47 protein-coding genes (1 of these 47 cut by a window edge) are annotated in these 56,298 nt (G+C 74.9%); 23 read left to right on the top strand and 24 right to left on the bottom strand.

Going from position 1 to position 56,298, the window contains the following annotated elements; all coding sequences use genetic code 11:
• The 3 genes from ACZ5FU_RS19840 to ACZ5FU_RS19830 form a co-directional block, all read left to right on the top strand.
• Window positions 1–843: the 3' portion of a 3-hydroxybutyrate oligomer hydrolase family protein gene (locus ACZ5FU_RS19840; RefSeq protein WP_451531240.1), read on the top strand. 588 nt of this gene lie to the left of the window's left edge; only the last 843 of its 1,431 coding nucleotides appear in the window; the start codon falls outside the window, past its left edge; its stop codon occupies window positions 841–843.
• Window positions 844–1,186: 343 nt separating this feature from the next.
• Window positions 1,187–2,071: an alpha/beta fold hydrolase gene (locus ACZ5FU_RS19835; RefSeq protein ID WP_468838047.1), complete on the top strand. Its 885-nt coding sequence runs from the start codon at window positions 1,187–1,189 to the stop codon at window positions 2,069–2,071.
• A gap of 104 nt (window positions 2,072–2,175) precedes the next feature.
• Window positions 2,176–2,955 (top strand): SDR family NAD(P)-dependent oxidoreductase, encoded by a 780-nt coding sequence (locus ACZ5FU_RS19830; RefSeq protein ID WP_451531242.1) that lies wholly within the window; start codon window positions 2,176–2,178, stop codon window positions 2,953–2,955.
• Between the two features lie 152 nt (window positions 2,956–3,107).
• Here ACZ5FU_RS19830 and argG read toward each other — a convergent pair whose 3' ends face one another.
• Window positions 3,108–4,562, bottom strand: a complete 1,455-nt coding sequence (gene argG, locus ACZ5FU_RS19825) for an argininosuccinate synthase (protein WP_451530180.1) — start codon at window positions 4,560–4,562, stop codon at window positions 3,108–3,110.
• Window positions 4,563–4,655: 93 nt separating this feature from the next.
• Complete coding sequence (locus ACZ5FU_RS19820) at window positions 4,656–4,817, bottom strand: hypothetical protein (RefSeq protein ID WP_469045883.1); 162 nt, start codon at window positions 4,815–4,817, stop codon at window positions 4,656–4,658.
• Window positions 4,818–5,136: 319 nt separating this feature from the next.
• Here ACZ5FU_RS19820 and ACZ5FU_RS19815 point away from each other — a divergent pair, with 319 nt between their 5' ends.
• The 4 genes from ACZ5FU_RS19815 to gap all read left to right on the top strand — a co-directional run bounded on the left by ACZ5FU_RS19815 (window position 5,137) and on the right by gap (window position 10,442).
• On the top strand, window positions 5,137–7,632 hold the full coding sequence (locus ACZ5FU_RS19815; protein WP_469045881.1) for a molybdopterin oxidoreductase family protein: 2,496 nt from the start codon (window positions 5,137–5,139) through the stop codon (window positions 7,630–7,632).
• A complete protein-coding gene (locus ACZ5FU_RS19810; protein ID WP_451530182.1) occupies window positions 7,629–8,120 on the top strand; it encodes a hypothetical protein in 492 nt (163 codons plus the stop codon). Before ACZ5FU_RS19815 ends, ACZ5FU_RS19810 begins: the two co-directional genes overlap by 4 nt.
• 112 nt (window positions 8,121–8,232) lie before the next feature.
• Window positions 8,233–9,189 carry a GlxA family transcriptional regulator gene (locus tag ACZ5FU_RS19805; protein WP_451530183.1) on the top strand — a complete coding sequence of 319 codons (957 nt, stop codon included), beginning with the start codon at window positions 8,233–8,235 and terminating at the stop codon, window positions 9,187–9,189.
• A 251-nt stretch (window positions 9,190–9,440) separates the two neighbouring features.
• Window positions 9,441–10,442: a type I glyceraldehyde-3-phosphate dehydrogenase gene (gap, locus tag ACZ5FU_RS19800; protein ID WP_451530184.1), complete on the top strand. Its 1,002-nt coding sequence runs from the start codon at window positions 9,441–9,443 to the stop codon at window positions 10,440–10,442.
• A gap of 60 nt (window positions 10,443–10,502) precedes the next feature.
• Here the strand turns inward: gap and ACZ5FU_RS19795 are convergent, their stop codons facing one another.
• On the bottom strand, window positions 10,503–11,867 hold the full coding sequence (locus ACZ5FU_RS19795) for a hypothetical protein (RefSeq protein ID WP_469045879.1): 1,365 nt from the start codon (window positions 11,865–11,867) through the stop codon (window positions 10,503–10,505).
• A 206-nt stretch (window positions 11,868–12,073) separates the two neighbouring features.
• Between ACZ5FU_RS19795 and ACZ5FU_RS19790 the strand changes: the two genes are divergently transcribed.
• Window positions 12,074–13,378: a molybdopterin-dependent oxidoreductase gene (locus ACZ5FU_RS19790; RefSeq protein WP_451779871.1), complete on the top strand. Its 1,305-nt coding sequence runs from the start codon at window positions 12,074–12,076 to the stop codon at window positions 13,376–13,378.
• Window positions 13,379–13,718: 340 nt separating this feature from the next.
• Here ACZ5FU_RS19790 and ACZ5FU_RS19785 read toward each other — a convergent pair whose 3' ends face one another.
• Genes ACZ5FU_RS19785 through ACZ5FU_RS19775 form a run of 3 tightly spaced genes read right to left on the bottom strand, consistent with a single transcriptional unit; the run spans window position 13,719 to window position 15,837 of the window.
• Window positions 13,719–14,483: a class I SAM-dependent methyltransferase gene (locus tag ACZ5FU_RS19785; RefSeq protein ID WP_451779873.1), complete on the bottom strand. Its 765-nt coding sequence runs from the start codon at window positions 14,481–14,483 to the stop codon at window positions 13,719–13,721.
• Entirely contained in the window at window positions 14,480–15,094 is a 615-nt protein-coding gene (locus ACZ5FU_RS19780) for a TIGR04282 family arsenosugar biosynthesis glycosyltransferase (protein WP_451779892.1), read from the bottom strand. The genes ACZ5FU_RS19785 and ACZ5FU_RS19780 overlap by 4 nt, the downstream gene beginning before the upstream one ends.
• Before the next feature lie 32 nt (window positions 15,095–15,126).
• On the bottom strand, window positions 15,127–15,837 hold the full coding sequence (locus ACZ5FU_RS19775; protein WP_469045877.1) for a glycosyltransferase family 2 protein: 711 nt from the start codon (window positions 15,835–15,837) through the stop codon (window positions 15,127–15,129).
• A 115-nt stretch (window positions 15,838–15,952) separates the two neighbouring features.
• On the opposite strand from ACZ5FU_RS19775, the gene ACZ5FU_RS19770 reads away from it, so the two are divergent.
• Together ACZ5FU_RS19770 and ACZ5FU_RS19765 are read left to right on the top strand one after the other, a co-directional pair.
• Entirely contained in the window at window positions 15,953–16,702 is a 750-nt protein-coding gene (locus tag ACZ5FU_RS19770; protein WP_451779876.1) for a response regulator transcription factor, read from the top strand.
• A gap of 2 nt (window positions 16,703–16,704) precedes the next feature.
• A complete protein-coding gene (locus tag ACZ5FU_RS19765; protein WP_451530190.1) occupies window positions 16,705–17,814 on the top strand; it encodes a sensor histidine kinase in 1,110 nt (369 codons plus the stop codon).
• Between the two features lie 25 nt (window positions 17,815–17,839).
• Here ACZ5FU_RS19765 and ACZ5FU_RS19760 read toward each other — a convergent pair whose 3' ends face one another.
• The 3 genes from ACZ5FU_RS19760 to ACZ5FU_RS19750 form a co-directional block, all read right to left on the bottom strand.
• Complete coding sequence (locus ACZ5FU_RS19760; protein ID WP_451530191.1) at window positions 17,840–18,841, bottom strand: NAD-dependent epimerase/dehydratase family protein; 1,002 nt, start codon at window positions 18,839–18,841, stop codon at window positions 17,840–17,842.
• 271 nt (window positions 18,842–19,112) lie between these two features.
• Entirely contained in the window at window positions 19,113–20,303 is a 1,191-nt protein-coding gene (locus tag ACZ5FU_RS19755) for an MFS transporter (protein ID WP_468646381.1), read from the bottom strand.
• Between the two features lie 145 nt (window positions 20,304–20,448).
• A complete protein-coding gene (locus ACZ5FU_RS19750) occupies window positions 20,449–21,006 on the bottom strand; it encodes a TetR/AcrR family transcriptional regulator (protein ID WP_451530193.1) in 558 nt (185 codons plus the stop codon).
• Between the two features lie 372 nt (window positions 21,007–21,378).
• Between ACZ5FU_RS19750 and ACZ5FU_RS19745 the strand changes: the two genes are divergently transcribed.
• The gene (locus ACZ5FU_RS19745) at window positions 21,379–22,251 is read left to right on the top strand and encodes an SGNH/GDSL hydrolase family protein (RefSeq protein WP_468646380.1); all 873 of its coding nucleotides are present in this window, start codon (window positions 21,379–21,381) and stop codon (window positions 22,249–22,251) included.
• Between the two features lie 381 nt (window positions 22,252–22,632).
• Here ACZ5FU_RS19745 and ACZ5FU_RS19740 read toward each other — a convergent pair whose 3' ends face one another.
• The 3 genes from ACZ5FU_RS19740 to ACZ5FU_RS19730 are packed head-to-tail and all read right to left on the bottom strand — an operon-like array spanning window position 22,633 to window position 27,004.
• Complete coding sequence (locus ACZ5FU_RS19740) at window positions 22,633–23,937, bottom strand: acyltransferase family protein (protein WP_469045803.1); 1,305 nt, start codon at window positions 23,935–23,937, stop codon at window positions 22,633–22,635.
• Window positions 23,934–26,135, bottom strand: coding sequence for a polysaccharide deacetylase family protein (locus ACZ5FU_RS19735; protein WP_469045801.1), 2,202 nt, complete (start codon window positions 26,133–26,135; stop codon window positions 23,934–23,936). The genes ACZ5FU_RS19740 and ACZ5FU_RS19735 overlap by 4 nt, the downstream gene beginning before the upstream one ends.
• A gap of 53 nt (window positions 26,136–26,188) precedes the next feature.
• Window positions 26,189–27,004: a hypothetical protein gene (locus ACZ5FU_RS19730; protein WP_469045799.1), complete on the bottom strand. Its 816-nt coding sequence runs from the start codon at window positions 27,002–27,004 to the stop codon at window positions 26,189–26,191.
• A 629-nt stretch (window positions 27,005–27,633) separates the two neighbouring features.
• Between ACZ5FU_RS19730 and ACZ5FU_RS19725 the strand changes: the two genes are divergently transcribed.
• Both ACZ5FU_RS19725 and ACZ5FU_RS19720 read left to right on the top strand, forming a co-directional pair.
• A complete protein-coding gene (locus ACZ5FU_RS19725) occupies window positions 27,634–28,866 on the top strand; it encodes an MFS transporter (protein ID WP_451530198.1) in 1,233 nt (410 codons plus the stop codon).
• Window positions 28,867–29,228: 362 nt separating this feature from the next.
• Entirely contained in the window at window positions 29,229–30,506 is a 1,278-nt protein-coding gene (locus ACZ5FU_RS19720; protein ID WP_451781971.1) for an RICIN domain-containing protein, read from the top strand.
• A gap of 53 nt (window positions 30,507–30,559) precedes the next feature.
• Here the strand turns inward: ACZ5FU_RS19720 and ACZ5FU_RS19715 are convergent, their stop codons facing one another.
• Entirely contained in the window at window positions 30,560–30,862 is a 303-nt protein-coding gene (locus ACZ5FU_RS19715; RefSeq protein ID WP_451781974.1) for a hypothetical protein, read from the bottom strand.
• Between the two features lie 208 nt (window positions 30,863–31,070).
• Here ACZ5FU_RS19715 and ACZ5FU_RS19710 point away from each other — a divergent pair, with 208 nt between their 5' ends.
• On the top strand, window positions 31,071–31,436 hold the full coding sequence (locus ACZ5FU_RS19710; protein ID WP_468646400.1) for a DUF1330 domain-containing protein: 366 nt from the start codon (window positions 31,071–31,073) through the stop codon (window positions 31,434–31,436).
• Between the two features lie 39 nt (window positions 31,437–31,475).
• Here the strand turns inward: ACZ5FU_RS19710 and ACZ5FU_RS19705 are convergent, their stop codons facing one another.
• Window positions 31,476–31,898 carry an ATP-binding protein gene (locus tag ACZ5FU_RS19705; protein ID WP_451781978.1) on the bottom strand — a complete coding sequence of 141 codons (423 nt, stop codon included), beginning with the start codon at window positions 31,896–31,898 and terminating at the stop codon, window positions 31,476–31,478.
• A gap of 196 nt (window positions 31,899–32,094) precedes the next feature.
• Between ACZ5FU_RS19705 and ACZ5FU_RS19700 the strand changes: the two genes are divergently transcribed.
• A complete protein-coding gene (locus ACZ5FU_RS19700; protein ID WP_451781980.1) occupies window positions 32,095–33,063 on the top strand; it encodes an expansin EXLX1 family cellulose-binding protein in 969 nt (322 codons plus the stop codon).
• A gap of 21 nt (window positions 33,064–33,084) precedes the next feature.
• On the opposite strand, the gene ACZ5FU_RS19695 is transcribed toward ACZ5FU_RS19700, so the two are convergent.
• Entirely contained in the window at window positions 33,085–33,846 is a 762-nt protein-coding gene (locus tag ACZ5FU_RS19695; RefSeq protein WP_451530202.1) for a hypothetical protein, read from the bottom strand.
• Window positions 33,847–33,947: 101 nt separating this feature from the next.
• Between ACZ5FU_RS19695 and ACZ5FU_RS19690 the strand changes: the two genes are divergently transcribed.
• Entirely contained in the window at window positions 33,948–34,457 is a 510-nt protein-coding gene (locus tag ACZ5FU_RS19690; RefSeq protein WP_451530203.1) for an SRPBCC family protein, read from the top strand.
• A gap of 186 nt (window positions 34,458–34,643) precedes the next feature.
• Window positions 34,644–35,378, top strand: a complete 735-nt coding sequence (locus tag ACZ5FU_RS19685; RefSeq protein WP_451530204.1) for a D-Ala-D-Ala carboxypeptidase family metallohydrolase — start codon at window positions 34,644–34,646, stop codon at window positions 35,376–35,378.
• Between the two features lie 40 nt (window positions 35,379–35,418).
• On the opposite strand, the gene ACZ5FU_RS19680 is transcribed toward ACZ5FU_RS19685, so the two are convergent.
• The 4 genes from ACZ5FU_RS19680 to ACZ5FU_RS19665 form a co-directional block, all read right to left on the bottom strand.
• Complete coding sequence (locus tag ACZ5FU_RS19680; RefSeq protein ID WP_451781982.1) at window positions 35,419–36,384, bottom strand: YihY/virulence factor BrkB family protein; 966 nt, start codon at window positions 36,382–36,384, stop codon at window positions 35,419–35,421.
• Between the two features lie 109 nt (window positions 36,385–36,493).
• Window positions 36,494–39,769, bottom strand: coding sequence for a LamG-like jellyroll fold domain-containing protein (locus ACZ5FU_RS19675; protein ID WP_469045797.1), 3,276 nt, complete (start codon window positions 39,767–39,769; stop codon window positions 36,494–36,496).
• Between the two features lie 338 nt (window positions 39,770–40,107).
• Complete coding sequence (gene glpK, locus ACZ5FU_RS19670) at window positions 40,108–41,625, bottom strand: glycerol kinase GlpK (protein WP_451781985.1); 1,518 nt, start codon at window positions 41,623–41,625, stop codon at window positions 40,108–40,110.
• A 24-nt stretch (window positions 41,626–41,649) separates the two neighbouring features.
• Complete coding sequence (locus ACZ5FU_RS19665) at window positions 41,650–42,501, bottom strand: MIP/aquaporin family protein (protein ID WP_451530208.1); 852 nt, start codon at window positions 42,499–42,501, stop codon at window positions 41,650–41,652.
• A gap of 425 nt (window positions 42,502–42,926) precedes the next feature.
• On the opposite strand from ACZ5FU_RS19665, the gene ACZ5FU_RS19660 reads away from it, so the two are divergent.
• A complete protein-coding gene (locus tag ACZ5FU_RS19660; protein ID WP_469046139.1) occupies window positions 42,927–44,912 on the top strand; it encodes a SpoIIE family protein phosphatase in 1,986 nt (661 codons plus the stop codon).
• Between the two features lie 29 nt (window positions 44,913–44,941).
• Here the strand turns inward: ACZ5FU_RS19660 and ACZ5FU_RS19655 are convergent, their stop codons facing one another.
• From ACZ5FU_RS19655 to ACZ5FU_RS19645, 3 genes are all read right to left on the bottom strand, one after another.
• Entirely contained in the window at window positions 44,942–45,475 is a 534-nt protein-coding gene (locus ACZ5FU_RS19655; protein ID WP_451530209.1) for a GNAT family N-acetyltransferase, read from the bottom strand.
• Between the two features lie 57 nt (window positions 45,476–45,532).
• Window positions 45,533–45,925: an iron chaperone gene (locus ACZ5FU_RS19650; RefSeq protein WP_451530222.1), complete on the bottom strand. Its 393-nt coding sequence runs from the start codon at window positions 45,923–45,925 to the stop codon at window positions 45,533–45,535.
• 235 nt (window positions 45,926–46,160) lie between these two features.
• Complete coding sequence (locus ACZ5FU_RS19645; protein ID WP_469045794.1) at window positions 46,161–46,718, bottom strand: pyridoxamine 5'-phosphate oxidase family protein; 558 nt, start codon at window positions 46,716–46,718, stop codon at window positions 46,161–46,163.
• 172 nt (window positions 46,719–46,890) lie between these two features.
• Here ACZ5FU_RS19645 and ACZ5FU_RS19640 point away from each other — a divergent pair, with 172 nt between their 5' ends.
• A complete protein-coding gene (locus ACZ5FU_RS19640) occupies window positions 46,891–49,779 on the top strand; it encodes an ATP-binding protein (protein ID WP_451530211.1) in 2,889 nt (962 codons plus the stop codon).
• Between the two features lie 40 nt (window positions 49,780–49,819).
• Here the strand turns inward: ACZ5FU_RS19640 and ACZ5FU_RS19635 are convergent, their stop codons facing one another.
• Complete coding sequence (locus ACZ5FU_RS19635; RefSeq protein WP_451530212.1) at window positions 49,820–51,403, bottom strand: glycerol-3-phosphate dehydrogenase/oxidase; 1,584 nt, start codon at window positions 51,401–51,403, stop codon at window positions 49,820–49,822.
• Window positions 51,400–51,999, bottom strand: a complete 600-nt coding sequence (locus ACZ5FU_RS19630) for a TetR/AcrR family transcriptional regulator (RefSeq protein ID WP_451781991.1) — start codon at window positions 51,997–51,999, stop codon at window positions 51,400–51,402. Before ACZ5FU_RS19630 ends, ACZ5FU_RS19635 begins: the two co-directional genes overlap by 4 nt.
• 72 nt (window positions 52,000–52,071) lie before the next feature.
• Here ACZ5FU_RS19630 and ACZ5FU_RS19625 point away from each other — a divergent pair, with 72 nt between their 5' ends.
• The 4 genes from ACZ5FU_RS19625 to ACZ5FU_RS19610 all read left to right on the top strand — a co-directional run bounded on the left by ACZ5FU_RS19625 (window position 52,072) and on the right by ACZ5FU_RS19610 (window position 56,183).
• Window positions 52,072–53,670, top strand: coding sequence for an FAD-binding oxidoreductase (locus ACZ5FU_RS19625; protein WP_468837941.1), 1,599 nt, complete (start codon window positions 52,072–52,074; stop codon window positions 53,668–53,670).
• 88 nt (window positions 53,671–53,758) lie between these two features.
• Window positions 53,759–54,640, top strand: coding sequence for a YegS/Rv2252/BmrU family lipid kinase (locus ACZ5FU_RS19620; RefSeq protein ID WP_468837938.1), 882 nt, complete (start codon window positions 53,759–53,761; stop codon window positions 54,638–54,640).
• A 305-nt stretch (window positions 54,641–54,945) separates the two neighbouring features.
• Entirely contained in the window at window positions 54,946–55,587 is a 642-nt protein-coding gene (locus tag ACZ5FU_RS19615) for a hypothetical protein (RefSeq protein ID WP_468646875.1), read from the top strand.
• 155 nt (window positions 55,588–55,742) lie between these two features.
• The gene (locus tag ACZ5FU_RS19610; protein WP_451530217.1) at window positions 55,743–56,183 is read left to right on the top strand and encodes an OsmC family protein; all 441 of its coding nucleotides are present in this window, start codon (window positions 55,743–55,745) and stop codon (window positions 56,181–56,183) included.
• Window positions 56,184–56,298: the final 115 nt, after the last annotated feature.

Below are 56,298 nucleotides of genomic sequence, written 5' to 3'. Positions count from 1 at the left end.
ACCCAACTCACCCGCGCCGCCCGGGCGGTGGTCGCCCGGCGCTACCACCGGCCGCCCGCCCGCACCCTCGCCACCGGCATGTCCAACGGCGGCTATCTGGTGCGCTGGCAGCTGGAGAACCACCCGGAGCTGTACGACGGGGGAGTGGACTGGGAGGGCACGCTCTGGCGCGCGGAGGGCCCCCACCTGTTCACGTTCCTGCCGCCGGCCCTGCGCCACTACCCCGCGTACGCCGCCGGCGGCCCCGACGCCGGGCAGGCGCGGGCGGAACTGCACCGGGCGGGCTTCCCGGCCGGCTCGGAGTTCCTGTGGCCGTTCCACCACCAGGTCTACTGGGACCTGACCCAGCGCGTCTACCGCGAGGAGTTCGACCCGGCCTTCGACGGCCCCGCCGAGGCCGGCACGCCGTACTGCGCCCCGGGTTCGGTTCCGGGCTGCGACGCCGACTACGACTATCCGGCCCGCCCCGCCGACGTGCGCGCGGCGGTGGACCGGGTCGCGCTGACCGGCCGCATCGGCAAGCCGCTGATCACGCTCCACGGCACCCTGGACGTCCTGCTGCCCATCACCCGGGACTCCGACGTGTACGCCCGGATGGTCCGGGGAGCGGGCCGCGGCGGCCTGCTGCGCTACTACCGCGTCGAGGACGGCACGCACACCGACGCCCTGGTCGACGCCTTCCCCGACCGGCTGCGCCCCCTGCTGCCCTGCCACCGCTCGGCCTTCACCGCGCTGGAGGCCTGGCTCTCCGGCGGCCACCGGCCGCCCGCGAGCCGCACCCTCGCCCGCCCCGCGGACGCCGACCCGGCCACCCTGCTGGAGAACTGCCCCCTCACCGGCTGACCGTGCCGCCCGCCGCGACGGCCGGGCCCGCTCCGGAGAAGACGGTCGGGCCCGCTCCGGCGAAAGGGCGTACGGCCGGGGCGGGCCGACCGCGGCCGCCTCCCGGGCGCGGCGGGCGACGACCGCGTGGACCGCGGTCCCGGACCGCCCGGCGTCGTCCCTCCCGCCGGGCCCCGCGGCAGAAGTCGCTCTACCGGCGCAGTGACAAACAGGGCCGGGCGGGCGTTGAACCTCCCATGGAACATGCCCTCATCACAGCGGCCCCGCCGACACCGAGCGACCGTGCGAGCTCGTGGTCCCGCAATCGTCACGACCGCGGCCCGACGGCCGGACGGAACCGCCGATGACCGGGCGCAGGCGTGAGCACCGCCTGCAGTTCGAGGGGTTCACCTATCTCTGCCGGGTGGTCGAGGCGCCCGAACCGGTCACCGGGCCGCTCGTCGTGGTCGGCGGCATGATGCAGGACCGCGGTTCCTGGGCCAACTACGAGAAGCTGCTGCTCCCGCACGTCTCCCTGGTCACGGTCGAACTCCCCGGCTTCGGCGCGGCCGACCCGCTCCCGGCCGCCCACGGCTACGACTTCCTCGCCGCCGCCCTGCACCACCTGCTCGTCGAACTCGACATCCGTGACGCGAACCTGCTCGGCACCTGCTACGGCGGCGCGATCGCCCTGCGCTGCGCCCAGCGGTACCCCCGGCACGTGTCCCGGCTGCTGCTCGGCGCGATGACCGGACGACTGCCGCAGCCGTACCTCGGCATGATCCCGCGGTGGCGGGCGATGGTGGCGGAGGACCGGCGCGACGAGCTCGCCGACAGCCTGATGGCGACCTTCATGAAGCCGCTGGACCGCCGGATCCCGCGGCACCCGGCCGTCTGGCGGATGCTCAGCCACCAGTTCCGCACCCAGAGCGGCCAGGACCTCGCCAAGGCCTGCGACCACAACGCCCGCATGCTGCTGCACGAGTGGTACGAGCCGATCGCCCTCGACATGCCCGCCGTGGTCTACACGGGCGAGCAGGACCACCTCACCACCCCGGCCCAGGGGCGGCGGCTGGCCCGCGAACTGCGGGCCCCGTTCGCGACGTTCCGCGACGCCGACCACATGTTCACGCTGGAACAGGACGTCGCGCACGCTGACCTCGTCGTCCGGTTCTGCACCGGCGAGCCGCTGACGGACCTGCCCTACCTCAGCCTCCTGGAGCACCCCGCCGACGCGGCCGCCGTCTGACGCGCCGTCCGCCGCCTCCCGGCCCGTGCCGGTACCGGGAGGCGGCGGACGGCGGGAGGGCGACGACGGGACCGGAAGACGACGACAGGCCCTAGGGTGCCCTCATGACCTCGCGCGACCACCTCTTCGACATGTTCTCGCTGGACGGCCTGACCGCCCTGGTCACGGGCGGCAGCTCCGGCATCGGCAGGGGCATCGCCGGGGCCCTCGCGCGGGCGGGGGCGAGCGTGGTCGTGGTGGCCCGCAAGGAGCGGGAACTCGCCGCCACCGTCGAGGAGCTGACGGCGGACGGCTGCCGCGCGGGCTGGGCGGCCGGCGACCTGAGCACCCGCGACGGGGTGCGTGCGGCGGCGGAGCGGGCGGCCGCGGTGTTCGGCGAGCCCGACATCCTCGTCAACAGCGCCGGCGTCAACCTGCGGCCGCCCCTGGGCGAACTGGACGACGACGTCTGGGACACGACGATGGCGGTCAACCTGGAGGCGCCCCACCTGCTGAGCCGGCGGTTCGGACCGGGCATGGCCGAGCGGGGCTACGGACGGATCATCCACGTCACCTCCCAGCAGGCCCACCGGGCGTTCGCCGACAGCGGCGCCTACGGCGTCTCCAAGGGCGCGCTGGAGTCGCTGGCCCGCTCCCAGGCCGAGGCCTGGTCGCCGTACGGCGTCACCTGCAACACGCTGGTGCCCGGGTTCGTCATGACGCCGCTGAACGCGCGGCTGTCCTCCGACCCGGAGAAGGTGGCGGCGCTGGCCGCGCGCACGATGGTCGGCCGGAACGGGCTGGCCGAGGACTTCGGCGGGGCCGCGGTCTTCCTGGCCGGCCGCTCCTCCGCCTACGTCACCGGTCAGTCGGTCTTCGTGGACGGCGGCTTCTCCGTCCACTGAGCGTCCGGCGGCGCGTCCGGCCCGTGCCGGGCCGGACGCGCCCCGTGGCCGGCCGTCCGGCGGTGTCCGCCGCCCGGCACGGCGGCCCGGGACGCACGTGAGGGGCGGTCCGGCACCCACCGGTGCCGGACCGCCCCTCACGTGACGGGACGTCAGTCCGTGCCGAACTCCATGGCGGCGCGGTCCAGCAGCTCGTCGTCCCCGGGGATCTCGCCGCGCGAGGCGATGGCCTCGGCGCCGCCCCGCGGCATCTCCGGCATGGTGCCGATGAGGCCGGTCGCGGCCGCCTGCGCGGCACCGACGGCCGGACCGCCGGTGCCGATCAGACCGAGTCCGACGTACTGCTCCAGCTTGGCGCGCGAGTCGGCGATGTCCAGGTTGCGCATGGTGAGCTGGCCGATCCGGTCCACCGGACCGAACGCGGAGTCCTCGGTGCGCTCCATCGACAGCTTGTCCGGGTGGTAGCTGAACGCCGGGCCCGTGGTGTCGAGGATCGAGTAGTCCTCGCCGCGCCGCAGCCGCAGGGTGACCTCCCCGGTGACCGCCGAGCCGACCCACCGCTGCAGCGACTCCCGGATCATCAGCGCCTGCGGGTCCAGCCAGCGGCCCTCGTACATCAGGCGGCCCAGCCGGCGGCCCTCGGTGTGGTACTGGGCGAGGGTGTCCTCGTTGTGGATGGCGTTGACGAGACGCTCGTACGCCGCGTGCAGCAGGGCCATGCCGGGCGCCTCGTAGATGCCGCGGCTCTTCGCCTCGATGATCCGGTTCTCGATCTGGTCCGACATGCCGAGGCCGTGCCGGCCGCCGATGGCGTTCGCCTCCATCACCAGGTCCACGGCGGAGGCGAACTCCTTGCCGTCGATCGCCACCGGGCGGCCCTGGTCGAAGCGGATGGTCACGTCCTCGGTGGGGATCTCGACCGAGGGGTCCCAGAACCGCACGCCCATGATCGGCTCCACGGTCTCCACGCCCGTGTCGAGGTGCTCCAGGGTCTTGGCCTCGTGGGTGGCGCCCCAGATGTTGGCGTCGGTGGAGTACGCCTTCTCCGTGCTGTCACGGTAGGGCAGGTCGTGGGCGACCAGCCACTCCGACATCTCCTTGCGGCCGCCCAGCTCGGTCACGAAGTCCGCGTCCAGCCAGGGCTTGTAGATCCGCAGGTGCGGGTTGGCGAGCAGCCCGTAGCGGTAGAACCGCTCGATGTCGTTGCCCTTGAACGTCGAGCCGTCGCCCCAGATCTGGACGTCGTCCTCCAGCATCGCGCGCACCAGCAGGGTGCCCGTGACCGCACGGCCGAGGGGCGTCGTGTTGAAGTACGCGCGCCCGCCCGAGCGGATGTGGAACGCCCCGCAGGTGAGTGCGGCCAGGCCCTCCTCGACCAGCGCCGCGCGGCAGTCGACGAGGCGCGCGACCTCGGCGCCGTACGTCTTGGCACGGCCGGGCACCGACGCGATGTCGGGCTCGTCGTACTGGCCGATGTCGGCGGTGTAGGTGCAGGGGACGGCGCCCTTGTCGCGCATCCACGCGACCGCGACGGACGTGTCGAGGCCGCCCGAGAAGGCGATGCCGACGCGTTCGCCGGCGGGAAGGGAGGTGAGGACCTTGGACATAGGAAGAGTATGCAGCATCTCGCATGATCATGCAAAGGGGGTGTTCTGCATCACCACGCGACACCGCGTCCGGTCCCTCGGCACGGCGCCGGATCAGCTCCCCGTTCCCGTCCCGGTCCCGGTGTCGGGCTCGTCGTCCCTCTCGCCCTCGGCCTGGGACGGCGTCGGGTGGTCGGGGGAGGGCGTGTCGGTCCTGTTCGCGGTGTCGGGCTCCTCGGGCTCGCCCTCGGCCTGGCTGGGGGTGTGGTCGTTCACGGGAGCGCTCCTCGGTCGTGTCGTCGTCCGGACGCGGGGGCGTTCCGGACCGGTCGCGGCCGGCACCGCCGGCCTGGCGGCCGGGTGCCCCGGCGGCGGCCCCGCCAATCGGCGCGTCGCCCCCGACCGCCGGGGAAGTGCGCCGGCCTCCGTTACGGCGCGCTCCCGAGGGGTACCGGGAGCGGGCGGCGCGGCACGCGGTGCCGCCGGGACCGCCGTACCGCGCCGGGCACCGCCGGGACCGCCCGGACGCCGCGCCCGTACGGGGCGGAGGCGCAGGGACCGCCGGGAGGCAGACGTGAACCCTTCGGAGGCAGACATGGGCGCTCCGGTGGACCGGATCGCACGGCCGTGGGGCGGCCGCACCCCCTACGGGCCGCACGAGCCGTGGCCCGTGCGCGTCGACACCCACCTGGCGGCGGGCGTCGACCCGGCGCGGGTCCAGCGGTGGGTGCAGGCGGCGTCGATCCTGCACTCCGACGGCGACGCCATGGACATCGCCGTGCTGGACGGCCGTATCGCCGGGGTGCGCGGCCGGGCGGGCGACCGGGTCAACCGCGGACGGCTGGGACCGAAGGACCTCTTCGGCTGGCAGGCCAACGCCTCCCCGGACCGGCTGACCACACCGATGGTCCGCCGCGACGGACGCCTCGTCGCGTGCGACTGGGACACCGCCCTGGACCGGATCGTCACCCGCTCGCGGGACCTGCTGGACGAACGCGGCCCGGGATCGATCGGCTTCTACACCAGCGGACAGCTGTTCCTGGAGGAGTACTACACGCTCGCGGTGCTGGCCCGGGCCGGCATCGGCACCCACCACCTCGACGGCAACACCCGCCTGTGCACGGCGACCGCCGGCGAGGCGCTGAAGGAGTCGTTCGGCTGCGACGGACAGCCGGGCAGCTACGACGACATCGACCACGCCGACGTCATCGCGCTGTTCGGGCACAACATCGCCGAGACCCAGCCCGTGCAGTGGATGCGGATCCTCGACCGGCTGGAGGGCGCCGACCCGCCCCGCCTGGTGTGCGTCGACCCGCGCCCCACCCGGGTGGCCCGCGCGGCGGTCGTGCACCTGGCCCCGCGCGTCGGCACGAACGTCGCCCTGCTCGACGCGCTCCTGCACGAGATCGTCCGGACGGACCGCGTCGACCACGCCTTCCTCGCCGCGCACACGGTCGGGTTCGAGGAACTGGCCGCACGGGTGCGGGAGTGCACCCCCGCCTGGGCGGCCGGGATCTGCGACGTGCCGGCCGCGCGGATCGAGGAGGCCGCGGAGCTCCTCGGGACGGCCGAGCGGCTGCTGTCCACGGTGCTGCAGGGCGTGTACCAGTCCCACCAGGCGACCGCGGCGGCCGTCCAGGTCAACAACCTGCACCTCGTGCGCGGCATGCTCGGCAGGCCCGGCGCCGGCGTCCTGCAGATGAACGGGCAGCCCACCGCCCAGAACACCCGCGAGTGCGGCGCGAACGGCGACCTCCCCGGATTCCGCAACTGGCAGAACGACAGCCACGTCGCCGACCTGGCGCGGGTGTGGAACGTCGAACCGGAGACCATCCCGCACCACGCCCCGCCCACCCACGCGATGCAGATGTTCCGCTACGCCGAGCAGGGCTCGATCCGCATGCTGTGGATCAGCGGCACCAACCCGGCGGTGTCCCTGCCCGAACTGGCCCGCATCCGATCGATCCTGGAGCAGGACCGCCTCTTCGTGGTCGTCCAGGACCTCTTCCTGACCGAGACCGCGCAGCTGGCCGACGTCGTCCTGCCCGCGGCCACCTGGGGCGAGAAGACCGGCACGTTCACCAACGCCGACCGCACGGTCCACCTGTCCGACAAGGCCGTCGAACCGCCCGGCCTGGCCCGGCCCGACCTGGACATCTTCCTCGCCTACGCGGCCCGCATGGACTTCCGCGACAAGGCCGGCGCACCGCTCGTCACCTGGCACGACCCGGAGTCCGCGTTCGAGGCGTGGAAACGGTGCAGCGCCGGCCGGCCGTGCGACTACACCGGCATCACCTACGACAGGCTGCGCGGCGGCAGCGGCATCCAGTGGCCCTGCAACGAACAGGCCCCCGACGGCACCGAACGCCTCTACACCGACGGGATCGCCTGGGCGCACCCCGACGTCTGCGAGAGCTACGGCAAGGACCTGGTCACCGGCGCGGGCGCCGACGCGGTCGAGTACCGCTCCCTCAACCCGGACGGGAAGGCCGTCATCAAGGCGGCCGGCTACCTGCCGCCCCACGAGATCCCCGACGACCGGTACCCGTTCCAGCTGACCACGGGCCGCACCCTCTACCACTTCCACACCCGGACCAAGACGGCACGCGCCCCCCAGCTCGACGCGGCCGCCCCCGACGTGTGGGTGGAGGCGTCCGAGTCCGACGCGGCCCTCCTCGGGCTCGCCGAGGGCGACCTCGTGGAGGTCGCCACCCCGCGCGGCGCCCTGCGGGGCCGGCTCCGGGTGACCGGCATCCGGCCCGGCCTGATCTTCGTCCCCTTCCACTACGGCTACTGGGACACCGCGGGCGGACACGCCCCGGACGGCGACACGCCCCCGCGTGCCGCGAACGAGACGACCGTCACCGACTGGGACCCCGCCTCCAAGCAGCCGCTGTTCAAGACCGCGGCCGCCGCGCTCCGCCTCGTGGAACGCGGCGACGGCGCTCCCGCCCCCGCGCCGACCACCGGCGCGTCCGCCCCCGCCCGCGCCGGCTCCGTACCGGCCACCACGGGCGGGACGGCCGCCCTGGCCACGTCCGCCCCCGCCGCCGAGGCGGGCGGCCGCGGCCGTGAGGAGGACGCCGGATGAACGGCACCGCGCTGACCCTGCGCGCCCTGCACCACGGCGAGGAACACCTCGCCGGGCAGCTGACGGCGGTCGCCGAACGGCACCGCGCCGACCACGAGATCCACCACGTCGCCACCGACCTCGCCCGCTGGTCCCGCGAACACGTCCGGCGCCTGGCCGGCGCGGGCGGAGCCCACGGCCTCGACCTCGACGGCTCCACCGGGACCCCCGCGCCGGGCATCCTGTCGACACTGCGGGAGAAGGCCGCCGAAGCGGTGGGCCACCGCCCCGAGCCCGGTCTGCTGCTCCTGCGCGACCTGCGGCGGCTGCACCTGGACGCCACCGGCAACTCCCTCCACTGGGAGATGCTCGCCCAGGTCGCACAGGCCACCCGGGACGACGACCTCCTCGCCCTGGCCTCCTCGTGCCACCCGCAGACCCTGCGGCAGCTGCGCTGGACCAACACCATGATCAAGACCCTGTCGCCGCAGATCCTGACGGCTCTGTGAGGCGGCGGCCCGAACCCGGAGGAGGACGGGGCCGGCCCGGCCGTCCCGGGTGCCCGCCGCGGCCGGGCCGGAGCACGGGGGACCGCCGGTCCCCGCCCGGTAATCTGGCCCCGTGCAGGCCCCCCGTCTCCGTCGTGTCGCCGTCCTCGTGCTCGAAGGGGCGAAACCGCTGGACGTGGGCATCCCCGCGCAGGTGTTCACGACGCGGGCGAGCATGCCGTACGAGGTACGGGTCTGCGGCGCGGCGCCGGGGCTGGTGACCGGCGGCGACGGCCTCTCCTACCACGTCGCGGACGGGCTCGACGCCCTCACCCGGGCCGACATCGTCTTCATCCCCGGCTACCGCTTCCCCGACCGCGACGACCCCCCGCCGGCCGTCGTGGAGGCGCTGGTCGCCGCCCACGGCCTCGGCGCCCGCCTCGCCGCCATCTCCACGGGCGCCTTCGCGCTCGCCGCCACCGGCCTGCTCGACGGCAGGCGCGCCACCACGCACTGGCACTACACGCGGGCCCTGGCGGCCCGGCACCCGCTGGTCCGGGTCGACGAGAACGTCCTCTTCGTCGACGAGGGCAGCGTCCTGACCTCGGCCGGCGCCGCCTCCGGCATCGACCTGTGCCTGCACATCCTGCGCGGCGACCTCGGGGTGGCCGCCTCCAACCACACCGCCCGGCGCCTCGTCGCGGCCCCCTACCGCAGCGGCGGCCAGGCGCAGTACGTGCCGCGCAGCGTGCCCGAGCCGCTCGGCGAACGGTTCGCGGCCACCCGCGAGTGGGCGCTGCGCCGCCTCGACGCCGACCTCACCCTCACGGTGCTCGCCCGGCACGCGGCGGTCTCGCCCCGCACCTTCTCGCGGCGGTTCGTCGAGGACACCGGATACACGCCCATGCAGTGGGTGATGCGGGCCCGCCTCGACGCGGCCCGGGAACTGCTCGAACGGTCCGGGCGGAGCGTCGAGCAGATCGCCGCCGACGTCGGCCTCGGCACCGGCGCCAATCTGCGGACGCACTTCCAGCACATCCTCGGCACCACCCCCAGCGAGTACCGGCGCACCTTCACCCGGGGCGAGTAGACCGTCCCGGCGGTGCTCCGGGGACGCCCGTCCCCGGCCTCCGGGAACGCCCGCCCCTTCCGGCCGCCGAGGGTGCTCGTCCCCGGCCTCCGGGAACGCCCGCCCCTTCCGGCCGCCGAGGGTGCTCGTCCCCGGCCTCCGAGCGCGTCCGCGACCTTGGCGCGATCCTTTCGAACCGTGGCGATCTCGCCGCTGTCCGGGCCGCGGGCGGCGCGCGAACCTGGGGACGCGAACGGAAAGGGACACCACACATGACTCGCATCGCCATCAACGGATTCGGCCGTATCGGACGCAACGTGCTGCGTGCGCTGCTGGAGCGCGACACCGACCTCGAGGTCGTCGCCGTCAACGACCTCACCGAGCCCGCCGCCCTCGCCCGGCTGCTCGCCTTCGACTCGACCTCCGGCCGCCTCGGCCGCCCGGTGAGCGCCGAGGGGGACACCCTCGTCGTCGACGGCCGCCGCATCAAGGTGCTCGCCGAGCGCGAGCCGGCCCAGCTGCCCTGGGCCGAACTGGGCGTCGACATCGTGCTGGAGGCGACCGGCCGCTTCACCTCGGCGAAGGCCGCGCGCGCCCACCTCGACGCGGGCGCGAAGAAGGTGCTCGTCAGCGCGCCCTCCGACGGTGCCGACGTCACGCTCGCGTTCGGCGTCAACACCGACGCGTACGACGCGGAGCTGCACACGATCGTCTCGAACGCCTCCTGCACCACCAACGCGCTCGCGCCGCTGGCCTCGGTCCTCGACGACCTCGCGGGCATCGAGCACGGCTTCATGACCACGGTGCACGCCTACACCCAGGAGCAGAACCTCCAGGACGGCCCGCACCGCGACCCGCGCCGCGCCCGCGCCGCCGGTGTCAACATCGTGCCGACCACGACGGGAGCCGCCAAGGCGATCGGCCTGGTCCTGCCGAACCTCGAGGGCAAGCTGTCGGGCGACTCGATCCGCGTGCCCGTCCCGGTGGGCTCGATCGTCGAACTCAACACGACCGTCTCCCGCGACGTGACCCGCGACGAGGTGCTGGCGGCCTACCGCGCCGCCGCCGAAGGCCCCCTCGCCGGGGTCCTGGAGTACTCCGAGGACGCGCTCGTGTCCGCCGACATCGTCGGCAACCCGGCCTCGTCGATCTTCGACTCGGCCCTCACCCGCGTCGACGGCCGGCACATCAAGGTCGTCGCCTGGTACGACAACGAGTGGGGCTTCTCGAACCGCGTCATCGACACGCTCGGACTCCTCGCCACCACCGGCTGACCGGCCACGCCCGTCCCGCGTCCGCGCTTCTGCCGTCGCCGGCGCGTCCTGGCCCCCGCCTCACCAGCTTGTCCTCAGCAGGTGGTCGAGCAGCAGGGCCAGGACCGCCTGCGCGGCCAGCCAGGCACGCGGACGGGGCAGGAACGCGCAGGCCGGGAACAGCCACAGCGCGAACGGCAGCCAGATGCGTTCCGTCTCCGCCTTGCTCATGCCGGACAGGTCGGCGGCCAGCAGCGCCAGGAACGCCGCCGCCGCCAGGAGCGCCAGCCGGGCCGCGGCACCGGCCCGGTCCGGGGCACCGGGGGCGGCGAGAGCCGCGCGCGGGTGCCGCAGCAGCACCGCACCGGCCCGTCCCAGGCCCGCCGCCGAGGCCGCGCCGATGATCAGGACGGTGCAGGCGAGGTTGGCCCACACCCAGTAGCCGTAGGGGCGCACCCCGCCCGCGCCCTGACGGTAACGCGTCACGAGCAGCCGGTACGCCTCCCACCAGTCGAACCCGGCGAGCGTGAACAGCGCCGGCACCACCGCGAGTCCGGCCAGCAGCGGCAGGAGCAGCGGCGCGGGCCGCTCCCGGACGCGCCGCCGGAACGGCAGCAGCACCGCCGCGCCGACGACGGCGAACAGGGTGAGGCCGTAGGAGAGATAGCAGGTCAGGCCGAACAGCAGGCCGGAACCGGCCGCCCATCCGGCCGAACGCCGGGCCGACCGGGCGGTGACGGCGAGGACCAGCAGGGCCACGGACCAGGCCGCGACGGCCGCGAAGTACGCGTCGGCCGAGACGCCCATCCACACCGCCGCCGGGGTCACCACGAGGAACGGGGCCGCCCGCCGCGCGAGTTCCTCGCCCGCCAGGGCCCGCACCGCCACCAGCACGGCCACGCAGGCCGTCGCACCGGCCGTGACGCACCAGACCCCGGCCCAGCCCCCGCCGCCCAGACCGGCCCGGTCGAGCAGCACGAAGGTGAGCGTGGCGGCCGGGGGGTGACCCGCGACGTGGGCGGGCCAGTTGTCGGGCGCGTCGATGAGGATGTGCCCGTCGAAGCCGCGCAGCGCGGCCGGGATGTCGGTGAAGCGGTCGACGACCCGCAGGTACTCGTGGCGCGTGGTGAGCCGGCCGGCGACGCCCCGCCGCCAGCCGTCGACCAGGGCGAGCGAGAGGATCCACGCCGTCGCCGTGCCCCAGACCGCCGCGAGCAGCGCACGCCAGGGCAGGCGGGCCGCCACGACGGGGCCGTACGCCGTGCAGGCCACCGCCAGGACGACCGCCGCCGGGGTGCCCGGACCCACGTGGGGTCCCCAACTCGCCAGCAGCGGGGGCCAGTCGACGAACAGGGTGTGGCTGTCGCGTTCGATGTGACGGCCGATCAGCACGGCCGCCGTCACCAGCAGGACGCCCGCCCCGACGGCGTACAGGTCGAGGCGCACACCGCCGGGGCCGGAGCTGAAGCAAGGGCCGGGGCCGAGGCCGGAGCCGGAACGCGGGGTGCGGGAGCGGACGGGGCGCGGGGTGCGGGTCACACCGGAACGCTAGGCCGCGCGGCCCGCGCCGGGCGGCCCGCGGCGCCGGACGTCAGCGTTTCGTCATGGGTCGCGCGCCCGTTCTCCGGGGTGCGCGGGCCTACGGTCGGGGCATGCGAGACGACCCGCGGCTTCCCTCCGCGCCCGGTTTCTGGCGCAGCCCCCTGCGCGGCCCCTGGTTCACCTCGGTGCTGGGCCTCGTCCTCCTGGCCGGCATCACCGTGCTGTTCGTGACGGGCCTGCTGTCGTACGCCGCCTACAACCCGGATCTGGCGCCGGTCGACGACAAGACCCCGGACAAGGGGATCCTCGGCTTCTACCTCTTCGCCTGGCCGACGGACCCGTACTGGCTGTACCGGCTGAACCAGGGCGTCCACGTCACCCTCGGCGTCACCCTGATCCCGGTGCTGCTGGCCAAGCTGTGGTCCGTGGTGCCGAAGCTGTTCGCGCTGCCGCCGGCCCGCTCGCTCGCGCACGCGCTGGAGCGGATCTCCCTGCTGCTCCTGGTCGGGGGAGCGCTCTTCGAGTTCGTGACCGGTGTGCTCAACGTCCAGCTGGACTACGTCTTCCCGGGCTCCTTCTATCCGCTGCACTTCTACGGCGCGTGGGTGTTCTTCGCCGCGTTCGCCGCCCACGCCGCCCTGAAGACCCCGGCGGCCGTACGGAACCTGCGCGCACCGCGCGACGAGCGTGCACCGCGCACCGAGCGGGGCCCCCGTCCCGGGGCGGACCCGGTCCTCAGGGCGGACCCGGACCCCGGGGCCGACTCGCTGGTCTCCCCGCGGCCCGACGCCCCGACCGTCTCCCGGCGCGGCGCCCTGGGGTTCGTGGGCGGCGGTTCACTGCTGCTGTTCGCGACGACGGCCGGGCAGACCACCGACGGCCCGCTGCGGCGCACCGCCCTCCTCGCGCCGCACGGCGGACCGGACCCCGGCACCGGACCGAACGGCTTCCAGATCAACAAGACGGCCCGGTACGCGGGCATCCGCCCGTCGGAGACGGGCCCGGACGTCTGGCGGCTCGTCGTCACCGGGCGCACGGGCACCGTCCGCCTCACCCGCGATGACCTCCTGCGCCTCCCGCCGCACAGCGCGTCGCTGCCCATCGCCTGCGTCGAGGGCTGGTCGACGTCCGACCAGCGGTGGCGCGGCGTGCGGCTGCGGGACCTCGCGGCGCTCGTCGGACACGAGGACGATCCGCCGGACGTGTTCGTCGAGTCCCTCCAGCTCCGCGGCGCCTTCCGCCGTGCCGCCCTGCGCGCCGACCAGGTGGCCGACCCGCGCTCCCTGCTCGCCCTGTCCGTCAACGGCGAGGAACTCTCCCCCGACCACGGCCACCCGGCGCGGATCGTCGTGCCCGCCGCGCCCGGTGTGCTCAACACCAAGTGGGTGGCCCGGCTGACCTTCGGAGACCTGTGATGAGCCGGACCCCCGGGAGGAGGCCGGCGCGACGACGGATCCCCGTCGGCAGCCCCCTCCGAATCCTCCTGCTCGCCTGCTCGTTCGCACTGGCCGGTTACGCGGGCGTACGGCTGCTCGCCGGCGACCGGTTCGGCGTGCTCCTGTGGTTCGCGGGGGCCGCCGTCCTGCACGACCTGGTCCTGCTGCCCCTGTACGCGACGGCGGACCGGGCCCTGGTCCGGGGGCTGCGCACGGCCGGCCGCGGCGAGTGGACCCTGTACGTCCGGGTCCCGGCCGCCCTGTCCGGACTGCTCCTGCTGGTGTGGTTCCCGTTGATCAGCGGGAGGGTGGCCGACCGCTACCGGTCGGCCACCGGACTCCCCGCGGACGGGTTCGCGGCCCGCTGGCTGCTGATCACCGCCGTGCTCTTCGGCGCCTCGGCGCTGCTGCTGGCGCTGCGGCTGCGCAGGGCGACGAAGCACCGCCCGCCCGCCGCCCACTGATCGACGGCACCCCAGCCCGCCCGGTCCGCGTACCGGGACAGCACCGGGGTGCCGAGCCGCGCCCACGGGAACGGACCGCCGCTCCCCGCGCGGGCCCCGGTGACGCCGACGACCTGCACCTCGGCGCGCTCGTCGACGTCCCCCGGCAGGGTCTCGGCGATCAGCAGTCCGCCGGGGGAGAGGAGCCGGGCCGCCCGGGCCAGCAGGGCGCGCGGATCACCGCCGATGCCGACGTTGCCGTCCATCAGCAGGACGGTGCCCCAGCGGCCCTCGCCGGGCAGCGGGTCGAAGACCGAGCGCCGCAGCGCCTGCCCCCCGAGCCGGACGGTGTGCTCGACGGCGGCCTCGCTCACGTCGACACCGAGGGCCGTACGGCCGCGGGCGGCGAGTTCCGCCACCAGCCGCCCCGGCCCGCAGCCGACGTCCAGCACGGCGCCCTCGCACCGGTCCAGCACCTCCCGGTCGACCCGGTCGGCCCGCGCGCACCAGCGCTCCACCTCCAGCGGCAGCAGCCGGCCGTCGGCGCGGCGCAGGAACAGCGGCCCGCGGCCGGCCCGCAGCGCGGTGGCGTACGGGCCGGCCGCGGCCCAGGGGACGGCGCCGGCCCGCCGGGCCCTCACCGGTACGCCGCCGCGCAGCGGGCCAGCCGGGCGGCGAACCGGCCGTGCGGGGCCAGCGCGGCGACCGCGCGGGCGTCCCGGGCGTCGTCCACGTCCCGCAGGGGCGGCAGCTCGCGCACCCGCAGCCCGGCGGCGACGAGCCGCTCGCGCTGGACGGCGCCGGTGGACGGCGTCGACATGGGCACGCCGCGCAGCAGCGCGGGGTCCGGCACGGCGAGCCCCAGCGCCCAGAAACCGCCGTCCTCGGCGGGCCCGAAGCAGGCGTCGCAGTCCGCGAAGTCCACCGTCAGCAGGCCCGGCGTCACCTGCGGGGTGTCCATGCCGATCAGCAGCGCGGGCCCCTCGCAGCGGGCGAAGGCGTCCGCCAGCCGCTCGTCCAGACCTCCCGCGCACTGCGGCACGACGTCGAAGCCGGGCGGCAGCCACGGCCCGGGCGTGCCGTCCAGCACCAGGACCCGGCGGGCGGCCGGGGCGGCGGCGACGGCCGCCAGGGTGTCCGCGAGGGCGGCCTCCGCGAGGGCCGCCGCCTCCCACGGCGCGAACGGCGGGGTGAGGCGGGTCTTCACCCGGCCGGGCACCGGCTCCTTGGCGATGACGAGGAGCGTGGTCACCGGGGCCGGTGCGGTCACCGGGTCCGGCCGGGTCACCGCGGGATCCCTTCGCGGACGGGGACGTCGTTCAGGACGCGGCTCATGTCCCGCACCGCCCGCCAGGTACCGCGCCAGGTGCCGGTGACCTTCGAGGCGCCGGTACGGGGCAGGTAGGGAACGTCGTGCTCGGTGATCCGCCAGCCCGCGTCGGCCGCCCGCACCACCATCTCCAGCGGATAGCCGCTGCGCCGGTCGGTGAGGTTGAGGCCGAGCAGCGCCTCGCGGCGGCCGGCCCGCAGCGGCCCCAGGTCGTGCAGCCGCAGACCGGTGCGGCGCCGCAGCAGCCGGGCCAGGGCGAGATTGCCGGCCCGGGCGTGCGCGGGCCAGCTGCCCCGGCCGTGCGGCCGCCTTCGGCCCAGCACCAGGTCGGCGCCGCCCGCGCGCACCTCCCGGACGAACGGCTCCAGCAGGGACGGGTCGAGCGAGGCGTCGCAGTCGCAGAAGCACACCACCTCGGCGGTGGCGGCGGTCAGCCCGGCGTGGCAGGCCGCGCCGAAGCCCCGGCGCGGCTCGTGGACGACGGTCGCGCCGAGCCCCCGGGCGATCCCGGCCGAACCGTCGGTGGAGCCGTTGTCCACCACGAGCGCGCGCCAGCCGGCCGGGATCCTGGCCAGCACCCAGGGCAGGGCCCGGGCCTCGTCGAGACAGGGCAGGACGATGTCGACGCCGCCCGGGGGCGGTGGGGAGAGAGTCACGCCGTTCACCCTACGAACGCGAACCGGACGAACCGGACTTCGGCTCCTTACGAAACGCGGACGTCGACGCCGTACGCACGCCTCACGGCCTCCGCCGGCGGCGCCGTGGTGCGAGGCTGGAGGCATGCAGCCGCCGTTCGAGACCCCGCAGGCGGGAACCACCGCCGGGCACCCACCGGGCACCGCCGCCCGCGTCCTGGTCGTCGACGACGACCCCACGGTCGCGGAGGTCGTCGCCGGTTACCTGGACCGCGCCGGTCACACCGTCGAGCGGGCCGGCGACGGCCCCACCGCCCTGGCCCGCGCCGCCGCCCACCGGCCCGACCTGGTGGTGCTGGACCTGATGCTGCCCGGCATGGACGGCCTGGAGGTCTGCCGCAGGCTGCGCGACGGCGGGCCCGTCCCGGTCATCATGCTCACCGCCCGGGGCGACGAGGACGACCGCGTCCTCGGCCTGGAAGTGGGCGCCGACGACTACGTCACCAAACCCTTCAGCCCGCGCGAACTCGTCCTGCGGGTGGAGTCGGTGCTGCGCCGCGCCCGGCCCGCCACCGCGGCGCCCCCGCCGGCCGCGGCTGGCCTGACGGCCGACCCCGCCGCCCGCCGCGCCACCAAGGACGGTGCCGAACTCTCCCTCACCCTGCGCGAGTTCGACCTCCTCGCCTTCTTCCTGCGGAACCCGGGAAGGGCGTTCGGCCGTGAGGACCTGATGCGTGAGGTGTGGGGCTGGGACTTCGGCGACCTGTCCACCGTCACCGTCCACGTCCGCAGGCTGCGCGGCAAGGTCGAGGACGACCCGGCCCACCCGCGCCTGATCCGGACCGTGTGGGGCGTGGGCTACCGCTTCGACCCCCGCGGCCAGGAGGCCGGCTGACCGTGCGCGACACCCTCCTCATCGCTCTGTACGCCTTCGCCGGCGCCGCCGCCACCGGTGTCGCCGGCGCGGCCGCGCTGCGCCTGATCCGGCGCCGCTCGCTCACCGCCTCGCTCGCCGTCGTCGCCGCGGTCGGGGTGGTCGCGATGCTCGCGGGCACCCTGGCCGTCGCGTGGGCGATGTTCCTGTCCCCCCACGACCTCACCGTGGTGACCACCGTCGTGGCGATGGCCGCCGTGGTCTCCCTCGCGACCGCGCTGCTCCTGGGCCGCTGGGTCGTCGCCCGCAGCCGCGCCCTCACCGCCGCCGCCCGCTCCTTCGGCGTCGGCGGCTCCTTCGCCGTCCCCGCCGGCCCGACGACCGCCGAACTGGACTCGTTGAGCCGCGAGTTGGCGTCGACCAGCGCCCGGCTCGCCGAGTCCCGCGAACGCGAGCGCGCCCTGGAGACCTCCCGGCGCGAACTGGTCGCCTGGATCTCCCACGACCTGCGCACCCCGCTCGCCGGCCTGCGCGCCATGTCGGAGGCGCTGGAGGACGGGGTCGCCGCCGACCCCGCCCGCTACCTGCGGCAGATCCGCACCGAGGTGGAACGCCTCAACGACATGGTCGGCGACCTCTTCGAACTCTCCCGCATCCACGCCGGGACCCTCCCGCTCGCCCCCGCCCGCATGTCCCTGTACGACCTCGTCGGTGACGCCCTCGCGGGCGCCGACCCCCTCGCCCGCGAGCACGGCGTCCGCCTCGTCGGCCATCCCGTCGAGGCGGTACCGGTGGAGGTCGACGGCAAGGAGATGAGCCGCGTCCTGGGGAACCTCCTGGTCAACGCGATCCGGCGGACCCCCGCCGACGGCACGGTCGCGGTGAGCGCCCAGAGCGGCCCGGACGGGGTGGTGGTGTCCGTGACCGACGGCTGCGGAGGCATCCCCGAGGAGGACCTGCCGCGCGTCTTCGACACCGGCTGGCGCGGCACCCACGCGCGCACCCCGCCGGCCGGGGCGGGCCTGGGCCTCGCCATCGTGCGGGGCATCGTGGAGGCCCACCGGGGGCGCGCCACGGTCCGCAACATCCCGGGCGGCTGCCGCTTCGAGGTGACCCTGCCCACGGCGCCGTAGCCGGCCCGTCCCGGTCCGCCCGGGCTCAGGCCTCGCGCAGTCCGGCCCGCGCGAACTCCCGCATCCCCTCCGCGAATCCGACCTCGGGTCTCCAGCCGAGGTCGGCCCGCAGCCGGGTGGAGTCCGCGGTGACGTGCCGTACGTCGCCCAGCCGGTACTCGCCGGTGACCACGGGTTCGGGCCCGCCGTACGCGGCGGCCAGCGCACGGGCCGTCTCGCCCACCGTGCGCGGCTCGCCGCTGCCGGTGTTGTACGCCGTGAGCAGGCCGGCCGGACCCCGCGCCTCCAGGGCGGCCAGGTTGGCCGCGGCCACGTCCCGCACGTGCACGAAGTCCCGCCGCTGACGGCCGTCCTCGAAGACGCGCGGCGCCTCGCCCCGGGCGAGCGCGGAACGGAAGAAGGAGGCCACCCCGGCGTACGGCGTGTCGCGGGGCATCCGCGGTCCGTACACGTTGTGGTAGCGCAGCGAGACCGCCGAACCGCCGGTGGCGCGCGCCCACGCGGCGGCCAGGTGCTCCTGCGCGAGCTTGGTCGCCGCGTACACGTTGCGCGGGTCGGGGGGAGCGTCCTCGCCGACCGGACCGGGGGACAGGCTCTCCCCGCACGCCGGACACCGCGGCTCGAACCGGCCCGCGTCCAGGTCGGCCACGGCCCGCGGCCCCGGCCGTACGACACCGTGCCGCGCGCACGTGTAGCGTCCCTCGCCGTACACGACCATCGACCCGGCCAGCACGAGGTGCCGTACGCCCGCTCCGGCCGCGGCGGCGAGCAGCACCGCCGTCCCCAGGTCGTTGCGGGAGACGTACTCCGCCGCGTCCGCGACCCCGTCGCCGAGCCCGACCATCGCCGCCTGATGGCAGACGGCGTCGACACCGGCGAGCGCGGCGGCCACGGCCGCCGGATCGCGGACGTCCGCGGCCGGGTCCTCCCGCACGTCGAACACGAGCGGCTCGTGCCCGCGCGCCCGCAGCGCGTCGACGACGTGGGACCCGATGAACCCGGCACCGCCGGTGACCAGTACACGCATGCGCCCACGCTAGGGCCGCCGTCCCGCCCCGCGCCGTGACCCGCCCGGCACGTCACCACTCCGTAAGACGGACCGGGCCGGGGCCCGGCTGCCGGCACCGGGGGCGGGCGGGCCGGACCGGCGGCCGGGCGGGGAGGGGTGACGGGTCCTCACGGCTCCGGCCCGCCGTCCCTTCCGCCGGTGCGGAGGTGACCGCGAGGACTCCTCCGCCGCGGTCCACGGCGGGCCGAGGGCGTGCCCGCCGGACACGGGCCGCGGTCGGCGGGGGTGTTCACGCGTCCGCCGGCAGCGGCCGGCGGAGCAGGTACGCGGCGGCCGTCGAGACGAGGGCCGCCATGCAGGCGATGAAGACCAGGCCCGCACCCTCCAGGCCGAGCGGCTCGGAGAGCACGCCCACGCCGATCACGGGGACGGAGATCCCGGCGTACGCCACCACGAACAGCGTCGAGATCACCGCCGCGCGCCGGCCGGCGGGGGAGGCCGCGGCCACCGCGGACAGCGCGGCGCGGAACACCAGCCCCTGCCCGGCCCCGCCGACGACCGCGCTGGACACCACCAGGGCCAGGAGGTCCCACCGCAGCGCGCCCGCCAGGAGCGCCAGCCCGGCGAGGAGCGCCGCGCAGCCCAGCGGCAGCGAGCGCCGCACCCCGACCCGGCCGACGACCAGCTGCCCGGCGGTCGAGGCGAAGAAGGCCAGGGCCACGACCAGTCCGCTCACGGCGTGGTCGGTCACGTCCAGGGACCGGGCGAGGAAGGCGGGGCTGACCGACGTGAACACCCCGAACAGGGCGAACCCGGCGAAGGAGGCGATCGCGGCCGGCCCGAAGACGGCCCGCACCTCGGGGGGCAGGGCCGGGCGCCGCGGCCGTACGGTGCCCGGCGGCCGCCGCTCCCGGACGGTCTCCGCGAGCCGCAGCAGGACGACGGCCGAGCCGGCCACCAGGGCCAGGTGGACGGCGAACGGCAGGTACAGCGGCCAGGGAGCGTACTGGGCGAGCACACCGGCGAGGAGGGGGCCGCAGCCCAGGCCGCCCATGTTGGCGGCCGTCGCCACGGACGTGGCCCGCGGAGCGCCGCCGCGCGGGGCGAGGTCCATGACGTACGCCGTGGCGGCGCCGGTGAACAGGCCGGCGGACAGCCCCGACAGCAGCCGTCCCGCGTACAGCCAGGCGAGCGAGTCGGCGGCGAGGAAGCAGCCGGCGCTCGCCGCCGCGCAGCCGAGGCCGGCGAACAGCACGGGCCGCCGGCCCACGGTGTCGGAGGCGTCGCCCACCAGCAGCAGGACGCCGATCACCGCGAAGGCGTACACCGCGTACACGACGGTGACCGTCACCTCGGAGAAGCCGAACTTCTCCTGGTAGAGGCCGTAGAGGGGAGTGGGGAGGGTCGTGCCGGCCATGCAGACGGCGAACACGGCACCGCCGAGCAGACATTCCGGCCATCCCCGGTGATCACCGTCCATGCGGCCGACGGTAACGCGGGAACCGTTTCCGCCCGGCACGACGTGCCCGTGGGCGGATGGCCGGAACCGGCGGTGCGGGAATCAGGGGTGCCCGAACCCGTGGTCGGGAAGCCGGGGTGCCGGAATCCGTGGTCGGGAAGCCGGGTCAGGAGTCCGCCGGAGTGAGGACCGCCTGGAGCAGCGCGCCGTACCGCGAGACGAGTTCGGCCCGGTCGGTGCGCAGCAGTGCCTCGTCCCTGGCGACCCACAGCGCGTGCAGGAGTCCCGCCGCCAGGGCGGCCGCCAGGCGCGCGCGGACGTCGGAGTCGGGTCCGGAGAGCCGGCCGCGCAGCGGTCGGACGAGGACCTGTTCGTGCGTGGTCCGCAGCCGCTCCTGGATCTGCGGTTCGTCGCTGCCCCGCACCAGGGCCAGGAAGATGCCCCTGGCGGATCCGTCGAGATCGACGAGGAGTCCGGCGAGCCGTTCCCCCAACTGCTCCAGGGGGACGTCCAGCAGGGGTTCGTCGTCGATCGTCAGGTGCATCGTCTCCAGGAACAGCAGTTCCTTGCTCTTGAAGTGACGGATCACCAGCGCGGGGTCGGTCTCGGCCGCCGCGGCGATCTGGCGGACGGTGGTCCGGGCGAAGCCCCGCTGCTGGAACAGCCGGGTGGCGGCGGAGCGGATGGCCTCGCGTGTCGTCGCGGCGGAGCCCGTCTGCAGCATCGCGCCAGGATAGGCGGTGCGGGACCGGGCGCGCGGGCCGTCACCGGCCCCCGCGGCGCGAGAACGCCGCGTGCCGGGAGCGGTTGCCGGCGAGCGGCCCGGTGCGAACCCCGGCCGGGGTTTGGTAAGGGCTTCAAGAACTTCGGTCAACTATGTTGACTCGGCTGCCGGGCGCCTGCACATTACCTATGGGTAGAACCACCGGGTAACCACGCGGTCCCCGCCGCACGGTCGTCGGCGTGCGTCTTCGCGCACGTGCGAGCCGTCGGCGCTTCTCCTCCGCTCGAGCCGCCGCATTCCTCGCGTTCCGTACGCCGCGGGCACCGCCGTGCCCGTCTCCGTCGCGTCCGCACTCCCGAGAATCGAGAGCACATGCCGAAGTCCGCTCTGCGTCATGTCATGGCCGCGTCATTCGCGACGGTCGGTGCGCTGGCACTCAGCCTCACCGGGGCGCCCGCACAGGCCGCCACCCCCCTCGACTACGCCGCCCTCGGCGACAGTTACAGCGCCGGTTCGGGGGTCCTCCCGGTGGACCTCTCGAGCCCGCTGTGTCTGCGGTCCACGGCCAACTACCCCCACGTCATCGCCTCCCGCACGGGCGCCCGCCTCACGGACGTGACCTGCGGCGCCGCACAGACCAAGGACTTCACCCAGGCCCAGTACCCGGGGGTCGGCCCCCAGGTGAACGCCCTCGACGCGGGGACCGACCTGGTCACGCTGACCATCGGCGGCAACGACAACGGCACCTTCATCAACGCCGTGACGGCGTGCGCCGCCGCGGGCGTGCTCAGCGGCGGCCGGGGCAGCCCCTGCGAGGACGCCAACGGCACGAGCTTCGAGGACCAGATCGACGCGAGCACCTATCCCGCCCTCAAGGCGGCCCTCGGCAGCGTCCGGGCCAAGGCTCCCGGCGCCCGGGTGGCGGTGCTGGGCTACCCCTGGATCACGCCCGCCACCGCGGACCCGTCCTGCTTCGCGAAACTGCCGATCGCCACCGGTGACGTGCCCTACCTGCGCGGCATCCAGGCCCACCTCAACGCCGTCGTCCGGCGCGCCGCCGAGGAGACCGGTGCCACCTACGTCGACTTCGCCGGGGTGTCCGACGGCCACGACGCGTGCAAGCCCGCGGGCACCCGGTGGATCGAGCCCCTCCTCTTCGGCAACAGCGTCGTCCCCGTCCACCCCAACGCCCTCGGCGAGCGGCGCATGGCCGAACGGACCATGAACGTCCTGGGACTCGGCTGACGAAGCGTCCGGCGGCCGACGAAGCGTCCGTCGGCGGCCGCGAGACCCGCCGTCGGACGCTCCGCCGGTCGCCCCCCGGACCACCGCCCCGTCACGGGCGGAGCCACGGGCGCGGTCACGGGCGGAGGCCCCCGTCACGGGTCTCCGCCCGCGACGGGCGGCGGCCGGGGGGTGCGGCGCCCGTGACCGCGGCCGGCCGACCCCGCGGACCCGAGGCGGGACCGGCCGACCCCGCGGACCCGAGGCGGGACCGGCCGACCCCGCGGACCCGAGGCGGGACCGGCCGACCCCGCGGACCCGAGGCGGGACCGGACGCCCACCGCCGCCGCACCGCACCCGGCACGGCCGGTCACCGACCGGCCGTGCCGACGACGCCGCGGGTCAGTGCCCCCGGCGCGCCCGGCGTGCCGTGCTCCCGCGCCCGTCGGGCCACAGGCGCGGCTTCCGCTTCGCCGCGATGTCCTCGACCCAGCCGGTCGCCAGGATCATCGCCCCGATGAGGGGCCAGACCAGCACGAACATCCACAGCATGTACGTGCTGTCGAGGAAGCCCGTGGCGGCCTCGCCCTCCATGAAGGGCAGTCCGTACAGCGTGTCGATGACCGGGACGGTGGCCATGATCAGCATGTTGTGCCACAGGTAGATCGTGACGGCGCGGTTGTTGGACAGGGTGATCAGCCGGTCCCAGCGGGCCAGCCCGCGTGGGAGTTCCTGCCACGAGGGCGAGTACTGGAGCAGGATCACCACGAACCCGAAGGACCAGGTCGCCTGGGCCAGCGGGATGTCGTTGAGGTCCCAGCCGTCCGGGCCCAGGTGTCCCGAGGCCCACCACAGGCCGAAGGCCATGACGAGCGCCGAGCAGGAGACCGCGGCGTAGCGCGGGATCCGCGCGAGCAGCCCGTCCTGGTGGGCGAAGCCCAGCACCCAGCAACTGCCGTAGACCGCGAAGTCGGTGACCGCGTTGCCGGTCTCGCCGGGGATGGACACGACCCCCGTGCCCACCACCGCCGTCAGCGCCAGCGGCGCGAGCAGCGTGACCCAGGGCGCCCTGCGGAACGCCCACAGCAGCAGCGGCGAGGCGAGCACGAACCACAGGTAGGCCCGCAGGTACCACAGCACACCGGCCGCCTGCACCGCCCAGGTGTTCTCCAGCAGTCCGGACTTGGAGCCGATGCTCCAGGGGAACGGCGGCGCGCCGAGCGGGACGACGTAGTTGAGCAGTTCGACGACGCCCAGGGTGCCCCCGTGGTCGGGGTCGTCGAGCGGGTTCCAGCCCCCGGCGAACAGCAGGGTCAGCACGGCCGCGCCGAACACCCACAGCGGGGGCAGGAGCCGCCGGACCCGGCTCCGGATGACGGCCAAGGCGGGACGCTTCAGCGAACGCGCCATCAGCGAGCCCGCCAGGGCGAACATGACGCCCATGGACGGGAACAGCACGGTCAGCCAGGCCCAGCCGAACAGGTGGTAGACGACCACCCGGACCAGGGCGATCGTGCGCAGCAGGTCGAGGTAGCGGTCGCGGCCCGGCTTCTTCGCGGCGGTCGCTGTCGCGGTCGCGGTCGTGGCCTCGGCCACGGGCGTCGCGGGCGGTTCCGGGAAGGCGCTCGTGGTCCGCTGGTGGGGGACGCCGGGTGCCGGTGTCCACCCGGCGCCGGTGTCCGTCCCGGTCGAGTGACCCTGGGTCATGCGACAGGCCTCCGATCGGTGGTGTCACCGGTGTGCTGCCGCGGTGCCGGGCCGCCCGGCGCCTCGACGACACCGGTGCGGCGCAGCTTCTGCCAGCGCAGCCGGCCGCCGGTGAGGGCGGTGATCCAGGACTGGAGCAGCACGACGTACATGAGCTGGCGGTAGAGGATCTGCTGGAGGGGCAGCGAGATCAGGTGGGTCATGCGTTCGCGGTCGAGCCGGAAGGCGTAGGCCGCGCACACCGCCTGGACGGCGAGCACGCCCAGCCAGGCCACGATCGTCTTCTGCGTGGGCCCGAAGACCACCCCGTAGAGGAGGAAGACGTCGATGAGCGGCGCCAGCAGCGGGGCCACGACCATGAAGAGCGAGACGAACGGCAGTCCGACCCGGCCGAAGCGGCCGGACGCACCGCGCTCGACGACCGCCCGGCGGTGCTTCCAGATGGCCTGCATGGTGCCGTACGACCAGCGGTAGCGCTGGGACCACAGCTGCTGCACCGACTCCGGGGCCTCGGTCCAGGCGCGGGCCCTCTCGGCGTAGACCACCTTCCAGCCGTCGCGGTGCAGCGCCATGGTGATGTCGGTGTCCTCGGCGAGGGTGTCGTCGCTCATGCCGCCGACCCGGTCGAGGGCGGTGCGGCGGAACGCGCCGACGGCGCCCGGGATGGTCGGCATGCAGCCCAGGACGTCGTACATCCGGCGGTCGAGGTTGAAGCCCATCACGTACTCGATGTGCTGCCAGGCACCGATCAGCGAGTCCCGGTTGCCGACCTTGGCGTTGCCGGCGACGGCGCCGACGCGCGGGTCGGCGAAGGGCTGCACCAGCTCGCGGACGGTGGAGGGCTCGAAGACGGTGTCGCCGTCCATCATCACGACGATGTCGTGCCGGGCATTGGCGATGCCCCGGTTGAGGGCGGCGGGTTTGCCCGCGTTGAGCTGGCGGACCACGTGTACGCCGGGCAGGCCCAGGTCCTCCACGATGCGGGCGGTGCCGTCGGAGGAGCCGTCGTCGACGACGATCACCTCGATGGGGTGCTCACCGGCCGTCAGCGAGCGGACCGTGTTCTCGATGCACTTGGCCTCGTTGTACGCCGGGACCAGCACCGACACCGGTTCGGTGACCGGCGGCCCCCAGCTGAACCCGGGCCTGCGCACCCGGCGGGAGTGCAGGGCGGACAGCAGCAGCATCAGCACGAACCGGCTGATGACCAGGACACCGATCGCCGCGAGGCCGACCGTCAGCACGCCGGTGACGTTCTCGGCGGCCCCGACCAGGAAGATCCAGGCCCTGCCCTTCCACAGGTCGAGGCCGGTGACCTCGGTGTGCGCGCTGGGAGCGCCGAGGGCGTCGGTGAGGTTGTCGAACTCGTAGCCCTGGGACTGGAGTTCGGGCAGGAACCGGTCCAGCGCCTCGACGGTCTGGCTGCGGTCGCCGCCGGAGTCGTGCATCAGGACGATCGCGCCCTCGCCGCCCTCGGGCGTGGCGCGCCGGATGATCTCCTCGACGCCTGGCTTCTTCCAGTCCTCGCTGTCGGTGTCGTTGACGACGGTGAGGTAGCCGCGCGAACCGATGTACTCGGTGACCGGCCAGGACTTGTCGTCCATCGCGTCGGCGTAGGACGAGTACGGCGGCCGGAACAGCGAGGTGCGGATGCCCGCGGCCCCGGTCAGGGCGAGCTGGTTCTGCGACAGCTCCCAGTCGATGCGCTTCTTCGACTGGTAGGAGAGGTCGGGGTGGTTGAAGGTGTGCAGGCCCACCTCGTGGCCCTCGTCGACCATCCGCCGGACCAGGTCGGGGTAGCGGGAGGCCATGGTGCCGGTGACGAAGAAGACCGCGTGGGCGTGGTGCTCCTCGAGGACGTCCAGCACCTTCGGCGTCCACTCCGGGTCGGGGCCGTCGTCGAAGGTCAGGACCAGACGGTGGTCGGGCACCTCCCGGCCGGCGGTGCGGCCGCCGCGGGTGTCGATGACCGGGCCGCCGGCCAGGATCTCGTCGGGCACCGTGTCGGTGGACGCCTCGGGCTGGATGCGGTGGTCGGCCAGGATCTCGCTGTGCACGTAACCGCGCAGCATCAGCATCGCCATCATGGCGGCCAGGACGACGGTGGGCAGCATCAGGCGCATCGGGACGCGGCGGCGCCGGACGGCGCTGTCACGGGTCGCGGCGGCGGCCCGGCGACGGCGAGCGGGAAAAGCCATCGGAAGGTGTGCTCCAGGGACGGGGGGAAGAGCGGAGTGCGCGGAGGGCGGGTTCAGAAGAGGGACGACAGGAGGCCCGTGTCGCCGGTGCCCTCGCCCCCGTCGGTGTCGGTGCCGGTGTCGGCGGTCGGCGAGGGGACGCCGCCGTTGTCGGGCAGGCTCGCCGCGGGCGCGGGCGCGGACGACTCCGGGGCGGTGGGGCTGGAGGCGGTCGCCGTGGCGGCGGGCTTGCGGGTCGTCGTCCCGGTGGACGGCTCGGGCGGCGCGGACGCCTCCGACCGGCCGGGGCCGCTGCTCGCAGCGGGCGCGTCGACGGCGCCGGCGGTGGCCACGGCCGCGGTCGGCGCGGAGGAGTCCGGCGCTCCCGCGCTCGGCGCGGCGCCGGCCGGACCCGAAGGGCTCGCCGTGACCGAGGGCTCGGCGGAGGTCTCGACCTGCTCGACCGGCGTGTCCTCGACCTGCCCCGGCAGGGGCAGCCACGGCGCGCCGGCGTTGCCGGAGACGAGGGTGGCCACGATGACGAGGGCGTACACGGAGCAGGCGGTGCCGACGGCCGTGCCCAGCCACCGCAGCCGCCGGCTGCGGCGGCCCGACTCGTCGACGAACACGGGCTTTCCGGCGCCGTCCTGGGACTCGGGGCCGCCTTCGGGGGACACCGGGGCGGTGCTCGCGAGCTGAACCGTCAGTTCGTGCGGGTCGTGGTCGGCTCCGGCCGTGCCGGCGTCCGTGAGGTCCGGCAGGAGCACGGTGCCGGCGGGCAGGGCGGCCGTCACCTCGGTGCGCGCGGACTCGGGTTCGTCCACGGCCTCCCAGAAGCCCCGGACCCGCGTCCTCCTCGTCCGCGTGCCGGTGCCGTGCCCGTCGAACACGGAGCCGACGGTCGCCGACGCGCCGCCCGCCTCTTTCGGTTGGGCGTCATCCAGCCAATTTTCCACTTACCCACCCCCCAGGGGCTGCTGCGGGGATGTGCGGGTGGTGCCCAGCACGAGCCGACCGGACCAGGAACATGCCTGGTCCGAGCCCCCCAGATAGTTGATTATTTGATCAGTGACTATAACTCACGCGAGGAAAGCGTGGAGTTTGTGTCGGAAGTGTGAAGACGTCGATCGCGCGCGCGTGACCGAAAATGATCCTCGCACGCCAGTGCCTCGCGACAGCAAGCCGATCTCACGGGCTGGGACGGTTCTCACAGGTGGTGCATAGGTGACTGATCGGTAGACCCGTCCATAAGCCACTTGCTGGACATGGCGCCGCCGTCGGGCGGGTCGGACGCGCGGCCGGGCCGCCCGGCCCACCGGGTGTGACGCAACGCACGGAACCCGGGTCGCGATCCCGGAATGCGCGGGCCCGTGCCGTTGCTGCAGCCCTTTTGGGCCTTCTCCGTTCCGGAGGCGCACCGGGCGACGGCGGCCGGTGCGACTGGCCACGGGAGCGGGACGACCACGGTCCCCGTCCGCTCCGCCGCACCCGGATCGCCCGCGAAAGGTGTCCCCGCTCCATGCCCCTGGCCCTGCTGTCCCTCGCTGCCGTCGCGTTCGGCATCGGTACGACCGAGTTCGTCACCATGGGGCTGCTGCCCCAGATCGCCGACGGGATCGGTGTGTCCGTGCCCCAGGCCGGCAACGTCGTCTCCGCTTACGCGCTCGGCGTCGTCGTCGGCGCCCCCGTGCTGACCGGCATCGGCGCGCGCATCCCCCACAAGCGGCTCCTGCTCTGGCTGTCCGGGCTGTTCGTGGTCGGCAACCTCGCCTCGGCCTTCGCCCCCGACTTCGGCCTGCTGTTCGCCGCGCGCTTCCTGGCGGGCCTGCCGCACGGCGCGCTCTTCGGCGTGGGGGCCGTCGTGGCCTCCCGGCTCGTCTCCCCGGACCGTGCCGCGCGCGCCGTCTCGAAGATGTTCCTGGGACTCACCATCGCCAACATCGTCGGCGTACCGGCCGGCACGGCCCTCGGGCAGCAGCTGGGCTGGCGGTACGCCTACTGCGCGGTGGCCGTCATCGGACTCGTCGCCCTCGCCGCGCTGGCCGCCTTCGTCCCCCACCAGCCGCGGGGCGATCAGGCGGGCGTCCGCCGCGAACTGCGGGCGATGGGGAACCGGCAGGTGGTCATGGGGCTGGCCACCGCCGTCGTGGGCTTCGGCGGCTTCTTCGCCGTCTACAGCTACCTCGTTCCGATGCTGACGCACCTGACGGGCCTGGCCGAGTCCTCGACCACCTGGGTCCTCGCCCTCTACGGCGCCGGCATGACCCTGGGCACGCTGATCGCGGGCCCGCTGACCGACCGCGCCCTGCGCCCCACGCTGTACGGCGGGCTCGCCGTGCTCGGCGTGTCGCTCGTGGTGTTCTCCTTCACGGTCCACAGCACCGTGCCCGCCCTGGTGACGCTCGTCCTCATGGGCGCGATGGGCGCCCTCGTCACCACACCGGTGCAGATGCTGCTCATGCTCAAGGCGAAGGACGCCCCGACGATGGCGGCGGCCTCCAACCACTCCGCCTTCAACCTGGCCAACGCGGGCGGCGCCTGGCTCGGCGGCCTGGCCATCTCGGCCGGCTGGGGCTGGGCCTCGCCCGCCCTGGTCGGCGCCACCCTCGCCGCCGCGGGCCTCGGCCTCGCCCTCGCCGGCGGCCTCATGGACCGCGGCGGCGGCACCTCCGAGGTGATCGCCTCGTCGGGCGCGGGGGTGCCGGCGGGGGCGGCCGCAGAGGTGGCGGCGGCCGGCGACCCGGGTCGCTAGGACGACGGCCGCGGCCCCGCCGGAATCCGGCGGCCCGCCGCCCGTCGCCCCTCCTTCGCCTCCGGTCCTTCGTCCCCGGTTCCCGTCGTCCACGGGGCCGGGGACGGCGGTGCAGGGAGAGCGAGCCCGGTGCCGGTCGTCACAGGCGTCGGCTGTCGGCGCGGCCGAGGCGGGGACCCCTGTGCGGTGGTCCATACCAAACCCTTGACAGGCGCATGGCTCACTCCTTAAATCACACAGTGAAGTAAGTGTGTCCCCCCCACCGCCCCATGCTGCGCCGGCCAGGCGGTCCCGTGCGTGTACATGTCTGTCATGTACATGCACTTCCTGGTCCCCGCTTCATGCTCGACGAAGGGAGAGTCATGGACTCCCCGCGTTCTCCCCGCCGCCTCCTGTGGTTCCTCGCCCCGCTCCTCGCCTTCGCCTCGCTGTCCACCGGGCTCGCGCAGGGCGCGCCACCCGCGCCGGAGGCCGCCGCACCCGCCGCCGTGGAGGCCCGCGCCGCCGCCGTCACCTTCTCCGACGAGTTCGACGGACCCGCGGGCGCCGCCGTGGACGGCGCCAAGTGGCAGATCGAGACCGGCGACAACGTCGACAACCACGAACGGCAGTACTACACGGCCGGTAACCGCAACGCCGCCCTCGACGGCCAGGGCCATCTGGTGATCACCGCCCGCCGCGAGAACCCCGGCGACTACTCGTGCTGGTACGGACGGTGCGAGTACACCTCCGCCCGGCTGAACACGGCCGGCCGGTTCACCACCACGTACGGCCACGTGGAGGCCCGGATGAAGATCCCGCGCGGCCAGGGCATGTGGCCCGCGTTCTGGATGCTGGGCAACGACATCGGCCAGGTCGGCTGGCCCGCCTCGGGCGAGATCGACGTCATGGAGAACGTGGGCTTCGAGCCGTCCGCCGTGCACGGCACCCTGCACGGGCCCGGCTACTCCGGCTCCGGGGGCATCGGCGCCGGGTACACCCTGCCCGGCGGGCAGGTCTTCGCCGACGCCTTCCACACCTTCGCCGTCGACTGGAGCCCGAACGCGATCACCTGGTCCGTCGACGGCACGGTCTACCAGCGGCGCACCCCCGCCGACCTCGGCGGCCGGCAGTGGGTCTTCGACAAGCCCTTCTTCCTCATCCTCAACCTCGCGGTCGGCGGTTACTGGCCCGGGGACCCCGACGGCGGCACGGTCTTCCCGCAGCAGCTCCTGGTCGACCACGTCCGCGTCAGCACCGACACCGCCCAGCCGGGCGGCGGCGGTCCGGTCACCGGCGTCGGCGGCAAGTGCGTCGACGTGGCCGGGGCGAACACCGCCAACGGCACGGCCGTACAGCTCTACGACTGCAACGGCACCGCCGCGCAGCGGTGGACGGTCGGCGGCGACGGCACGATCCGCGCCCTCGGCAAATGCCTGGACGTGGCCTCCGGCGGCACGGCCGACGGCACCCTCGTACAGCTCTGGGACTGCAACGGCACCGCCGCCCAGCAGTGGGCCGTGCCCGCGGCGCGGGACATCGTCAACCCGCGGGCCGACAAGTGCCTGGACGCGGCCGGCGGCAGCTCGGCCAACGGGACCCGGCTGCAGATCTGGACCTGCACGGGAGCGGCCAACCAGAAGTGGACGGTGACGCGTTGACCGCGCGCCCACCGCGCCGCCCCGCGACCGGAGCCTGACCCGGTCCCCTCACGTCACCGCGCCCGGTGCCGGTTCTCCGGCACCGGGCGCGGCGTCCCGGGCGCGGTGGCCGGTCCCCGTCGGCGGGGACCGGCCGGGTGCCGGTGGACGCCCCGCCGGACCGCCGTCGGCACCCCGTTCGGTGTACCGGTGATCGTGAACCGCGAGCCCGGTTCGACGAGCACGTCGCCCCGGGCCGAGCCGGTGATCGTGACGTTCTCCGGGGTGGCGCCGCCGCGGGCGCCGCCCGTCGCGAGGGTGCCAAAGCCGTCGATCGCCCCGTCGGGACGGACGTTCGTGATCCTGCCGCCCGGCATCGCGCCGCCACCCGTCCCGGACCGGACGCCGTCGCAGGTCGAGTCGCGGATCCCGGTGTCGGCGACGGCCCGTCGCGGGGGCTGCCCGCCCAGCCCGCGGCGGGCGCGGTCCGGCTCCGTGCTTACTTCACGGGTAATCGACCGCCGCCCTCCCGCGGGGCAGGATCGTGGCCGTCGAGAGCGCACCACCGGACGGAAGGACACCATGATGTCTGCCTACGTGATCGGCCACCTGCGGGAGGCGGCACCGCACGAGGAGATCGCCGCGTACATGGAGCGCGTCACCGCGACCTTCGAGCCGTACGGCGGCCGCTTCCTGGTGCACGGCGCCCGGCGCGAGGTGCTGGAGGGCTCCTGGCCCGGACATGTCGTGATGGTCGGTTTCCCGTCGGCCGCCGAGGCGCGGGCCTGGTGGTCCTCCGCCGCCTACCGGGAGATCGCGCACCTGCGCTCCCGGCACATCGAGAGCGACGTCGTCCTGGTCGAGGGCGTCCCCGAGGACTACGACGCGAGCCGCGCGGCGGAGAGGATGCGCGAGGCGCTGCCCACCGGTCGAGGCGCTGCCCACCGGTGAGGGAAACCGCCTCGCGTAAGGGGTTCGGGGCCCGTGCGTTCAGCTCCGCCGTTCCCCGGCCGCGGGAGGACTGAAGCAGGCCGTGACGGTCTTGCCGTGCGGGCAGGGATGGGCCTCCCAGCTGTCGGCCAGGGCGTCGACCAGCAGCATGCCCCGGCCTCCGACCCGGTCGGTGCTGGGCTCCCGGGGAGCGGGCAGCTCGCCCGAGTGGTCGTGGACCGCGATGTGCAGACAGCTGCTGTCCCACGCCATGACGAGCTGGGCGTTGCTGTGGGCGTGCCGATGGGCGTTCGTGACCAGTTCGGAGACCGTGAGCAGAACGGCGTCCGCGGTCTCCGGAGCCTCGGTGGTCCAGCCCAGCGAGTCGAGGTGCTCCCGTGCCCAGTCGCGGGCGGCCTTCACCGAACTGTCCATCGGCAGAGTGCGTGCCCACCCGACCGCCCGCAGCGCCGACCTGTCCATCGTGACCCCTTCCCTGGATACGCCCTGACGCAGGGGCGTGTACCCCGGTTCGACGGGGTGAGGCGTGCCCGGAGCGTACGCCGGGTCCGGGTCCGGCGCACGGTCCGGGCACGCGAGAGGAAAAGGGCGGCAACCTTTTCGCGGCGGGCGGCGACCGGGTGACGTGAAGTCGACCCGCTCTCGTGAACGGACGGACATGAAGACCAAGAGGCACGCCGCGCGGCGCCGCCCGAGCACGCGCGGACGGTGGACGGCGGTGACCGCGGCGCTGGCCGCCACGGGCGTCCTCGTCTGCCTGGTGGTGGCGCTGCGCCCCGACGGCGACGCCGGTTCCGCACGCGTCGTCACGGCACCCGCCGCAGACGCCCCGTCGGGCACCGTGACGCGTCCGCCCTCCGTCTCGCCGTCCCCCTCGCCGTCCCGCCCCTCCTCCTCCGCGTCCCCCACGGCGAGCCCGTCGAAGGCCCCGGTGACGCCCCCGGCGGCGACCCCGGGGGCGCGCGCGTCGGCGTCGAGCCCCGCGCGGGCGGTCGCCGCGCAGCCGCCGGCGGCGGGCCGGATCCGCCCCGGTGTCACCTACCGCGGGCTCGCCACCCACTACGACGCCGCGGACGGCGACGGCGCCTGCCTCTTCGGCCCGAGCGACGACCTCATGGTCGTGGCGATGAACCACACCGACTACGAGACGTCCAGGGCGTGCGGGGCCCACCTCCTCGTCCGCGCGGCGAACGGCGCCTCCGTCACGGTCAAGGTCACCAACGAATGCCCGCTGCCCTGCGCGCCCGGTCAACTCGACCTCAGCAAGCAGGCGTTCGCGAAGCTCGGGGCTCTCTCGGCGGGGGAGCTGCCCATCACGTGGACCCTGCTGAGCCCCGGCACCTCCGACACCGTCGCGGTCCGGTACAAGACCGGTTCCACCCGGTACTGGTGCGGCGTCCAGGTCGTCGGCCACCGCAATCCGGTGGCGCGGCTGGAGGTCCGGGACGGCGGCACCTGGCACCCGCTGCCCCGCGCCGAGTTCAACTACTTCCTCTCCGAGCGGGGCACCGGCTGCGGAGGCGCCCTGCGGATCACCGACATCTACGGCGAACAGCTCCGGCTCGACGACATCGCGGTGCGCGCGGACGTCCTGCAGCCGACCGGGGTTCAGTTCCGGCGGCACTGAGGGACGGCGACCCGGTGGCCGTCAGGCCACCCGGTCGTCGGCCGTGACCCGGTGGACCTCCAGGCCCGGCGCGGCCAGCAGTTCGGCGACGAGTTCGGGGGACCCGCCGACGTACGTGCTCATCAGGTCCACGTCGCCACCCAGGCACCAGGCGCGGTCGTCGGGCCACCACAGGTCGGGCAGTTCGGCGAACTCGTCCAGTTCCACCGGGCTGACGGCCTCGTCGAGGGTGCCGGACAGGAGCACCTCGTCCCGGCCGGGGGTCTCGAACGAGGGGTACCGGTCGAAGTCCCAGCGGCCGTAACCGTGCCACAGGCCGAACCAGCAGGTGCCGGGGGTCCGGGTGTGCCGGGCCAGGACGGGGATCAGGGACAGGGCGACGGCGGGCGGGGTCGGCCCTTCCGCCGGATGCTCGTCCCAGACGCCGGGCAGGCCGTACTCGGAGGCGTTGCGGTGGTCGAGGTCCGCGCCGATCACCTCGTGCCAGGCGGTGTCCGGCTCCACGACACGCCCCAGGGCGGCGGCCACCGTCGCCCACCGCACCGGCCGCTCGTCCAGCGACGCCGGATGCAGCACCCGCGCGTAGGCCGCGAACCGGGGCGCGGCGACGGCCGCCACGGTCCCCAGGTCACCGTGTCCCGGGGACCGTTCGGTGAGCCACTCGGCCGGACGCAGATCGGTGGACCGCACGTCGAGGCGTCCGTACCGCTCGGGGGCCGGCTCCCTGTGCACCAAGAGGTGGTCGTCGTCCCCGAAGGGGCCCGGAAGGGTGTCGTCGTTCATCCCGCCCATCATGCACGCCGAGGGCAGGCACGTCGTACGATCGACGCTACTCGCCAGTAGCGCACGCGCCCGTCGTGCGCTCCCGTCCCGCAGGAGGCCCCGTGGCCCGCATCCTCACCGTGAGCCGTGACATCGTCGTCGACGTCCCGCCCGCCACGGTCTACGACGCGGTCAGCCGGCCGGCGGACATGGGGCGCTGGAGCCCGGAGAACCTCGGCACCTCGCGGCGGTCGCCCGCCGGGCCGGCCGTGGCGGGGACGTCGTTCGAGGGCCTCAACAGGCGGGGGAGGTTCCGCTGGGTCACGCGCTGCACGGTGACGGCGGCCGAGCCCGGCCGCCGGTTCGCCTTCCGCGTCCACGCCATCGGCGTCAGGCGCCCCCGCCTGCGCGGACCGATCGCCACGTGGGAGTACCTCCTGGAGCCGGCGGGCGACGGGACGCGGGTGACGGAGACCTGGACCGACGACCGCCGGGCCTGGCCGGACGCGGTCGCCCACGCCTTCGACAAGGCGGCGACCGGGGGCCGTACGTTCGCCGAGTTCCAGGTGCGCAACATCGAGACCACCCTGCGGAACCTCAAGAGGGAACTCGAGACGGCCTCCCGGGCGTGACGCGTCCGCGCGGGCCGTCCCGCGCGGACGCGTCACGGGGCCCGGCACCCGGCGGGGGACCGGACGCCCGCGACGGCCGGGCCCCGGCGCCGTTGACGCGCGTAGCGCGGTGCTCCAGTCTGTGCACGGGCCGCCGCCCGGACGCGGCGGCCGGTCGGTGCCGGAGTCGACGGTCGGGAGGCCGGGATGTTCAGACGCGTGTCACGTCTGCTTGTCTCATTTGTCATGATCATGACTGGTGCGGTGATCGGGGTGGGCGCCACCTCGGGCACCGCGCACGCCGACGAGTGCTACACCTGGAGCCGCACCCTGTCCGCGGGGTCCTCCGGAAGCGACGTCACCCAGCTCCAGATCCGCGTCGCGGGATGGGTGACCTCCGGCGAACGGCTCTCCTACGACGGACAGTTCGGCGCGCGGACCACCGCCGCCGTCAAGAAGTTCCAGGCCGCGTACGGCCTGACCGCGGACGGCGTCGCGGGAGCGCAGACCTTCAGCAGGCTCTACGCCCTCCAGGACGCGGACTGCACCCCCGTCCACTTCGGTTACGCCGAACTCAACAGGTGCAACTCCGACTGGTCCGGCGGCGCCGTCTCCGCGGCCACCGCGAAGGCGAACGCCCTCAAGACGATGTGGAAGCTCGAGGCCATGCGGCACGCCCTGGGCGACGTACCGCTCACCGTCTCCAGCGGCTTCCGCTCCTACGCCTGCAACAACGCGGCCGGCGGCTCCTCCACCAGCCGCCACCTCTACGGCGACGCGGCCGACCTCACCGGATCGCCGACCCTGTGCCGGCTCGCCCAGCAGGCCAGGACCCACGGCTTCTCGGAGATCCTCGGCCCGGGCTACCCCGACCACGACGACCACACCCACGTCGCCCTCGACCCGTCCCCGTACTGGTCCGCGCCCACCTGCGGCATCTGAACCCGCGCACCCCCACGGCACGCCGGAGTCCGGCGGGGCCTCAGGCGCCGGGCCCCGGGTCGGGCCGGACGGGATCCCCCAGTCCGGCCCGTGCCGCCTCCAGCTGGGCGGCGAACGCGATGCCCAGGAACAGGGCGACGGCCGTGACGTTGGCCCACAGGAGCAGCGCGACGAAGGCGGTCAGCGGTCCGTACACCGCGCCGAACGACGAGCTGGTGCCGACGTACAGCGACAGCAGCCAGGTGGCCCCGACCCACAGGACCAGGTGCACCGCGCTGCCGAAGGCGAGCCAGGTGTAGCCGGGCTGCCGGCGGCGCGGGGACCAGCGGAAGACGACGGCGGAGGCGATCCACGCGAGCGCCAGGCCCACGGGGATCCGCGCCACGTCCCACCAGCGGTTCCCGCCGTCGCCGGGCCCCAGGGTCCCGGCGACGGCGTCGCCGAGCGGCCCTCCGGCCACGAGCGCCACGAACCCGAGGAACAGCGGCATCCCGGCCCCGGCCGACAGCAGCAGGGCCCGTCCGTACTTGCGGGCGAAGGGGCGGTCCCGCTCGATGCCGTAGATGCGGTTGGCGCCCCGCTCGATCTGGGCCATCGCCGAGGCGAGGTTCAGCACGGCGAACCCCAGCCCCAGCCACAGGGCGAGGGTGCTCCACGCGTCCCCGTGCGCGCTGCGCCGCGTCCCGGCGAACGCGTCCTCGACCACGCCGGCTCCGGCGCCGGGCACGATGTCCCCGAGCGTCCGCTCGACGATCCGGCCCACGGAGTCGGTGTGCACGGACGTCGCCAGGCCCACCAGGGCCAGGGTGAAGGGCACCAGCCCCAGTACGACCTGGAAGGCGAGCGCCCGCGCGTTGGTGAATCCGTCGGCGTACCGGAACCGGGCGAACGCGTCGACGAGCAGGGAGGAGCCGCCGTAGCGCCGCAGCGCGGTCAGCGCCTCGTCGCCGGACAGCTCCTCCCCGATCATGTCCCTGGTCTGCGGCACGTGGACGGCGGTTCCCATCGCGGACAGGCTCCCTGTGCTCGGCCGGAGCTGCCTCCGGGGGTCTGCCTGTCCGACTGCCCAGGACCGGCGGACCGTATCCCGCGGCCCGCCCGCCGGGACCGTCCGGTCACGGTTTCTCCCGCCCGTGCAGGGCCCTCACCTCCTCCGCGGTGAGGGCCCTGTCGAAGGCGTGGACCTCGTCGACCGCCCCGTTCCAGAAATCGGTGTCGGCGCCGTCCCACTGGGCGCGGCCGACCGCGAGGGGGCCGGAGCCCACGTAGGCGGGGCCGGCTTCGGCCGTCGCCGCCGGTACGCCGTCGACGTACAGCGTGATCGTGCCGCGCGCGCCGTCCCGCACCCCGACGAGGTGGTACCAGCGGCCGAGCTCGGGGACGACCTCCAGGCGGGCGCGCTTCTCGCCGGGAGTGCTGAAGGCGAAGGCGCCCCGGCCGTACTGGAGGTAGAACGGGCTCGCCCGGCGCCGGCCGTCCTGGCTGACCGCGGTGGCGTAGTTGGCCGGCAGCGCGTCGAGGGTGACCCAGGCCGACACCGAGTAGCTGCCGGTGGTGTCCAGCACCGGGCCGGCCGTCCGTGCGTACTGTCCGTCGCCGTCGAACGCCAGGGCGCTGCCACCGACCCCGGGGACCCAGGAGGTTCCGGCGGACAGGGTCAGGGGCCGGTCGTTCGGTCCGTCGTCGCGGGCCGTGCCGCCCGTCCCCTCGTCCAGGCTCCAGTGACCGCCGCCCTTCAGCGGCTCACGCCCGCCGGCCGCCGCGCCGGCCGCGATCACCGCGCGGTTGATCTCCCGGACCCGGTCCGGATCGACCTTGATCTCCCGGCGGTCGTAGGTGTACAGGCCGTTGAGCTCGTTCTCGAGGTCGGTGATCTGCGTGTAGACCGAGCCGGACAGTTCGGCCCCGGCCTGGTCGAGGTAGTACCGCTCGGTGTTCTCGACGTACGTGCGGGTCAGCGCCTCCTTGTCGGCGACGCCGCTGTAGATCACCGTGGGGGTGCCCGGCCACATGTGGCCCGGGGCGCGCAGGGTGAAGCCGCCGTGCTCGCCGTCCATCGCGGCCCGTGTCCGGTCGGGGAAGGCCGGGTCGGTATTGTTGTAGTCGTGGTGGTCGACGATGTCGCCCTTGCCCGAGTCCCCCTTGGAGTTGCAGCAGTTGACCCCGCTGTGGGCGTTGACGACCCGGGAGGGGTCGGCGGCCTTCACGGCCTCGGCGATACGGCCGCTCTCCTCGCGGTCCCACTCGCCCCAGCCCTCGTTGAAGACGATCCAGCCGATCACGGAGGGCGCGTCGTGGTGCTGGCGCATCATCTCCCTGCCCTGGTCGACGAACGCCCTGCGCCCGGTCTCGCCGGTGAGGTTCCCGGAGACGAAGTCCTGCCAGACCAGCAGGCCCAGCCGGTCCGCGTGGTAGAACCAGCGCGCCGGCTCCACCTTGATGTGCTTGCGCACCGCGTTGAAGCCGAGCCGCTTGTGCGCCTCCAGGTCGAAGGCGAGGGCCTCGTCGCTGGGCGCGGTGTACAGCCCGTCGGGCCAGAAGCCCTGGTCGAGCGTGGCGAGGGAGAAGACGGGCTTTCCGTTGAGCACGAGCTTGCGGTAGCCGCCGACGTCCGCGATGCCGACCTCGCGCATGCCGAAGTAACCGGTGACCCTGTCCGTCGACCCGCCGTCGGTGAGCCTGACGTCGAGGTCGTAGAGGTAGGGGTCGTCCGGGCTCCACAGGTGCTGCCCCGCCACGGGCAGCCGCAATTCCTCGTTGGCCGGTCCGCCGACCCGGCCGACGACCTTGCCGCGCTCGTCGCGGGCGACGGCCTCCACGCGTGCCTTCGCGGAGGCCCTCTCGGACGCGACGGTCACCGCGAGGCTGCCGGTGTCGATGTCGGGGGTCGTGACCACGTCGTCGACGAAGACGTCGGCGACCGGCTCCATCCACACCGTCTGCCAGATGCCCGACGACTGGGTGTAGAAGATGCCGCCCGGGGCGGTGGACTGCTTGCCCGTCGGCTGGTCGGCGCCACCGGTGTCGGTGACCGCGACCACGATCTCCTGCGGGCCGGTGCCGGTGAGGGCGTCGGTGACGTCGGCGTCGAACGCGGTGTATCCGCCGGTGTGTTCGGCGACCTGCCGGCCGTTGACCCAGACGCGTGCCCGGTGGTCGACGGCACCGAAGTGGAGCTTCAGCCGGTTGCCCCTGCCGACCTTCCAGTCCTTCGGCACGTCGACCAGCCTGCGGTAGAACATGTGGTCCTCGTGCCGCTCCAGCCCGGAGAGCTGCGACTCGACCGGGAACGGCACGACGATCCGCTCGTCGAGGGCCCTGCCGAACACCGGCTGCTCGCCCGCCTCGGCACCGCTGAACTGCCAGGGGCCGTTGAGGTTCCGCCACTTGGCGCGCACCAGCTGCGGACGGGGGTACTCCGGCAGCGGGTTCCTCTCGTCGAGGGCGTCGCCCCAGGCGGTGGTGAGCCGGTGCGCGGAGTCGTTCCGCGCCGAGCGCACGACGCGGGGGACGGTCTCGGTGCCGGAGGTCAGGCCGCCCAGGCCGTCGTAGGTCACGCGGACCTGCTGGCCCTTCTGGACCGGCTCCGCGAGCGTGACGTCCAGGGTGTCGCCGTCACCGGGGGGGACGGCGAGCGAGGCGAGCGGCATCGCGGTGGTGTCGGCCTCGACCTTCAGGTGGTCCCCGGCGTCCCGCAGGCCGCCGACCTCGTCCTCGAAGCGGGCCCGCAGGTGCCGTCCGTCCTCGCTGACGGAGAGGTCGACCGGATAGACCTCGAATCCCGCCGGAGGGGTGAACGCCGACTCGGGGACGAGCTGCCTGGGCATCGTCGGGGTCGACCAGCGCAGGAACATGTTGGATCCGCCGAGGTCCTGGAACATCTCCAGGCGGAAGTCGTGCGGTTCGCCGGCGGTCAGGCGGACCGGCGCGCTCGTCTGCTCCCGGTCCCAGTCGGGTTCCCAGTGGTCGATGACCGGCCGGCCGTCGACGAACAGCCGGAAGCCGTTGTCGCCGACGGCGTGGAAGGTGTAGTCGCCGGTCGCCGGCGCCCGGACGCTGCCGGTCCAGCGGGCCGTGGTGTGCTCGGTCCTCCCGGTCAGCTCCTCGAAGGTGCCGGTCAGCCCGGAGAAGTTGATCTGCGGTTCGAGCAGGGTGCCGCCGAGGGCGGCGAAGTCGCGGGCCCCCGGTGCCGACATGCTGAAGTACTCGCCCTTCAGCCCGTGCACCTCCACGGCGGCCCGGCCGGGGGAGGACGCCGGCGTGCCGGCGACCGGTTCCGCGGCCGAGGCGGTGGGTGACAGGCCGCCGGCGGGCAGCACCAGGACTGCCGCGATCAGCAGCGTCCACAGGCGGCCGGCCGGCCGGCGGTGTCGTGCGGTCCGTGTGGTCATCGAAACCTTTCTCGCGCGGGGGCATCGAGCGGGTGTCGAGCGGGGGTGACCCGGGAACGGCTCGCGCACGGCGTTCCCGTGGCCGGTCCGGCCGCGAACAGCCTTGTGCAAGAGGGGACTTGGTTATGAGTAGGGGGATCGGCGGCTCTTCGGGCGGGGCGGACCGTGCGCGCAAGCGGAATGACAACATGCAGGTTCGGGAGTTGTCCAGACCTTTCGCACGGCGCGACCGGCGCGCCCCGTCCGGCCGACGACACGGCGGAGCCGGGGCCGACAGGTGCTGTCGGCCCCGGCTCGGGAGGGCTGGGTGCCCCGGGTCGGGAGGGCTGGGGCGCCGCCTATTCGACCGCGGCCCAGTCGAGGGTGCGCTCCACCGCCTTCTTCCAGCCGGCGTAGCCCTCGTCCCGTCGTTCGTCGGACCACTGGGGCTGCCAGCGCTTGGACTCCTGCCAGTGGGTGCGCAGTTCGTCGGTGTCGCGCCAGAAGCCGGTCGCCAGGCCGGCCGCGTAGGCGGCGCCGAGCGCGGTCGTCTCGGCGACGACCGGACGGCTGACCGGCACCCCGAGGACGTCGGCCTGGATCTGCATGCACAGGTCGTTGGCCGTCACACCGCCGTCGACCTTGAGGACGTCGAGGTGGACCCCGGAGTCCTGCTCCATGGCCTCGACGACGTCACGGCTCTGGTAGCAGATCGACTCCAGGGTCGCCCGGGCCAGATGGCCGTTGTCGTTGTAGCGGGCCAGGCCCACGATCGCGCCGCGGGCGTCGGAACGCCAGTACGGTGCGAACAGGCCGGAGAAAGCCGGGACGAAGTACATGCCGCCGTTGTCCTCGACGGTACGGGCCAGCGTCTCGCTCTCGTCGGCACTGCTGATGATCTTCATCTGGTCGCGCAGCCACTGCACCGCGGACCCCGTGACCGCGATGGAACCCTCCAGGGCGTAGACGGCCGGCTCGTCGCCGAACCGGTACGCCACCGTCGTGAGCAGCCCGTGCTGCGAACGCACCAGCTCGGTACCGGTGTTGAGGACCAGGAAGTTGCCGGTGCCGTAGGTGTTCTTGGCCTCGCCGGGGGCGTAGCAGACCTGCCCCACCGTGGCCGCCTGCTGGTCGCCGAGCACCCCGGTGATGGGGACGGCGCCGCGCAGCGGCCGCGAGGTGCGCGTGACGCCGTACGCCTCGCGGTGGGAGGAGGGGTTGATGACGGGCAGCATGGACCGGGGGATCCCGAAGAAGCCCAGCAGCTCGTCGTCCCAGTCCAGCGTCTCCAGGTCCATCAGCATGGTCCGGCTGGCGTTGGTCACGTCGGTGGCGTGGATCCCGCCGTCCGGACCGCCCGTCAGGTTCCACAGGACCCAGCTGTCGGTGTTGCCGAAGACGGCGTGGCCCTGTTCCGCCGCCTCGCGGACCCCGTCGATGTTCTCCAGGATCCACTGGATCTTGCCGCCGGAGAAGTACGTCGCCGGGGGCAGCCCCGCCTTGCGGCGGATGACGTCGCCCTTGCCCGAGCGTTCCAGGGCCGCGGCGATGGAGTCGGTGCGGGTGTCCTGCCAGACGATGGCGTTGTAGTAGGGGCGTCCGGTGCGCGGATCCCACACCACCGTGGTCTCGCGCTGGTTGGTGATGCCGATCGCGGCCAGGTCCTCCGCGGCCAGGTTCCCGTGCCGGAGGGCGTTCTGCATCACCGAGTTGGTGCGTTCCCAGATCTCGACGGGATCGTGTTCGACCCATCCCGACCGCGGGAGGATCTGGGCGTGCTCCAGCTGGTGCTTCGCCACCTCGTTCCCGGCGTGGTCGAAGATCATGAATCGGGTGCTGGTGGTGCCTTGGTCCACCGCGCCCACGAAGTCAGCCATGGGATGCCGCCTTTGCTGCGGGTGTCAGCGCTCGGAGTCGGGGGCGGGGACGCGGCCGGGAGGCTCGGCCTCCGCCTCCGGCAGGAACCGGCCGATGAGCGTCTTGTACAGGCCGGCGCCGAGCAGGCCGCCGATCAGGGGACCGAGGATCGGCACCCAGAAGTAGAGGTTCCCGTACTGATCTCGCCACGCTCCGCCGTAGCCGGTGAGGAAACTGGCCAGCCGGGGGCCGAAGTCGCGTGCCGGATTGATCGCGTATCCCGCGTTGGTTCCCCACGCCATGCCGATCGCCACGACGATCAGGCCCACGATGAACGGGGCCAGGTTCGCGCCGGGCGGATTGTTGAGCAGGTCCGTGACGGCCATGATCAGCAGCAGCAGGATGGCGGTGCCGATGACCTGGTCACGGAAGGCGCCCCATTCGTGGACCGGCAGGTTCGGGTTGCCGTTGGCGGGAAGCGTGGAGAACACGCCCTGGGTCTTGATGGTGTGACCGGGGTCGGCCTTGGCCAGTGCCTCGGTGTAGTTCCACCGCACGATCAGGGCCGCCACGAAGGCGCCCGCCGTCTGCGCCGCCATGTAGGGCGCGGCCTTCCGCCAGGGAAACCCCTTGAACGCCGCGAGGGCGAGGGTCACCGCGGGGTTGAGGTGGGCGCCGCTCAGCCGCCCCGCGACGTACACGCCGAGGGTGACGCCGAGGCCCCACGCCCAGGCGATGCTGTCGTGGTTGCCGAGGCCGCCCGGCGGTGTCGTCAGGGCCCCGCCGGCGACCACCTGGGCCACGACTCCGCATCCGAAGAGGATGAGGACCATCGTGCCGGCGAACTCGGCCGACAACTCGCCGACCAGTCCCGACCTTTTCCAACGCTCAGCCATGGAAGCTCGCTTCCCGCCGGTCGAAGGACCGGCTCTCGATTACCGAGCCCTCCCGACGTCAGGATAAGTCGGCGGTAAGGAAATCGCTCGAACAGCCCTGTACACCCGCAAACCGGGACACCGGGAGAGTGGAATGCCCGGGGGGACGGGGTGCCCGCGGAACGCGGCGGCCGGGGAACGTGACGGCCGGAGAGCGGGGTGCCGCGGAACGTGACGCCCGCGGGCCGGGCGGCCCGCGGCCCCGGCCGCACCCCCGCCGACGTGCGGTCCCCGCCGCCCCGGCCGTGCCGCCTGGTGGACTCCGCTCTTCCGGATAGGGTGTTTTCATAGGAAATGTTGCCTGGTGGTCAGGACGTGCGGTGGACGCTCACCAGACGGCGGGGCCGGTGCCGGAACAGCCCTCCACGGCTGTCGGGTACGCGGGTGTGCTGCGCGAACTGCTGCCGATCGCCCTCTGGCGGGAGGACACCGAGGGACGCGTCGCGGAGTGGTCGCTGGCCGCCCAGGACCTGCTCGGGTACCGGCCCGAGGACGTGCTCGGCCGGCCCGCCTCGGCCCTGCTCGTCCCCGAGGGCAACGGCGAACTCGCCGACCGGCTGACCCGCCGGGTGCACGCCGGGGAGACCGTCGTCGGAACCCTGTGGGTGCGCCACCGCGACGGCCACCTGGTGACGATGGAGATGTGGATCGTCCCGGCCGCCGACGCCCTCGGACGGCCCGGAGCCCTGCTCATCGCCGTGGAGACCTCCCAGGTCCTGCGCATGCGGGACTCGCTGGCGGCCCTGGAGAGCCTCTTCCGCCAGTCGCCCATCGGCCTGGCCACCCTCGGCACCGACCTGCGCTTCCTGCGGGTCAACGACGCGCTCGCCCGGATGAACGGCCGCTCCGCCGCCGAGCACCTCGGCAGACGCCTGTCCGAGGTGGTGCCCGACGTCAACGCCGCCGCCCTGGAATCGACGATGCGGCAGGTCCTGGACCGGGGCACCGCCGTCGTCGACGTCCGCCGCACCGGGCGCACCGCCTCCGACCCCCACCACGACCGGACCTGGTCCTGCTCCTACGCCCCCCTCGTCGACGGCGCCGGCCGGACCCTCGGCCTGATCGCCTCCCTCATCGACATCACGGAGAGCCAGCGCGCCGAGGCCGACGCCGAGCGCGCCAGACGCCGCTTCGCCCTGCTGGCGGAGGCGGGCACCCGCATCGGCACCACCCTGGACCTGCGGCAGACCGCCGAGGAGATCGTGCAGATGCTGGTGCCCCAGCTCGCCGACTCCGCCGACGTGCAGCTCCTCGAAGAGGTCCTGCGGCCCGACGAGTCCGCCGCCTCCACCCACGGCGTGGTCCGGCGCATGGCCGCCCACTTCCCCGACCCCTCGGCCCCCACCGCGAAACTCCTGCCGGGCATGACGTCCCGGATCCCGCACGGCTCGCTGTACGAGACGGTCATCACCAAGGGACGCCCCACGAACCTCTACCGCTCCGACGTCCCGGCCCTGGTCACCGACCCCCGCTCCGACCACCTGCGCACGTACCTGATGAGCCTCGGCTCCGCGCGGCTGGTCCCCCTGGTCGCCCGTGGCAAGGTGCTCGGCGCGGTCGTCGTGACCCGGCTCCGCACCCGCGAACCCTTCGACGAGCAGGACTGCGTGCTCATCGACGAGCTGGCCGCGCGCGCCGCCCTGAACATCGACAACGCCCTGATGTACACCCGCCAGCGCGCGGCGGCCCTCACCCTGCGGCGCAGCCTGACCAACAGCGCGCTGCCCGTCGTCCCCGGCCTCGAACTCACCGGCCGGTACCTGCCGGCCAGCGAGCACGACGTCGGCGGCGACTGGTTCGACGTCATCGCCCTTCCCGACGGCAGGACCGCACTGGTCATCGGGGACGTCATGGGCCACGGCATCCACGCGGCGGCCGTCATGGGCCAGCTCCGCACGGCGGTGCGCACCCTCGCCCGGCACGACGTCCCTCCGGACCGCATGCTCCGCTCACTGGACGCCGTCGTGGCCGACATGGGCGAGGACGAGATGGCGACCTGTGTCTACGCCGTCCACGATCCCGCGTCCGGCGGCTGCCTGGTCGCCCGGGCCGGCCACCCGCCGCCCGCCGTCAGGGCGCCCGACGGGTCGGTCGTCTTCCTCGACGGCCCGCCGGGCACGCCGCTGGGAACCGGAGGGCACGAGTTCCGCGCGGAGGAGGTCCCGCTGCCGGCGGGCAGTCTGCTGGTCCTGTACACCGACGGTCTCGTCGAAGCCCGCGGCCGGGACTTCGACCAGAGCCTGGACCGGCTCGCCCGCGCGCTGCGGACGCCCGCGCGCTCCCTGGCGGAACTCTGCGACGACGTCCTCGCGCGGATGCTGCCGCACCCCGCGCAGGACGACGTCGCCGTCCTGGTGGCCCGCCCGCAGTGACACGCCCCGGCGGTCCGCCGCCCGCGGGTTCAGCCCCGGTACTCGGTGAGGTCGATGGCGTGCACGGCCAGCGGAACGTCGTGGACGGGGTGGGTCGTCACCCGCTCCGGCACCATGCCGAGCTTGCGCAGGACGTTCTCCGAGGCCTCGTCCCCCACCCGGACGATGCCGACGACCCGCTCGAGGCCCCGGTCCTGGAGCGCGAACTCCAGCGTGGCCTGAGCGGCCTCGGACGCGTACCCCTGGCCCCAGAACGGTGTGCCGAGCCGCCAGCCGATCGCCACCTCGGAGGCCAGTTCCGGCAGGGAGGCGGGCACGTACAGGCCCGTGAAGCCGGCCAGCTCGCCCGAGGCCAGCAACTCGACCGCGAACAGGCCGAAGCCCTCCTCGTCCCACTCCTCCTCCCACCGTTCGAGGGCCTCCGCCGTGCCGTCCAGGTCGAGCACCGAGCCGTCGCCGACCCACCGCATCACCCGGGGGTCCGCGTTGATCTCGGCCATGGGGACCAGGTCGTCGTCGTGCCAGCGGCGGAGGAGGAGGCGGGGGGTGCGGATCTCGGTCATGGGGCCATCCTGCCGAAGCCACGGCCCCCACCGGTAATCGGCGGGGAGCGGGCGGTCTCAGCCGGCCGCCCGCTCGACGAGCGCGACGATCCGCGCCTCCGTGCCGGCGCTCAGCGCCGTCAGGGCGTAGGAGGTGGGCCACAGGGTGCCGTCGTCGAGGTGCGCCTGGTCGCTGAAGCCGAGGGTGGCGTACCGGGACGTGAACTTCTGCGCGCTCTGGAAGAAGCAGACGACCTTGCCGTCGCGGGCGTACGCGGGCATGCCGTACCAGAGCTTCGGCGTCAGGTGCGGCGCGGCGCTCCGGACGATCTCGTGGAGCCGCTCGGCGAGGACCCGGTCGGCCTCCTCCATCCCGGCGATCTTCGCGCGGACGTCGCTCTCCCCGTCCGTCCCGGCCGAGCGCGGACCGCGGCGCGCGGACGCCTTCAGCTCCCGGGCGTGGTCCTTCATCGCCTCGCGCTCGTCGGCGGAGAACCCCTCGAAGCCCTTCTCCGGCGTGCCGGTCCTCCGCGCGGACCGCGCTGCGGACCTCGGTGCGGTCTTCGACGCGGCCTCGGTGGCGGGCGCGGGGACGGTCTTCGGTGCGGGCTCGTGCGTGCCGGTCATGGCGGGTGCCTTTCCACGTGGGTGTGATCGGTGGGGAGAACGCGGTTCCCGCGCCGGGGGCGCGGTTCCCGTGAGGTGACTAGAGGTTCTGGTCCAGCCAGTGGCCGTCGCGCATCAGCTCACGTCCCGTCAGTTCGTCCGCCTCGCGCCAGGCCTGGACGCGGCGCGGGGTGACACGGAACCAGCGGTACGGCGTGCCGGCCGGGTCCGGCGTGCGCGGGTCGAAGCCGGTGCGGGCGGCGAACCGGTCGCCCCGCTCCCGCGGCAGCGCGTCGATGTCCAGCACCTCGACGTCACCGTCGATCATCGACACGTCCCGGGTGGGACCCAGCCCGAGGCGGACGGTCCCCGAGGCGGCCAGGTTCCGGCCGGTCGGACCGCCGGCCGCGGTGGCGAGCAGCAGCGTCTCGCCGTCCCAGTCGAAGGACAGCGGCACCAGGTACGGCACGCCGTCCGCCGAGGCCGTGGCCACCCAGACGTCGACGTCCCGGGCGAGCCGGTGCGCGGTGTCACGACGGCGCCGGGCACGCGGGCGCGGACCGGCGCCCGTACCGCCGCGCACCTCGTCCGGGACGTCGACGTCCGGGCCGGCGGGGTGCGCGGCGGTCCTCGGCGTGCGGGTGGGCGAGCCGGTCATGGTCACTCCTGGGGTCGTGGGACGCGGTCCGCCCGGCCCGACCTGCCGGGTCCGAACGCCGTGGTCACACCCTCCCGCGGCCGGGGCGGCCCCCGCCTCCGTGCCGGCCACGGAGACCACCACGGAGACCACCACGGAGATCACCGCGGAGACCACCGCGGATAATGACTCCGTGTCCACCTCAGTGATCTCGGCCCGGGAGGGCGACGTGCTCGCGCTGCTCGGGGAGCACCTCAGCAACGCGGAGATCTCCGCCCGCCTGTTCATCTCCGTCCGGACGGTCGAGTCGCACGTCTCCGCGCTGCTGCGCAAGCTGGAGGTGCCCGACCGGCGGGCGCTCGCCCGGCGTGCCGCCGAACTCGCCCGCGCCGAACGGCCGCGGCCGGCCCCCGCCCTGCCCACGCCGCTGACGGCGTTCGTCGGCCGGGTCCGCGAGCGGGCGGAGCTGGCCGCGGCGGTGGCGTCCTGCCGGCAGGTGACCGCGGTCGGTCCGGGCGGTGTGGGCAAGACCCGGCTCGCGCTCGCGGTGGCCGCGGAGGTGGCCGCCGACTTCGCCGACGGGGTGTGGTTCGTCGACCTGGCCCCGGTCGTCGATCCGGGCCGGGTCGGGGCGGCGGTCGCGGCGGCCGTCGGGGTGGGCGAGCAGCCCGGCCGGGGCATCGACGAGGCGGTCCTGGCGGCGCTGGCGGACCGTCAGGCGCTGCTGGTGCTCGACAACTGCGAACAGATACGCGACGGGGTGGCGCCGTTCCTGGAACGCCTGCTGGTGGCCTGCCCGCGGCTGCGGGTGCTGGCGACGAGCCGGGCCCGGATGGCGGTGCCGTTCGAGCGGGTGCACCCGGTCCCGCCGCTGTCCTGGGCCGACGGGGGCGAGTCGGAGGCCGTGGCCCTGTTCATGGAACGGGCGGCGGCGGTCGGCCGCCCCCCGGACCCCGCCGCGCGCGAGCGGATCGCGGACCTGTGCGAACGGCTCGACGGCATGGCGCTGGCCATCGAACTGGCCGCGGCGCGCTGGCCCACGCTCGGACCGGACGGCCTCACGGCCGGCCTCTCCGACCAGCTGCGGATCCTGGCGGGCGGGCCCCGCGCGGACGACCGGCACCGGTCGGTGCGGGCGGCGCTGGACTGGAGCCACGACCTGCTGGAGCCGGGTGAGCGGGCACTGCTGCGCCGGGTCTCGGTGTTCGCGACGGCGTTCACCGCCGACGCGGCCGTCGAGGTGGCGGCCTTCGCCCCCCTGGACCCGGCCGCGGTGGCCGACGGACTCGGCAGGCTCGCGGACCAGAGCCTGCTCACCGCGACGCCCGCCGCGACCGGCACCCGGTACCAGGCGCTGGAGACCATCCGCCAGTACGGCGCGGAGCGGCTCGCCGAGGCCGGTGAGGCGGCCGGTGTCCGCGCCCGCCACCTGACCTGGTGCCTGGCCGGGGCGACCGCCCTCACCGCGGCGGAGGACGGGGACACCGGCCGCCGCGCCCGGTTCGACGCGCTGGCCGAGGACGCCAGGGCCGCCCTCGCCCGGGCCGCCGACCGGCCGGAGCAGCGTGCGGACGCCCACCGCCTCGCCCTGGCCATGGGCGGGCTGGCCTTCGCCCACCACCTGCTCGGCGAGGCCCAGCAGTGCTACGAACGGGCGGCCGCCCTCGCCGGTGACGCGGCCGGCGCCGAGGCGCTGCGGGAGGCCGCCGCGGTGGCCGGCTGCCGCAGGCTCGGCGACGACATGCTCCGCCTGCACCGCGGCGCCGCGGAGGCCGCCCGGCGGGCCGGCGACCACGCGGGCGCGAGCCGCGACCTGGCGACGGCGGCCACCGTCGCGTACCGCTTCTCGAGCGAGTTCACCCGGGTCCCCACCGCCGCCGAGGCGACGGCCCTGCTGAGGGCGGCGCGAGAACTGTCCGGGGACAGGGACGGGGACGGGGACAGGGACGGCGACGGACACGGAGTCGACGAAGGCGTCGGCGACGACCGCGGCGACGACCGAGGCAAAGGTCACGGCCGCGCCCACGGCGACCCGGCGACCGGGGCGGCGCTGGCGCTGGCCGAGGCGGCGGTCCTCGCGGACGCCTTCGGCGCGGTCCAGGGAGACACCGACAACACCGCGCACGAGACCGTCGGGCGCGCCGAGCGGGCCGTGGGACTCGCCCGGCGATCCGGCGACCCGGTGGCCGAGTCCGCCGCGCTCGACGCCCTGTCCGGCGCCCTGACCTGGGCCGGCGACTCCTTCGGTGCCGCGGCCGCCGCCCGGCGCCGGATCGCCGTCCTGGAGCCGGTGCCGCCCACCCCCGCCGCCACCCACGAGTGGATGGACGCCCTGGCCATGGCCGCCGGGACCGCCCTCGGCGTGGGGGACCTCCCGCGGGCCCGCCGGTGGGGCGGGCGGCTCGCCGCCCACCCGCTGTTCGCCGAGGTGGGCCACCACGCCACGTCCTGGCTCCTGATCGCGGACGCCTTCGCGGGCCGCGCCGACGACGTGCTCGCCGGCAGTGCGAGGTTCCTCGACGCGTGGCGGCGCAGCGGCCGGCAACGGTCGTTCTCGCTCGGCCCGGCCGCCGCGTCGGTCGCCATGGTCCACGGCCTGCGGGGCGACCACGACGCCAGGGCGGCCTGGCTCGCGATCGTCGACCGGGCGGGCACCGAGTCGGAGCACCACCACGGCTACGGCGCGGTCCTCGACGCGACGGTCCTGCTCCACCACGGCGACCCGGACCTGGCCCTGGAGCGGGTCGCGCCGGAGCCGGAGCGGGTGTGGAAGTGGGTCTCCTGGATCTGGCTGCACTGGTACGTCGCGCTGCGGGCGGAGGCCTCGGTGCTCGCCGGTCACCCGGACGCCCGCGACCGGGTCGCCGCCGCCCGGAGCACGGTCGCAGGCAACCCGGTCGCCACCGCCCAGCTGGACCGGGCCCAGGCGCTGCTGGACGGCGACGCCGCACGTCAGCTCGCCGCCGCGGCGGCCTTCGAGGCGGCGGACTGCCCCTACCAGGCGGCGCGGACGCTGCTGCTGGCCGGCCGCCGGGAGGACGGCGCACGCGCCCTCGCCGGCCTCGGCCTCACGGCCGGCTGAGACCCCGCACGTCGGGCACCGCCGTCCCCGTCGGCGGGGCTCACGGCAGCGGGCGCGGCCGCTCCCGGACGTCGTCCAGCAGGCGGCGTACGGCGGGCAGGGCCCGGTCGCGGTCGTCCGGCACAAGGCCGACGCGGGTGCGGCGGTCGAGGAGGTCGGCCTCGTCGAGGGCGCCCTCGTGGCGCAGGGCCCACACCAGTTCCGCGCCGGTGACGGGGTGGCCCGCCAGGACGGGCTCGGCGAGGTGCGGGTGGGCGGCGGCGAGGGCCTGGACGGCCGGGGCCTCCGTGCCGTAGCGCCGGACCAGGCGACGGGGGGCGGCGACGGCCCGCAGCGCGCGCGGGGGCGCCGCGCCGACGAGGGGGAGGCGGGCCGTGCGGCAGGGGGCGGCGGTGAGGCGGCCCGCGGCGACGGCGGCGTCGACGGCGTCCTGGGCCATCCTCCGGTAGGTGGTGAGCTTGCCGCCGACCACCGTGACGACGCCGTCGCCCCCGTCGACGACCGCGTGCCGCCGGGAGATGTCCGAGGTGCGGCCGGTGTCCGCCGAGTCCAGCAGCGGGCGCAGCCCGGCGAAGGCGCCGACCACGTCACCGCGGTGCACGGGGGTGTCGAGGACACAGCCGAGGACGTCGAGGAGGAAGCCGATGTCCGACTCGGGCGCGGCCGGTACGTCGGGCAGGTCGCCGTCGACGGGCTCGTCCGTGAGGCCGACGTAGACGCGGCCGTCGCCCTGGGGGAGGACCAGGACGAAGCGGTTGGTCTCACCCGGGACCGGGACGTGCAGTCCCGCCGGGAGGGCGCCGAGGCGCTCGGAGCGCAGGACGAGGTGGGTGCCGCGGGACGGCCGGATCCGGATGCCGTCGACCAGCCGGCCGGCCCAGACGCCGGAGGCGTTGACCACCGTGCGGGCCCGGATCTCGCCCTCCTCGCCGGTCAGTTCGTCGCGGACCGCGGCTCCCCGGCCGGTGAGCCGCAGCGCCCGGACCCGGGTGAGGACGCGGGCGCCGTGGGCGGCGGCCGTCCGGGCGAGGGCGGTGACCAGACGGGCGTCGTCGGTGACCTTGCCGTCCCAGGACAGCAGACCGCCGCGGAGCCCTTCGGGACGCACGGCCGGGGCGAGGTGGCGGGCCTCCGCCGCCGACAGCCGGCGGGGCGCCGGCAGCGTCGCCCGCGCGGTGCGGGCGGCGAGCCGCAGGGCGTCCCCGGCGCGGAAGCCCGCCCAGGCCAGGGCGGCCTGGCCGCGGGGGACCAGCGGGGTGAGCGGCAGGACGAAGGGTTCGGCGTGCACCAGGTGCGGCGCGGTGCGCTCCATGAGCAGCCCGCGCTCCACCGCGCTCTCGTGGGCGACGTCGAACTGCGCGGAGGCGAGGTAGCGCAGGCCGCCGTGGATGAGCTTCGAACTCCAGCGGGAGGTGCCGAAGGCCAGGTCGTGGGCGTCGACGGCGACGACCGTCAGCCCCCGGGCGGCCGCGTCGAGGGCGGCCCCGGCGCCGGTCGCGCCCAGGCCGACGACCAGGACGTCCACCGTCGGCCCGCCCACGGCCTCGGCGAGTTCGCGGGCGCGGCGGGCGGCCGACAGCGAGGAGGAGCCGCGGGGCGGGGCGGGGCTGCCGGTGCGGCTCATGGCGTGAGGGTCCTCTCCAGAAGGGTCCGCAGCTCCCCGAGGAAGGCGGCGGAGTCGAGGTCCGGGTCGTCCTCGTCGGTCATGGTCCGCAGGGACAGCGTGAACGACTGGACGACGAGCAGGAGCGAGCGCGCCTGCCGCTCCGGATGGCCGGACCGCACCGAGCCGTCGGCGTGGCCCTCGCGCACCCCGGCGGCGAGCAGTTCCAGCAGGGCCTCCTGGCTCGCCCCGCGCCGGTCGAGGACGTAGGGGAGGAGGAGTTCGGGGTCCACGTCGACGATCTTGCGGAACAGGGGATGGGCGCGGAAGGCGGTCACCCCCGCCACCAGGCCGTCGACGAGGAGGGTCCGGGCGGCGGTGTCCGGGCGCCGCCCGGGCATGGCGCCGGTGGCGACCCCGACCCATTCCCGGGTCATCAGGTCGCCGACCAGCGAGCGGACGTCGGGCCAGCGCCGGTAGAGGGTCATGCGGGAGACCCCCGCCCGGCGGGCCACGTCGGTGAGCGTCGTACGGCGGACTCCGACGGCCAGGACGCAGTCGCGCACCGCGTCGAGCACCGCGTCCCCGTCCGACTGGTTGTGACGAATAGGCGTCATGTGTCACAGTGTAACGCCTCGTGGGGGCCGCGACGCGCCGGCCCCGTACCGCCGACCTGGAGGACGACACCGATGGACATGCTGTGGAGCGGCTGGGGCGATCCCGCCGCGGCGACGGTGCTGCCCGACACGGTGGTCGGGCTGCTGCGCGACCTGCTCGGCGTCGAGCCGCGCACCGCCGCCCCGGTGCCGCTCGACCGGATCGCCGTCCCCGCCGCACCGCTCGACGCCGTGGCGTACGACGCCCTGCTGGCCGCCGTCGGCGAGGACCCCGGGCAGGTCCGCACCGACGCCGAGGCCCGCATCCGGCACACCCGCGGCAAGTCCACCCCCGACCTGCTGCGCATCCGCGCCGGCGACGTCGACGACCTCCCGGCGGCCGTGGTGCTGCCCGCCGGCCACGACGAGGTCCTCGCCGTCCTGCGGGCCTGCGCCGCCCACGGGCTGGCGGCCGTGCCCTTCGGCGGCGGCACCTCGGTCGTCGGCGGGCTCGCCCCCGCCCGGCGCGGCACCTTCGTCGCCCTCGACCTGCGCCGCATGAACGGCCTCCTGGCCGTCGACCCCGTCTCGCGGACCGCCACCCTCCAGGCCGGACTGCGCGCCCCGCACGCCGAGGAGCTGCTCGCCGCACACGGCTTCACCCTCGGCCACTTCCCCCAGTCCTACGAGTGGGCCAGCATCGGCGGATTCGCCGCCACCCGCTCCAGCGGACAGGCCTCCGCCGGCCACGGCCGCTTCGACGACATGGTCCTCGGCCTCACCCTCGCCACCCCCGAGGGCACCGTCGAGACCGGACGCGCCCCGCGCTCGGCGGCCGGCCCCGACCTGCGCCAGCTCCTGCTCGGTTCGGAGGGCGCGTTCGGCGTGATCACCTCGGTCACCGTCCGCGTCCGTCCCGTCCCCCGCGCCCGCCGCTACGACGGCTGGCGCTTCCCGGACTTTCGGCGGGGCACCGACGCCCTGCGCCGGCTCGCCCAGGACGGGCCCCGGCCGACGGTGCTGCGCCTGTCCGACGAGACGGAGACCCTGGTCGGCCTGGCACAGCCCGACGCCATCGGCTCCGGCGCCCCGGACCGCGACGCCGGCTGCCTGGCCGTCGTGGGCTTCGAGGGCACCGACGAGGACACCGCCCGCGACCGCGCCGCGGCGGCCGCGGCGCTGCGCGCGGCCGGCGGGGAGCCGCTGGGGGAGGAGCCGGGCCGCCGCTGGGCGCACGGCCGCTACTCCGCCCCCTACCTCAGGGACGCGCTGCTCGACGCGGGCGCCTTCGCCGAGACGCTGGAGACCGCCGCGTTCTGGTCCCGCCTGCCGGAGCTGTACGCCGGCGTCCGCTCCGCCCTGACCGCGACCCTCACCGAGGCGGGCCCCCCGCCCCTGGTGATGTGCCACGTCTCGCACGTCTACGAGAACGGCGCCTCCCTCTACTTCACCGTCGTCAGCGCCCAGGGCGACGACCCCCTCGCCCACTGGACCCGCGCCAAGCACGCGGCCAACGACGCGATCCTCGCCGCCGGCGGCACCATCACCCACCACCACGGGGTGGGCACCGATCACCGCGACTGGTACGTGCGCGAGGCGGGCGACCTGGCCGTCGACGCGCTGCGGGCCGTCAAGCGACGCCTCGACCCGGCCGGGGTCCTCAACCCGGGCGTCCTGCTTCCCGCAGACTGAACCGGCCCGGCACCGCGCTCCACCGCCGGCCGCTCCACCCGCCCGTCCATCCACGCGTCCACCCGCCGACCGCCCGGAGGCCCACCCGATGCGACAGTTCACGGCCGTCGTCAATCCCACCGCAGGCGCCGCCACGGGCGCGGCGGCCCTCCTCGGGGTGGCCCGGCTGCTGCGGGAGGCCGGCGCCGACCTGGAGACCGCCCACAGCCGGAGCCTGCGTCACGCCCGGGAACTCGCCCGGACCGCCGGGGAACGCGGGCGGACCGTGCTGGCGGTCGGCGGCGACGGCATCACCGGCGCCATCGGCGGAGCCCTCAGCGGCACCGACGCGGTCCTGGGCCTGATACCGGCGGGCCGCGGCAACGACTTCGCCCGTGCCCTGAAGCTGCCCACCGGGGCGGACGCCCTGACCCGCGTCCTGCTGGAGGCCGAACCGCGCCCGGTCGACACCATCGAGGTGCGCTCCGCGGTCCACGGCCGCACCGTCGTCCTCGGCAGCGTCTACGCCGGGGTCGACGCGCTCGCCAACCGCCACGCCAACCGCGCCCGGCTGCTCAGGGGCGCCGCCGCCTACTACGCCGGAGGCCTGCGCGCGGTCGCCGGCTGGCGCCCCGCCCGGTACCGCGTCACGGTCGACGGCGTCGAGCACGCACACCACGGCTACACCGTCGTCGCGGCCAACTCCGGCTTCTACGGCTCCGGCCGCGTCATCGCCCCCGACGCCAGGATCGACGACGGCCTGCTGGACGTCGTGCTGATCCGGCACGCCCCGCGCCACCTGTTCTTCACCCTGATGAACGAACTCAGGACCGGCGCCCACGTCCACCGCCCCGAGGTGCACGTCCTGCGCGGCACCCGGGTCCGCGTCGAAGCCGACCGCGGCGTCCCCTACGGCGCCGACGGCGAGGTCGACGCCGAACTCCCGGTCACCGCCACGGTGCTGCCCGGCGCGCTGCGGACCCTGTACTGAGCCCTGAGCCCTGAGCCCTGAGGCCCGATGCGCCGGCGGGAACCGGAAGCCCGCGGCGCCGTCCCGCGCGGGACGGCACCGCGGGCGTGCGGGACCTCCGTACGGAGCACCCGTGCACGACTGAAGGCGGGGCCGGGCCACGAAGAACCGGACCGCCCGACCGGCCGTCCCGAGTGGCCGCGCCGCCGCATCCCCCGTCTCATGGGCGGAGGGCCACGGGCCCCACCCACGGGACGGGCGGAAGGCGCCGCGGCCGGCCGCACCGCCGTGGGGCACACCGGGTGAGACGCGGGAGGACCGCACGGATGGACACGCACCGGACCCGTACGGCGTCACGGAGAGGACCGACGTCACGACGGGGGCCCCTGACGGCCGTGGTGACGGCACTCGCCACCGCCCTCGGCGCGACGGCGCTCGCCGCGTGCGGTGGGGGAGACGGCTACGGCACGACCTCGTCGGCGAGCGTACGGACCTCGGCACCCGCCACCGCCTCCTTCACCGGCTCGGCACCGTCCGCCCTGCGCTCGCTCGCGGAGTCCGCGAAGGCCTCGGCCTCCGCCGCCGCGTCCTCCGCCTCGGCCCGCGCCTCGGCCTTCGAGGCGTCGGTCTCCGCCGAGGTGGCCCGTGCCGGCGCCGCCGCCGAGAAGGAACTGAAGGATGTCGACGGCCGGGGCAACGCCACCGCCGACGTCTCCCTCACCGGTAAGCCGCGGGCCCAGACCGGCGGGCTGCTCGCCGTCGTCGTGAACATCACCAACCGGTCCGGCGACACCGCCTCGTACGCCGTCCGGGTCGACTTCCGCGACCCCGACGGCAAGGTCGTCGAAACCCGCTACGTCGGCGCCGAGGACCTCGCGCCCGGCGGGCGGGCCCAGCCCCTCGCCGTCAGCCGCAAGCCCCCCGAGCCGCAGCTGACGGCGGAGATCGCCCAGGCCCAGCGGTACTGAGCGCCCGCTCGCCGGGGCCGCGCGGTGCCGGCCGCGAAGACCCGCCGCGAAGACCCGCCGCGGGGGTCCGTCACGGGGAGACGGGCCTGAAAGGGCACCCCGGCCGGGCACCCCGGCGCTCGCCCTCGGAGCACACGCCCACTACTGTCCGGCGCATGACCGAGAACACCCTGCGTTCCGTCACCGTCGAACGGACCGGCACCGGACACTTCACCGCCACCAACCCGCGCGGCGGCACGATCGCCTTCGGCACCGGTTCCGCGGACGGCGGCGAAACCGACTTCACACCGGTCGAGCTGCTGCTCGCCGCGCTCGGGGGCTGCACGGCCGTCGACGTCGACGTCGCCACCGCCCGCCACAGCGAGCCCACCCGGTTCACGGTCACCGTGACCGGCGACAAGGTCGGCGACGAACTCGGCAACCGGCTGACCGGACTCTCCGTCAGCTTCTCCGTCGCCTTCCCGGACGGTGAGGCCGGCGACCGTGCCCGCGCGATCCTCCCCCGGGCGGTCAAGGTCTCCCACGACAAACTCTGCACGGTCAGCCGCACCGTGGAGGCCGGGACGCCCGTCGCGGTCGCGGTCGAGGACGCCTGAGGGCGAGGGGCCCCGGCGCGGGCCCCCGCGGCGGCCGCGCCGGGGGCCCCCGCGCCGGTCCCGCGGCCCGCCCGGCGGCGGCCCCCGCCCGGCGGGGGTCGCGGCCGCCCGCGGG

The sequence above is a fragment of the Streptomyces sp. NPDC031554 genome, from assembly GCF_055580685.1.
This window is presented reverse-complemented; position numbering and strand designations above follow the sequence as displayed.

What these genes read in the sequence shown, in the direction of transcription:
- ACZ5FU_RS19835 (WP_468838047.1), top strand. Translation starts at nt 1,187, where the DNA reads ATGACCGGGCGCAGGCGTGAGCACCGCCTGCAGTTCGAGGGGTTCACC.
- ACZ5FU_RS19830 (WP_451531242.1), top strand. Translation starts at nt 2,176, where the DNA reads ATGACCTCGCGCGACCACCTCTTCGACATGTTCTCGCTGGACGGCCTG.
- argG (WP_451530180.1), bottom strand. Translation starts at nt 4,562, where the DNA reads ATGTCCAAGGTCCTCACCTCCCTTCCCGCCGGCGAACGCGTCGGCATC.
- ACZ5FU_RS19815 (WP_469045881.1), top strand. Translation starts at nt 5,137, where the DNA reads ATGGGCGCTCCGGTGGACCGGATCGCACGGCCGTGGGGCGGCCGCACC.
- ACZ5FU_RS19810 (WP_451530182.1), top strand. Translation starts at nt 7,629, where the DNA reads ATGAACGGCACCGCGCTGACCCTGCGCGCCCTGCACCACGGCGAGGAA.
- gap (WP_451530184.1), top strand. Translation starts at nt 9,441, where the DNA reads ATGACTCGCATCGCCATCAACGGATTCGGCCGTATCGGACGCAACGTG.
- ACZ5FU_RS19790 (WP_451779871.1), top strand. Translation starts at nt 12,074, where the DNA reads ATGCGAGACGACCCGCGGCTTCCCTCCGCGCCCGGTTTCTGGCGCAGC.
- ACZ5FU_RS19770 (WP_451779876.1), top strand. Translation starts at nt 15,953, where the DNA reads ATGCAGCCGCCGTTCGAGACCCCGCAGGCGGGAACCACCGCCGGGCAC.
- ACZ5FU_RS19760 (WP_451530191.1), bottom strand. Translation starts at nt 18,841, where the DNA reads ATGCGTGTACTGGTCACCGGCGGTGCCGGGTTCATCGGGTCCCACGTC.
- ACZ5FU_RS19755 (WP_468646381.1), bottom strand. Translation starts at nt 20,303, where the DNA reads ATGGACGGTGATCACCGGGGATGGCCGGAATGTCTGCTCGGCGGTGCC.
- ACZ5FU_RS19750 (WP_451530193.1), bottom strand. Translation starts at nt 21,006, where the DNA reads ATGCTGCAGACGGGCTCCGCCGCGACGACACGCGAGGCCATCCGCTCC.
- ACZ5FU_RS19745 (WP_468646380.1), top strand. Translation starts at nt 21,379, where the DNA reads ATGCCGAAGTCCGCTCTGCGTCATGTCATGGCCGCGTCATTCGCGACG.
- ACZ5FU_RS19740 (WP_469045803.1), bottom strand. Translation starts at nt 23,937, where the DNA reads ATGACCCAGGGTCACTCGACCGGGACGGACACCGGCGCCGGGTGGACA.
- ACZ5FU_RS19735 (WP_469045801.1), bottom strand. Translation starts at nt 26,135, where the DNA reads ATGGCTTTTCCCGCTCGCCGTCGCCGGGCCGCCGCCGCGACCCGTGAC.
- ACZ5FU_RS19725 (WP_451530198.1), top strand. Translation starts at nt 27,634, where the DNA reads ATGCCCCTGGCCCTGCTGTCCCTCGCTGCCGTCGCGTTCGGCATCGGT.
- ACZ5FU_RS19720 (WP_451781971.1), top strand. Translation starts at nt 29,229, where the DNA reads ATGGACTCCCCGCGTTCTCCCCGCCGCCTCCTGTGGTTCCTCGCCCCG.
- ACZ5FU_RS19715 (WP_451781974.1), bottom strand. Translation starts at nt 30,862, where the DNA reads ATGCCGGGCGGCAGGATCACGAACGTCCGTCCCGACGGGGCGATCGAC.
- ACZ5FU_RS19710 (WP_468646400.1), top strand. Translation starts at nt 31,071, where the DNA reads ATGTCTGCCTACGTGATCGGCCACCTGCGGGAGGCGGCACCGCACGAG.
- ACZ5FU_RS19705 (WP_451781978.1), bottom strand. Translation starts at nt 31,898, where the DNA reads ATGGACAGGTCGGCGCTGCGGGCGGTCGGGTGGGCACGCACTCTGCCG.
- ACZ5FU_RS19700 (WP_451781980.1), top strand. Translation starts at nt 32,095, where the DNA reads ATGAAGACCAAGAGGCACGCCGCGCGGCGCCGCCCGAGCACGCGCGGA.
- ACZ5FU_RS19695 (WP_451530202.1), bottom strand. Translation starts at nt 33,846, where the DNA reads ATGAACGACGACACCCTTCCGGGCCCCTTCGGGGACGACGACCACCTC.
- ACZ5FU_RS19685 (WP_451530204.1), top strand. Translation starts at nt 34,644, where the DNA reads ATGTTCAGACGCGTGTCACGTCTGCTTGTCTCATTTGTCATGATCATG.
- ACZ5FU_RS19680 (WP_451781982.1), bottom strand. Translation starts at nt 36,384, where the DNA reads ATGGGAACCGCCGTCCACGTGCCGCAGACCAGGGACATGATCGGGGAG.
- ACZ5FU_RS19675 (WP_469045797.1), bottom strand. Translation starts at nt 39,769, where the DNA reads ATGACCACACGGACCGCACGACACCGCCGGCCGGCCGGCCGCCTGTGG.
- glpK (WP_451781985.1), bottom strand. Translation starts at nt 41,625, where the DNA reads ATGGCTGACTTCGTGGGCGCGGTGGACCAAGGCACCACCAGCACCCGA.
- ACZ5FU_RS19665 (WP_451530208.1), bottom strand. Translation starts at nt 42,501, where the DNA reads ATGGCTGAGCGTTGGAAAAGGTCGGGACTGGTCGGCGAGTTGTCGGCC.
- ACZ5FU_RS19655 (WP_451530209.1), bottom strand. Translation starts at nt 45,475, where the DNA reads ATGACCGAGATCCGCACCCCCCGCCTCCTCCTCCGCCGCTGGCACGAC.
- ACZ5FU_RS19650 (WP_451530222.1), bottom strand. Translation starts at nt 45,925, where the DNA reads ATGAAGGACCACGCCCGGGAGCTGAAGGCGTCCGCGCGCCGCGGTCCG.
- ACZ5FU_RS19645 (WP_469045794.1), bottom strand. Translation starts at nt 46,718, where the DNA reads ATGACCGGCTCGCCCACCCGCACGCCGAGGACCGCCGCGCACCCCGCC.
- ACZ5FU_RS19635 (WP_451530212.1), bottom strand. Translation starts at nt 51,403, where the DNA reads ATGAGCCGCACCGGCAGCCCCGCCCCGCCCCGCGGCTCCTCCTCGCTG.
- ACZ5FU_RS19630 (WP_451781991.1), bottom strand. Translation starts at nt 51,999, where the DNA reads ATGACGCCTATTCGTCACAACCAGTCGGACGGGGACGCGGTGCTCGAC.
- ACZ5FU_RS19625 (WP_468837941.1), top strand. Translation starts at nt 52,072, where the DNA reads ATGGACATGCTGTGGAGCGGCTGGGGCGATCCCGCCGCGGCGACGGTG.
- ACZ5FU_RS19620 (WP_468837938.1), top strand. Translation starts at nt 53,759, where the DNA reads ATGCGACAGTTCACGGCCGTCGTCAATCCCACCGCAGGCGCCGCCACG.
- ACZ5FU_RS19615 (WP_468646875.1), top strand. Translation starts at nt 54,946, where the DNA reads ATGGACACGCACCGGACCCGTACGGCGTCACGGAGAGGACCGACGTCA.
- ACZ5FU_RS19610 (WP_451530217.1), top strand. Translation starts at nt 55,743, where the DNA reads ATGACCGAGAACACCCTGCGTTCCGTCACCGTCGAACGGACCGGCACC.